51 protein-coding genes, 2 tRNA genes and 1 pseudogene (2 of these 54 running past the window's edge) are annotated in these 57,671 nt (G+C 42.5%); 23 read left to right on the top strand and 31 right to left on the bottom strand.

Annotated features, from left to right (window positions below; translation table 11 throughout):
• The 4 genes from HCR01_RS16585 to HCR01_RS16600 form a co-directional block, all read right to left on the bottom strand.
• Positions 1-387: the 5' portion of a Uma2 family endonuclease gene (locus HCR01_RS16585; RefSeq protein WP_193197239.1), read on the bottom strand. Its footprint begins 180 nt before the window's first position; the window shows 387 of its 567 coding nt (coding positions 1-387); it begins with the start codon at positions 385-387; the stop codon falls past the left edge of the window.
• A gap of 118 nt (positions 388-505) precedes the next feature.
• Entirely contained in the window at positions 506-2,011 is a 1,506-nt protein-coding gene (gene purF / locus HCR01_RS16590) for an amidophosphoribosyltransferase (RefSeq protein ID WP_193197240.1), read from the bottom strand.
• A 182-nt stretch (positions 2,012-2,193) separates the two neighbouring features.
• On the bottom strand, positions 2,194-4,563 hold the full coding sequence (purL, locus tag HCR01_RS16595; protein ID WP_193197241.1) for a phosphoribosylformylglycinamidine synthase subunit PurL: 2,370 nt from the start codon (positions 4,561-4,563) through the stop codon (positions 2,194-2,196).
• A gap of 879 nt (positions 4,564-5,442) precedes the next feature.
• Positions 5,443-5,928 carry an allophycocyanin subunit alpha-B gene (locus tag HCR01_RS16600; protein ID WP_193197242.1) on the bottom strand — a complete coding sequence of 162 codons (486 nt, stop codon included), beginning with the start codon at positions 5,926-5,928 and terminating at the stop codon, positions 5,443-5,445.
• Between the two features lie 136 nt (positions 5,929-6,064).
• On the opposite strand from HCR01_RS16600, the gene rlmD reads away from it, so the two are divergent.
• On the top strand, positions 6,065-7,471 hold the full coding sequence (gene rlmD, locus HCR01_RS16605) for a 23S rRNA (uracil(1939)-C(5))-methyltransferase RlmD (RefSeq protein ID WP_193197243.1): 1,407 nt from the start codon (positions 6,065-6,067) through the stop codon (positions 7,469-7,471).
• A gap of 389 nt (positions 7,472-7,860) precedes the next feature.
• The gene (locus HCR01_RS16610) at positions 7,861-8,313 is read left to right on the top strand and encodes an ATP-binding protein (protein WP_191756191.1); all 453 of its coding nucleotides are present in this window, start codon (positions 7,861-7,863) and stop codon (positions 8,311-8,313) included.
• 94 nt (positions 8,314-8,407) lie between these two features.
• Here the strand turns inward: HCR01_RS16610 and HCR01_RS16615 are convergent, their stop codons facing one another.
• Positions 8,408-8,692 (bottom strand): DUF6439 family protein, encoded by a 285-nt coding sequence (locus HCR01_RS16615; protein WP_193197244.1) that lies wholly within the window; start codon positions 8,690-8,692, stop codon positions 8,408-8,410.
• A gap of 130 nt (positions 8,693-8,822) precedes the next feature.
• Between HCR01_RS16615 and HCR01_RS16620 the strand changes: the two genes are divergently transcribed.
• Together HCR01_RS16620 and asnS are read left to right on the top strand one after the other, a co-directional pair.
• Positions 8,823-9,185, top strand: a complete 363-nt coding sequence (locus tag HCR01_RS16620) for a hypothetical protein (RefSeq protein WP_193197245.1) — start codon at positions 8,823-8,825, stop codon at positions 9,183-9,185.
• 2 nt (positions 9,186-9,187) lie between these two features.
• The gene (gene asnS, locus HCR01_RS16625) at positions 9,188-10,579 is read left to right on the top strand and encodes an asparagine--tRNA ligase (protein WP_193197246.1); all 1,392 of its coding nucleotides are present in this window, start codon (positions 9,188-9,190) and stop codon (positions 10,577-10,579) included.
• A gap of 25 nt (positions 10,580-10,604) precedes the next feature.
• Here asnS and HCR01_RS16630 read toward each other — a convergent pair whose 3' ends face one another.
• Positions 10,605-10,973 (bottom strand): hypothetical protein, encoded by a 369-nt coding sequence (locus tag HCR01_RS16630; RefSeq protein WP_193197247.1) that lies wholly within the window; start codon positions 10,971-10,973, stop codon positions 10,605-10,607.
• Between the two features lie 413 nt (positions 10,974-11,386).
• Here HCR01_RS16630 and HCR01_RS40450 point away from each other — a divergent pair, with 413 nt between their 5' ends.
• Positions 11,387-11,458: a hypothetical protein gene (locus HCR01_RS40450; protein ID WP_320073128.1), complete on the top strand. Its 72-nt coding sequence runs from the start codon at positions 11,387-11,389 to the stop codon at positions 11,456-11,458.
• Between the two features lie 245 nt (positions 11,459-11,703).
• On the opposite strand, the gene HCR01_RS16640 is transcribed toward HCR01_RS40450, so the two are convergent.
• Together HCR01_RS16640 and HCR01_RS16645 are read right to left on the bottom strand one after the other, a co-directional pair.
• Positions 11,704-12,381, bottom strand: coding sequence for a response regulator transcription factor (locus HCR01_RS16640; protein WP_010997804.1), 678 nt, complete (start codon positions 12,379-12,381; stop codon positions 11,704-11,706).
• Between the two features lie 364 nt (positions 12,382-12,745).
• Positions 12,746-13,177: a (2Fe-2S) ferredoxin domain-containing protein gene (locus HCR01_RS16645; protein ID WP_193197248.1), complete on the bottom strand. Its 432-nt coding sequence runs from the start codon at positions 13,175-13,177 to the stop codon at positions 12,746-12,748.
• Between the two features lie 247 nt (positions 13,178-13,424).
• On the opposite strand from HCR01_RS16645, the gene groES reads away from it, so the two are divergent.
• A complete protein-coding gene (gene groES / locus HCR01_RS16650; protein ID WP_162394337.1) occupies positions 13,425-13,736 on the top strand; it encodes a co-chaperone GroES in 312 nt (103 codons plus the stop codon).
• A 181-nt stretch (positions 13,737-13,917) separates the two neighbouring features.
• Positions 13,918-15,555, top strand: coding sequence for a chaperonin GroEL (gene groL / locus HCR01_RS16655; RefSeq protein ID WP_193197249.1), 1,638 nt, complete (start codon positions 13,918-13,920; stop codon positions 15,553-15,555).
• 200 nt (positions 15,556-15,755) lie between these two features.
• Here the strand turns inward: groL and HCR01_RS16660 are convergent, their stop codons facing one another.
• Complete coding sequence (locus HCR01_RS16660) at positions 15,756-15,923, bottom strand: type II toxin-antitoxin system HicA family toxin (RefSeq protein WP_193197250.1); 168 nt, start codon at positions 15,921-15,923, stop codon at positions 15,756-15,758.
• A 15-nt stretch (positions 15,924-15,938) separates the two neighbouring features.
• Here HCR01_RS16660 and HCR01_RS16665 point away from each other — a divergent pair, with 15 nt between their 5' ends.
• Together HCR01_RS16665 and HCR01_RS16670 are read left to right on the top strand one after the other, a co-directional pair.
• Positions 15,939-16,154 (top strand): hypothetical protein, encoded by a 216-nt coding sequence (locus tag HCR01_RS16665; protein ID WP_162394339.1) that lies wholly within the window; start codon positions 15,939-15,941, stop codon positions 16,152-16,154.
• Positions 16,145-16,519 (top strand): type II toxin-antitoxin system VapC family toxin, encoded by a 375-nt coding sequence (locus HCR01_RS16670; protein WP_193197251.1) that lies wholly within the window; start codon positions 16,145-16,147, stop codon positions 16,517-16,519. The genes HCR01_RS16665 and HCR01_RS16670 overlap by 10 nt, the downstream gene beginning before the upstream one ends.
• Before the next feature lie 72 nt (positions 16,520-16,591).
• Here the strand turns inward: HCR01_RS16670 and HCR01_RS16675 are convergent, their stop codons facing one another.
• The 3 genes from HCR01_RS16675 to HCR01_RS16685 all read right to left on the bottom strand — a co-directional run bounded on the left by HCR01_RS16675 (position 16,592) and on the right by HCR01_RS16685 (position 21,295).
• Entirely contained in the window at positions 16,592-19,276 is a 2,685-nt protein-coding gene (locus HCR01_RS16675) for an ABC transporter substrate-binding protein (RefSeq protein WP_193197252.1), read from the bottom strand.
• 99 nt (positions 19,277-19,375) lie between these two features.
• Positions 19,376-20,941, bottom strand: a complete 1,566-nt coding sequence (locus HCR01_RS16680; RefSeq protein ID WP_193197253.1) for an AAA-like domain-containing protein — start codon at positions 20,939-20,941, stop codon at positions 19,376-19,378.
• Between the two features lie 9 nt (positions 20,942-20,950).
• Positions 20,951-21,295, bottom strand: coding sequence for a CU044_2847 family protein (locus tag HCR01_RS16685; RefSeq protein ID WP_193197254.1), 345 nt, complete (start codon positions 21,293-21,295; stop codon positions 20,951-20,953).
• Positions 21,296-21,484: 189 nt separating this feature from the next.
• On the opposite strand from HCR01_RS16685, the gene HCR01_RS16690 reads away from it, so the two are divergent.
• The gene (locus tag HCR01_RS16690) at positions 21,485-22,630 is read left to right on the top strand and encodes a hybrid sensor histidine kinase/response regulator (RefSeq protein WP_193197255.1); all 1,146 of its coding nucleotides are present in this window, start codon (positions 21,485-21,487) and stop codon (positions 22,628-22,630) included.
• Positions 22,631-22,826: 196 nt separating this feature from the next.
• On the top strand, positions 22,827-24,209 hold the full coding sequence (locus HCR01_RS16695; protein ID WP_193197256.1) for an aldehyde dehydrogenase: 1,383 nt from the start codon (positions 22,827-22,829) through the stop codon (positions 24,207-24,209).
• A 54-nt stretch (positions 24,210-24,263) separates the two neighbouring features.
• Here the strand turns inward: HCR01_RS16695 and HCR01_RS16700 are convergent, their stop codons facing one another.
• From HCR01_RS16700 to HCR01_RS16710, 3 genes are all read right to left on the bottom strand, one after another.
• On the bottom strand, positions 24,264-24,893 hold the full coding sequence (locus HCR01_RS16700; RefSeq protein WP_193197257.1) for a sulfite oxidase-like oxidoreductase: 630 nt from the start codon (positions 24,891-24,893) through the stop codon (positions 24,264-24,266).
• Between the two features lie 161 nt (positions 24,894-25,054).
• Positions 25,055-25,228 (bottom strand): 50S ribosomal protein L32, encoded by a 174-nt coding sequence (gene rpmF / locus HCR01_RS16705; RefSeq protein ID WP_012407602.1) that lies wholly within the window; start codon positions 25,226-25,228, stop codon positions 25,055-25,057.
• A gap of 125 nt (positions 25,229-25,353) precedes the next feature.
• Positions 25,354-25,941, bottom strand: coding sequence for a hypothetical protein (locus HCR01_RS16710; RefSeq protein ID WP_193197258.1), 588 nt, complete (start codon positions 25,939-25,941; stop codon positions 25,354-25,356).
• A 198-nt stretch (positions 25,942-26,139) separates the two neighbouring features.
• Between HCR01_RS16710 and HCR01_RS16715 the strand changes: the two genes are divergently transcribed.
• Entirely contained in the window at positions 26,140-28,089 is a 1,950-nt protein-coding gene (locus HCR01_RS16715; RefSeq protein WP_193197259.1) for a caspase family protein, read from the top strand.
• 87 nt (positions 28,090-28,176) lie between these two features.
• On the opposite strand, the gene HCR01_RS16720 is transcribed toward HCR01_RS16715, so the two are convergent.
• Positions 28,177-28,554 carry a Mo-dependent nitrogenase C-terminal domain-containing protein gene (locus HCR01_RS16720; RefSeq protein ID WP_193197260.1) on the bottom strand — a complete coding sequence of 126 codons (378 nt, stop codon included), beginning with the start codon at positions 28,552-28,554 and terminating at the stop codon, positions 28,177-28,179.
• Positions 28,555-28,709: 155 nt separating this feature from the next.
• A complete protein-coding gene (locus HCR01_RS38715; protein WP_226889385.1) occupies positions 28,710-29,021 on the bottom strand; it encodes a hypothetical protein in 312 nt (103 codons plus the stop codon).
• Positions 29,022-29,054: 33 nt separating this feature from the next.
• Here HCR01_RS38715 and HCR01_RS16725 point away from each other — a divergent pair.
• Positions 29,055-30,251 (top strand): annotated as a pseudogene (locus tag HCR01_RS16725) (anion transporter).
• Between the two features lie 229 nt (positions 30,252-30,480).
• Here the strand turns inward: HCR01_RS16725 and HCR01_RS16730 are convergent.
• The 3 genes from HCR01_RS16730 to HCR01_RS16740 form a co-directional block, all read right to left on the bottom strand.
• Positions 30,481-32,250, bottom strand: coding sequence for a ribonuclease J (locus HCR01_RS16730; protein WP_193197261.1), 1,770 nt, complete (start codon positions 32,248-32,250; stop codon positions 30,481-30,483).
• A 282-nt stretch (positions 32,251-32,532) separates the two neighbouring features.
• Positions 32,533-33,420 carry a 4-hydroxy-tetrahydrodipicolinate synthase gene (gene dapA / locus HCR01_RS16735; RefSeq protein WP_193197262.1) on the bottom strand — a complete coding sequence of 296 codons (888 nt, stop codon included), beginning with the start codon at positions 33,418-33,420 and terminating at the stop codon, positions 32,533-32,535.
• Positions 33,421-33,565: 145 nt separating this feature from the next.
• Positions 33,566-34,609, bottom strand: coding sequence for an aspartate-semialdehyde dehydrogenase (locus HCR01_RS16740; protein WP_193197263.1), 1,044 nt, complete (start codon positions 34,607-34,609; stop codon positions 33,566-33,568).
• A gap of 1,033 nt (positions 34,610-35,642) precedes the next feature.
• Here HCR01_RS16740 and tig point away from each other — a divergent pair.
• The 4 genes from tig (at position 35,643) to HCR01_RS16760 (ending at position 40,719) form a co-directional block, all read left to right on the top strand.
• Positions 35,643-37,109: a trigger factor gene (gene tig, locus HCR01_RS16745; protein ID WP_193197264.1), complete on the top strand. Its 1,467-nt coding sequence runs from the start codon at positions 35,643-35,645 to the stop codon at positions 37,107-37,109.
• Between the two features lie 339 nt (positions 37,110-37,448).
• Positions 37,449-38,147 carry an ATP-dependent Clp endopeptidase proteolytic subunit ClpP gene (gene clpP / locus HCR01_RS16750; protein ID WP_193197265.1) on the top strand — a complete coding sequence of 233 codons (699 nt, stop codon included), beginning with the start codon at positions 37,449-37,451 and terminating at the stop codon, positions 38,145-38,147.
• Between the two features lie 9 nt (positions 38,148-38,156).
• Positions 38,157-39,500, top strand: a complete 1,344-nt coding sequence (clpX, locus tag HCR01_RS16755; protein ID WP_193197266.1) for an ATP-dependent protease ATP-binding subunit ClpX — start codon at positions 38,157-38,159, stop codon at positions 39,498-39,500.
• Positions 39,501-39,798: 298 nt separating this feature from the next.
• On the top strand, positions 39,799-40,719 hold the full coding sequence (locus HCR01_RS16760; RefSeq protein ID WP_193197267.1) for an alpha/beta fold hydrolase: 921 nt from the start codon (positions 39,799-39,801) through the stop codon (positions 40,717-40,719).
• A 590-nt stretch (positions 40,720-41,309) separates the two neighbouring features.
• Here HCR01_RS16760 and HCR01_RS16765 read toward each other — a convergent pair.
• On the bottom strand, positions 41,310-42,455 hold the full coding sequence (locus tag HCR01_RS16765; protein WP_226889386.1) for an IS110 family transposase: 1,146 nt from the start codon (positions 42,453-42,455) through the stop codon (positions 41,310-41,312).
• Between the two features lie 365 nt (positions 42,456-42,820).
• A complete protein-coding gene (locus tag HCR01_RS16770) occupies positions 42,821-43,804 on the bottom strand; it encodes a GntR family transcriptional regulator (protein WP_193197268.1) in 984 nt (327 codons plus the stop codon).
• 210 nt (positions 43,805-44,014) lie between these two features.
• Here HCR01_RS16770 and HCR01_RS16775 point away from each other — a divergent pair, with 210 nt between their 5' ends.
• The gene (locus HCR01_RS16775) at positions 44,015-44,776 is read left to right on the top strand and encodes a dienelactone hydrolase family protein (RefSeq protein ID WP_193197269.1); all 762 of its coding nucleotides are present in this window, start codon (positions 44,015-44,017) and stop codon (positions 44,774-44,776) included.
• Positions 44,777-44,895: 119 nt separating this feature from the next.
• On the top strand, positions 44,896-45,798 hold the full coding sequence (locus tag HCR01_RS16780; protein ID WP_162394358.1) for a S1 RNA-binding domain-containing protein: 903 nt from the start codon (positions 44,896-44,898) through the stop codon (positions 45,796-45,798).
• 3 nt (positions 45,799-45,801) lie between these two features.
• Here the strand turns inward: HCR01_RS16780 and HCR01_RS16785 are convergent, their stop codons facing one another.
• The 3 genes from HCR01_RS16785 to HCR01_RS16795 form a co-directional block, all read right to left on the bottom strand.
• Complete coding sequence (locus HCR01_RS16785) at positions 45,802-46,047, bottom strand: hypothetical protein (RefSeq protein WP_193197270.1); 246 nt, start codon at positions 46,045-46,047, stop codon at positions 45,802-45,804.
• Positions 46,048-46,110: 63 nt separating this feature from the next.
• The gene (locus HCR01_RS38720) at positions 46,111-46,407 is read right to left on the bottom strand and encodes a type II toxin-antitoxin system VapC family toxin (protein WP_226889387.1); all 297 of its coding nucleotides are present in this window, start codon (positions 46,405-46,407) and stop codon (positions 46,111-46,113) included.
• Between the two features lie 160 nt (positions 46,408-46,567).
• A complete protein-coding gene (locus HCR01_RS16795) occupies positions 46,568-46,840 on the bottom strand; it encodes a hypothetical protein (protein WP_193197271.1) in 273 nt (90 codons plus the stop codon).
• Between HCR01_RS16795 and HCR01_RS38725 the strand changes: the two genes are divergently transcribed.
• From HCR01_RS38725 to HCR01_RS16810, 3 genes are all read left to right on the top strand, one after another.
• Positions 46,840-47,025 (top strand): hypothetical protein, encoded by a 186-nt coding sequence (locus HCR01_RS38725; protein ID WP_226889388.1) that lies wholly within the window; start codon positions 46,840-46,842, stop codon positions 47,023-47,025. The two genes, HCR01_RS16795 and HCR01_RS38725, sit on opposite strands and share 1 nt — an antisense overlap.
• 306 nt (positions 47,026-47,331) lie before the next feature.
• The gene (locus HCR01_RS16805; RefSeq protein WP_193197273.1) at positions 47,332-49,695 is read left to right on the top strand and encodes an NACHT domain-containing protein; all 2,364 of its coding nucleotides are present in this window, start codon (positions 47,332-47,334) and stop codon (positions 49,693-49,695) included.
• A gap of 68 nt (positions 49,696-49,763) precedes the next feature.
• Positions 49,764-50,117 carry a four helix bundle protein gene (locus tag HCR01_RS16810; RefSeq protein WP_193197274.1) on the top strand — a complete coding sequence of 118 codons (354 nt, stop codon included), beginning with the start codon at positions 49,764-49,766 and terminating at the stop codon, positions 50,115-50,117.
• A 51-nt stretch (positions 50,118-50,168) separates the two neighbouring features.
• Here the strand turns inward: HCR01_RS16810 and HCR01_RS16815 are convergent.
• Positions 50,169-50,253: transfer RNA gene (locus tag HCR01_RS16815), tRNA-Ser, on the bottom strand.
• A gap of 99 nt (positions 50,254-50,352) precedes the next feature.
• Positions 50,353-51,282 carry a TIGR04168 family protein gene (locus HCR01_RS16820; protein ID WP_193197322.1) on the bottom strand — a complete coding sequence of 310 codons (930 nt, stop codon included), beginning with the start codon at positions 51,280-51,282 and terminating at the stop codon, positions 50,353-50,355.
• A 150-nt stretch (positions 51,283-51,432) separates the two neighbouring features.
• Between HCR01_RS16820 and nadA the strand changes: the two genes are divergently transcribed.
• Positions 51,433-52,410 carry a quinolinate synthase NadA gene (nadA, locus tag HCR01_RS16825; RefSeq protein ID WP_193197275.1) on the top strand — a complete coding sequence of 326 codons (978 nt, stop codon included), beginning with the start codon at positions 51,433-51,435 and terminating at the stop codon, positions 52,408-52,410.
• A gap of 120 nt (positions 52,411-52,530) precedes the next feature.
• On the opposite strand, the gene HCR01_RS16830 is transcribed toward nadA, so the two are convergent.
• From HCR01_RS16830 to HCR01_RS16845, 4 genes are all read right to left on the bottom strand, one after another.
• Complete coding sequence (locus HCR01_RS16830; protein WP_193197276.1) at positions 52,531-53,487, bottom strand: hypothetical protein; 957 nt, start codon at positions 53,485-53,487, stop codon at positions 52,531-52,533.
• Between the two features lie 465 nt (positions 53,488-53,952).
• Positions 53,953-54,023: transfer RNA gene (locus tag HCR01_RS16835), tRNA-Gly, on the bottom strand.
• Positions 54,024-54,080: 57 nt separating this feature from the next.
• Positions 54,081-55,250 (bottom strand): hypothetical protein, encoded by a 1,170-nt coding sequence (locus HCR01_RS16840; RefSeq protein WP_193197277.1) that lies wholly within the window; start codon positions 55,248-55,250, stop codon positions 54,081-54,083.
• 71 nt (positions 55,251-55,321) lie between these two features.
• A protein-coding gene (locus tag HCR01_RS16845; protein ID WP_193197278.1) for a response regulator crosses the window boundary here: on the bottom strand, positions 55,322-57,671 show its 3' portion. 1,211 nt of this gene lie beyond the right edge of the window; 2,350 of the gene's 3,561 nt are visible here — the last part of the coding sequence; its start codon lies beyond the right edge, outside the window — the gene reads right to left on this strand; it ends in the stop codon at positions 55,322-55,324.

The raw sequence follows: 57,671 nt of genomic DNA on the forward strand, positions 1-57,671 counted from the left end.
TTTAAGTTTTAGTTCCTTGTCCCGCTTTTCATTCTCACTACCGGGAGATAGTACCTCTACCACTAGTTCCGGTGCAGCAGTCAAATGCCCAGCCTCATCTAAAAGTAGAGATAATCTTTCACTGCTAGCCCAGACAATATCAGGGATCACATTATCATTATCGCCAAAAATTATTCCTGGAGCAGGTACCACCTGTCCCAAAGAAGTAGCTTGTGACCAGATATCCAAAGCAGTACAAATTCTGACACAGGTTTTTTGATGGTTCCAGTGAGGCGCTTTTGTCACAAACAAATCCCCGTCGATAATTTCATAGCGGTTCCCGTTATCTGGAAACAACTCCAAGTCGGCGGTGGTCCAGCGGACTCTCTCAGATATCGGCTGGTTCATAAATCATCTCTATGAGGGGATTTATTAATTTTAGTCTGGGTAGAGAAAGGTGACAGGTAATAGGAAATAATCTGTAGCCTATAACCTGTATCCTATTCCCTTCTTCAGTCCCCAGTCTTTACACAACTACTTTTTCTTTCTCTAATATCAGCTTAGAACGCTTCACCTGCTCAGGAATCGCCACGGGATAATCACCAGTGAAGCAGGCAGAACAAAAACTATTGGTGTCTTCTTGTGTCGCCTCTAGCATTCCTTCCCAACTAAGATAGGCGAGGCTGTCAACTTCTAATTGCTGAGCAATCTCTTCTACTGACTTAGTAGCAGCAATTAGCTGATCTTGGCTATCAGTATCGATGCCATAGAAGCAAGGGTGAGTTACTGGCGGGGAAGAAATTCGCATATGCACTTCCACTGCACCTGCCTCACGCAAGGTTTTGACTAGTTTACGGCTGGTAGTACCCCGGACAATAGAATCATCCACAATGATTACTCGCTTACCCACCAGTACATCTTTGAGGGGGTTTAGTTTCATGCGGATACCTGACTCGCGCATGGTCTGTGTGGGTTGAATGAAGGTTCGCCCAACGTAACGATTTTTAATCAATCCTTCAACATAGGCTACACCAGAGGCTTGAGAAAACCCAATAGCAGCAGGTATACCCGAATCAGGAACACCAAAGACAATGTCGGCATCTACAAGAGATTCTTTAGCTAACTGCCTTCCTAACCGCATTCGGTAACTATACAAACTCTCGTTGTGCATAACGCTATCAGGGCGGGCAAAGTAAATCATCTCAAAGATACATAGCTTCCGCTGGGGCTTTTGGCTCCAGTGGTAGGAAGCTAAACCTTCTTCGGTAATCCAAACTAACTCACCTGGTTCTACGTCTCGCAGGTATTCGGCTCCAATGATGTCTAAACCGCAAGTCTCGGAAGCTAAAACGTAACGGACTGGATTACCTGCCAAAGTGCCAATTACTAAGGGGCGAATGCCATTGGGGTCGCGGACACCCATAACACCGCTAGGAGTGCCAATGACTAAACTAAAGGCTCCATAACAGCGGTGAAACGCTTGAATCGAACCTTCTAGCCAATCTGCTCCAGAATTGATGGCTTCTGCGATCGCAAAAGCGATCATTTCTGAGTCCGTTGTCGTTACTAAGTTGCATTTGTTCTCCAACAACTCTTGACGCAACTGCATAGTATTGACTAAATTTCCATTATGTGCTAGGGCTAATGTACCTAAGCGAGTTTCAAGTACAGCAGGTTGGGCATTAACTTTGCGACTAGAACCTGTGGTGGAATATCGAGTGTGACCAACAGCTAGGTTTCCAGGCAACTGATTCAAGATGGATTCATTAAAGACTTGGGATACTAATCCCATATCTTTGTGGAGGTGTACTTGTGTACCCTCAAATGTGGCAATCCCAGCGGATTCTTGACCCCGATGCTGGAGGGCATACAATCCAAAGTAGGTCAGCTTCGCAACGTCTTCTCCTGGTGCGTAAATGCCAAAAACACCGCAAGCTTCTTCTGGCTTATCAGAACAATTTTCATGATTATTGATTCGGTTGTTAGTCTGTTCGGGGTAATCATCCGAAGTGACGGGATGGATGGGAATCATGCTAGCTTTGCTCCTGGTGGGGGGGTCAAGTCACTGGGATTGTGTCGTTAGACAGTTAGAGATTTCTTAATAAATCTTTAACCATCCATTAAAACAGTACCGTAATTATGCTCAAGGACGCTAATAGTTCTAAGTTATGTAAGTTGTGAGTGAATCTGATACTTATAAATCAGCACTCTAGCTCACGACTGAGAAGTAGTGGTGTGGACAGCTAAACGTTTAGAGATGGCATTGTAAAAGCGATCGCTAATATCTTCGATCCTAACCTTGATTAAAGTTTGATTATTAGCGGTTAAAACCCCCAAATCAGTGTCGAAATTACCCACCAAACCCAATTTTTGCCATTCCTTACCCAGATGTTCCTGTAAGTAGGGTTCCCAAACTTCTTGGTGTTTTGAGGGTACAGAAACTAAAATTCGCGCTCCACCTTCGCCAAATAGCAATTCATCAAGGCGTTGTAATTGGGTACGTGGTATTTCTAAATTGATTTCGGCACCGAGGTTACTAGCAATACAACATTCTGCTAGGGCAATAGCTACTCCTCCCTCAGCACAATCGTGAGCTGAATGTACCCAGCCAGCACGAATGCCTTCACGACAAACTTTTTGTACACGACGTTCTAAATCAAAATTTACCCGTGGTGGTTTTCCGGCAATAGTGCCGTGGATAGTGGCTAAATACTCAGATGCTCCCAAACTGATTGTGGATGCTAAAGGTAATCCCAGTAAATAAATCACGTCACCGGTCGCCTGCCAACCTTGACCACAAATTTTAGTTATATCGGGAATTAACCCTACCATACCCACAACTGGGGTGGGATAGATTGGTTGCGGAGTGCCTTGAGAATCAAGAGTTTCGTTGTACAAAGAAACATTTCCGCCTGTGACTGGTGTTGCCAATTCTCGGCAACCTTCAGCTAAGCCGCGACAAGCTTCTGCTAATTGCCAGTAACCAATCGGTTTTTCTGGAGAACCAAAATTCAGGTTATCTGTCACCGCCAGAGGTTCTGCACCCACACAACTGAGGTTGCGTGCAGCCTCAGCCACCACAGCTTTAGCCCCCTCATAGGGATCAAGGTAAACATAACGAGGATTGCAATCTACCGTAGCGGCTACCCCACGTTGTTCATTCGTGGGACTTTTTCCCTTATCTGTTTCTAGGGGGCGTAAACGTACCACAGCAGCATCCGCACCACCTGGTAGAATGACTGTATTGTTCTGCACTTGATGATCATACTGACGATATACCCAGCGTTTAGATGCGATCGTGGGTGTATCGAGCAAAGTTAAAAGAATATCATTCCAAGTTTGCAAACGTCCTGAGATTTCAACACCAGCAGTTGTACAGGGGGGTAAAGATTCAGGCGTCCATTCCCAAGCTTTCAGAGCATATTCTGGCGGTTGAGCCAACAATTCTCGGTGATAAACAGGAGTATTCTCCGCCAACGCCTCAGTTGGAATTTCTGCTGCTACTTCACTCTGAAACAGAATCTTCACAATGGGTTCAGAAATGACAGTACCAGCAACAACAGCCTGAAGTCCCCAACGGTGGAAAATATCTATTAACTCCTGCTCACGTCCCTTGTGGGCAACAAACAGCATCCGTTCTTGAGATTCTGATAGTAGGTATTCATAGGGAACCATCCCCAACTCCCGCACGGGAATTTTATCTAAATCCAGTTCAATCCCTACACCGCCTTTTGCTGCCATCTCTGATGTAGAACAGGTGATCCCAGCTGCTCCCATATCCTGTGCAGCGACAACTGCACCTGTTTTAAAAGCCTCCAAGCAAGCTTCAATTAACGACTTTTCCAAAAAGGGATCGCCTACTTGTACTGCGGGACGGTCATCCATTGACTCATCACTCAATTCTGCGCTAGCAAAACTTGCACCTCCCATACCATCGCGTCCGGTGGTAGAACCAACATACAACACAGGGTTGCCTAAGCCAGATGCCCCAGATTTGACGATTTCTGGTGTTTCCATCAACCCCAGTGCCATGACATTCACCAGGGGATTACCAGAGTAAGCAGGGTCAAAGTAAACTTCGCCGCCGACAGTGGGCACTCCCACACAATTACCATAATGGGCAATTCCCGCTACTACACCGCTAAACAACCGCTGGGTTTTGGCATCTTCTAAGGAACCGAAGCGCAGTGAGTTTAATAGAGCAATAGGACGTGCGCCCATTGTAAAGATATCTCTTAAGATGCCTCCTACTCCAGTTGCGGCTCCTTGGAAGGGTTCAACAGCTGAAGGGTGGTTGTGGGATTCAATCTTAAAAGCTAATTGCAGCCCATCGCCTAAGTCCACAACACCAGCATTTTCACCAGGCCCTACGAGAATACGGGGCCCGGCTGTAGGAAACTGTTTGAGTAAAGGTCGAGAATTTTTGTAACAGCAATGCTCTGACCACATCACCCCAAACATTCCTAATTCAGCTTTGTTGGGATGACGCTCTAATCGGCGGACAATTTCTGCGTATTCTTCTGGCTTTAGACCTTCAGCAGCGATTTCTTCAGGGGAAAAGGGAGCAGCGGATGTGGCGGTCATGGAAGTAATGCACCAATTGAACAGAGCATTATTCTATCGATTTACTTGCCCTCTAGGTGCAGTTCTAGGAATGTAGATAGTTCTTTCTTTGTTTTTGTAAAGTAAATACCCACACAATATTTACTAAATTTTTACATAATTGGGTTTTTTTGCACCCTTCCATACAGTGTCTAGATAGAACTAGGCTTTGTCATCTGGGTGAACATTCCAGACGCTATAAAGTCTATATGTCTATAGTGTCTACAGTAGGTATGGAATTACTAGGGTATATGCAGTTTAGCTGTAACAATCAAGTGATAACAATCACAAGTATCCTTGATTAAGATCGTCTCCATGCAATTACTAAGCAGGCATAATTAATTACAACTGAACTCTAGCCGAGTCATTAATAGGGAACACACTAATTGCCGACAGCCTCCGTAAGGAACTGTCGGCTTTTTGTCATTTGTCGTTGGTCATTTGCTAATAGAGGTATCCAAATATCGGAGGGGTTCACCCCGTTGTAGCAAGTGGCTTGAGACGCCAATTTATCTCCATTGTAGGAACTTGGCGTGATGAGGGTAAGGATTTACGTAAGAGACTGCATGAGATGCGATTTGCTTTGCCACTGCCCCTTGGGCGATCGCGCAATCGTCCGCAATCGGCGATCGCAAGCAACAATGAAAGTAGACTTTCAAGCTAGTCATAACAAAGAATGATAGACAATTGCATAAAATTTCCCCACAACTGGTTGGTAACTTGACAAAGATTTGCCACAGCCACTACCAAGCGTGGGGAAGGTATGATCAAATTGGAGATTTTATGCGAGTCTAGCGCTAATGTTTTGCACTCAATCTAGCAGACTGGAAGTCCACTTCTAAAAACAGCACACACTTTGCATTAAGACATCGCCTGAATGATGTAATCAAAGTATGGTGATGCTTCGATAGCATCTTCCGCACTTAGTAAGCCAAGGGAGGCTTTTTTCAGTGAATTGATGGCTTCTACCATTCCTGGTACGGGAACACCGAGTGAGTTATACATTTCCCGCACGCCAATTAAACCGATTTTTTCAATTGGCTCTTTGTCGCCAGCAAGCACGCCATAGGTAATCAGGCGCAAGTACCAGCCAAAGTCACGGATACATAAAGAACGTTGACGTTCTCCGTAAGCATTACCACCGGGTGAAATAAAGTCGGGACGCTTCTGCCAAAGCTGTTTGGTTGCTTCTTGAACAATCTTTTTTTCATTTTCAGCTAAGGTAGCAGCAATCCGCGTCCGTTGTAGACCGGTTTGCAAAAATTCTTCGATACTCTTGAGTTCGCCACTGCTGGGATAACGCAGTTCGTCGTCGGCTTTGAGAATAACTTGGCTAATTACAGTCATGATTATTGCAATCACGCAAAGAAATATTATTTGCTAGTTTAACGAGTTGTAGGTACACAAGTGAAGAGAGATGAGGGAGATGGAGAAGCAGAAGAGTAGGCGGATATCTTGACAAATGACAAATGACTAATGACCAATGACTAAAATAATTTGGCAACAGGGTGAATTAATTGAAGTTACGATCGCCGACTTAAATGATACAGGCGACGGGGTAGGACGCTTTGATGAACGCGTAGTATTTGTCCCGGACACCGTCCCAGGCGATCGCGCTCTTGTCCGCTTGATGCATGTTAAGCCTAAATACGCTCACGGCAAGCTCCAGCAGCTATTGCAACCATCCCCTCACCGGATTCGACCTAGTTGCATTGTGGCTGATAAATGCGGTGGTTGCCAGTGGCAACACATTAATTATGATCACCAGCTAGCAGCCAAACGCAATCAAGTTATCCAAGCTTTGGAACGCATTGGCGATTTTGTCCAACCACCTGTAGATCCGGTACTAGCTGCTCCTTCTGCTTTAGGCTACCGCAACAAAGCTACTTATCCTCTAAGCAGATCGGCTACAGGACAAGTCCAAGCTGGTTATTACCAAAAAGGCAGCCACCAATTAATTAATCTAAATCAATGTCCAGTTCAAGACACGCGATTAAATCCCTTGCTGGCCGAAGTTAAACAGGACATTCAAAAGCAGGGTTGGCAAATTTACGATGAACAGCGTCATCAAGGGGAAATTCGCCATCTCGGTTTACGCATTGGACGGCGCACAGGGGAAATGTTGCTGACTTTGGTGGTGAAGGACTGGAATTTACCGGGAATTGAAAACCAAGCCCAAGAATGGTTGAAGCGCTATCCCCAGTTAGTGGGTGTGTCTCTGAATCGGAATCGCGATCGCACAAATGTGATCTTTGGAAATGAAACCCGTTGTATTGCCGGAGTTCCCTATCTGCGAGAAAAGTTTGCTGGATTGGAATTTCAAGTCCGTCCAGATACATTTTTTCAAGTTTATACAGAAACAGCAGAGGCGCTATTACAAATAATTCAGTCAGAACTTAATCTTCAAGGGCATGAAGTGCTAGTTGATGCTTATTGTGGCATTGGGACTTTGACTTTACCTCTTGCGAAGCAAGTACATCAAGCTACGGGGTTAGAAGTGCAACCAGCAGCGGTGGAACAAGCTATTTTGAATGCTCAGCATAACAAAATTAATAATGTGACATTTCAAGTTGGGGCAGTGGAAAAGTTGCTCTCAAAAATGGGCACAATACCAGAAGTAGTTTTACTTGACCCGCCACGTAAGGGATGCGATCGCGCTGTCATTGATACTTTACTGCAAACTAAACCATCTCGAATCGTTTACGTCAGCTGTAAAGTAGCTACCCTCGCCCGTGATCTCAAACTACTCTGTCAAAACGGGCAGTATGAGATCACACGGGTGCAACCTGCTGATTTTTTCCCCCAAACGGCTCATGTGGAAGCTGCTGCCTTTCTTGTGCTATCACATTTGGATAAGGGTGCTGAGTCCTTCACAAAAACTCAAATTTGAAATTTGTAGTCTAGTGCATACTAAAAATGCTAAAATCGAATTAAGCTAAAAATAGATTTCATTTTGTTTAAAGAAATTAAAGTTGCATAGGCTCTTAAAAACATGAAATGGGTTGTCTAAATTACAGATCGGCAAATAGGAGAGTATAACAATACTCATTCAAATTTTCAGCAGCTTTGAAGTTGCTAGTGTTATCAGGTTCGTCATCCCACCAGCCGCTATATATCCAAACAATCCTAACTTATTCATTGAGTCAATGCTCCCTAGCATTTTCAAAATTTAGTTTTAAAGACGCAAGTTTGAAGGCAGCATGACCACCTCAACTTTTATCAGGGTGCCTGTTAAAGCAAACTGATGTCTAGCTAACTGAAAGCTATGGGGTTTCTCTTGTGATTACCATTTCGCTTCGTCCCGTTGGACGCTACTGGGGCACAATTAGTTTCGCCTCTACTCTCTATCTTTGTCCGATATTAGATTTATTGTTGGCAGAAATTCCAGCAAAACTCCAAGCAGAACTGCGACTAGGACTCCAAGAAGCCTTAGTGAACGCAGCAAAACATGGCAATAATCTTGACCCAAGTAAAAGAGTTGTAGTCCGTTTTTCTTTAATAGATAATCAATATTGGTGGGTAATATCAGATCAGGGTAGTGGCTTTTGTCCTTCATCTGCTAATGATGACGACGAACTCACAGATTATCTGCCACCAGATGAGGCAGAAAGTGGCCGTGGTTTATGCCTTCTGCATCAAATTTTTGATCAGGTAGAATGGAACCGCAAAGGCACAGAATTAAGACTTTGTAAACAAATGGAAAATCGCCCCCGGCTATCTCTGCGACGGTGAGTGCAGGAGGCGGAGATAAGTAGATAGGAGGACAAGGGGAGAAGATAACAATAGTCTAACAATAGTAATGATATTGTTACTTTTCCCACTACCCCTATTTTTTATTTTCGCCGTGGCTTGGACAGGGTGGGGCAGAAATAGAGCGATCTAACCAACCAACCGCTTGTTCTAATCTAGCGAGAGCTTCTTGTGGCTGATTTTTGAGCAGATACACCAACGCTGCTGCTATTTGTTCATTGGCGCGAGAATTACGGTTAGACTTGAGGCGATGCCAATCGTCAGGGGAAATGCTTAGCCTTTCCATGAGGGCTTGGGCTAATTCCAGAGTGCTAAATTCATTAAGTTGGCTGGTTTTAGGCAGCTGGGTTGATTGAGACATAAATCAAGTCCTGAGTGCTGAGTCCTGAGTGCTAAGTCCAAAGTCCAGGGTTAAAACTTTTTGATCTTTAACCCCTGACTCTTGACCCTTGAGTATTGGCTCGCGTTTAATCTTAGTTTACTACTTATAAATGAAGCCGCCTAAACAATCGCAGCCACCAGCAGAAAATTCAGAGCCAGATTTTGAACAAGAACTAGAAGAAGTAGAGCGATCGCTCCTATCCTTAAAAGAACGCTACAATCAAGTGCAACGCGATCGCCTTTCAAAGGCAGAATGGCAACAACGCCTCAACAAACTAAATCATAATAAGCACCACACTCCAGAAATCAAAGCGGAGTTACGGCAGATAAAACAGCAGTTGGAAGTGCTAGAAGTAAACTTAGAAAGCCAGTTATTCTCTTGGGGTAGCCTTAAGAAACCTTTCTGGCAAGCCGTCCGCTTTGGTGGAATGGGCGTTATTATAGGCTGGATATTGAAATCCTGTGCTGGGTAAATATGGTAAATCGACGGATTGCAGAAATATTGCGAAGTGGTCAACCTGATGAGTGTCTCGTAGTTCAAGGCTGGGTAAGAACAAAACGCGAGTCAAAAGGTTTTGCTTTTATTGAAGTCAATGACGGCTCATCGCTAGCTAATTTGCAAGTCGTAATCAATCAGGATTTGCCAGACTACGAAGCAATCTTAAAACAGTTGAATACGGGTGCTGCTGTCGAGGTGACAGGGGTACTGGTGGCTTCTCTTGGTAAAGGACAGCGGATTGAGTTGAAAGCAGAGACAGTCAAAGTCTACGGCGAAGCTGATCCTGATACATATCCTCTGCAAAAGAAACGCCATTCCTTTGAGTTTTTGCGAACCATTGGACATTTGCGATCGCGTACCAATTCCTTTGGTGCAGTTTTCCGCGTTAGAAATGCTTGTTCTACAGCAATTCACCAATTTTTCCAAGAAAGAGGCTTTTTGTGGGTACACACCCCGATTATCACAGCAAGCGATTGTGAAGGTGCAGGTGAACTATTTAGCGTTACTAGTTTGGATTTAAAAAATATTCCCCGCACAGAAAACCAAGCAGTCGATTATACACAAGACTTTTTTGGTAAACCCACATATTTAACAGTTAGCGGTCAGTTGGAAGCGGAAGTTATGGCGATGGCGTTTAGCAACGTCTACACCTTTGGCCCTACCTTTCGTGCAGAGAATTCCAACACCTCCCGCCACTTAGCAGAATTTTGGATGGTTGAGCCAGAAATGGCTTTTTGTGACTTGGAAGGCGATATGGATTTAGCCGAGGCGTTTCTCAAACACATTTTTAAATATGTGTTAGAAACTTGTCCAGAAGACATGGAATTTTTCAATCAGCGCATTGATAATACCGTGTTAGCAACGGCTGAAAATATTATTAACAATCAATTTGAACGCTTAACTTATACGGAAGCGATCGCACTTTTAGAAAAAGCTGATGTCAAGTTTGAATATCCTGTCAGTTGGGGTTTAGATTTACAATCAGAACATGAGCGTTATCTGGCTGAGCAATTGTTTAAGAAGCCTGCGATCGTTACAGATTATCCAGCGCAAATCAAAGCCTTTTATATGCGCTTGAACGACGATGAAAAGACCGTCCGCGCAATGGATATTCTCGCACCCAAAATTGGCGAAATTGTTGGCGGTTCCCAACGGGAAGAACGTCTAGAAGTCCTAGAGCGCCGCGTATTAGCGCAAGGGTTAAACCCAGAAGAGTTGTGGTGGTATCTTGATTTGCGTCGTTATGGTACTGTCCCCCACGCTGGTTTTGGACTTGGTTTTGAGCGACTCGTGCAATTTATGACGGGTATGGGAAATATTCGTGATGTGATTCCGTTCCCACGTACACCGCAAAGCGCCGAGTTTTAGTCAGTAAGCTGAGGGATGAAGTGCGTTAATAATCTCTTGGAGGTAACTCTGCTGAGTCGTTTGTTCCTGGTTTTGGACTTGGCCGCCGTGGATTTGGAATTGGGGCAGAACCTCCTGTGATATCATCGTCTGAGTCCCATGAGTCACCCTCTTCATCCCAAGTGTTGAGTTGTTGGTTTAGTTCAAGCTCAAGGTTTTTATAGGCTTGGTCTATCCCCTGATCATCGTCTTGCGCTAGATGCTCACGAAGTTCCTGAATTAGGCTTTTGATACGCTGGCGATGATTACGGAGCAAACTGAATTCAAAACCCCGATCTAGCTCTTGAAGTAGCCGTTCTCCTTGCAAAATCAAAGCTTCAACACGGTTGTGCTTTCCCAATCGTTCTTGATTCATAGCAATTCTCCAGCAACCGACTTTTTTAGAAGTCTATTAAACTTTAGATGCAATGTCTGGCGATAAGCCGCATTGCATCTACGGGTTTATTTAATTACCTTTTTGCTTCTTGGTATATGCAATACTTTTAAATCGGCTATCTCAACTAAAAAACCAGATATTGAAAGCAATTTACAGTTATAGATTCATAATTTATAATCACCAAATCCCAATTATGAATTATTTGCCCCTGCTTGCCTGTTCGGTATGACTGACGCTACTGTTAGAAGAAATTATGTAAAGTCAAACCCAAATCAAATAAGTTGAATAGGAAGCTAAAATGGCAACTCCCAGTAAACAGGTGAAATCTACTACTGAATATTGGAGATAATAGACGCACCGAAACTCGTATCCAGGTTCGCATTCCTAAAGACTTGCATGAGGAACCAGTCATCTCACGACTGGTTTCCCACTATGGTGTCACAGTCATGATTGCGGCTGCTTAGGTAAGGACAAATGCGCTAGAACATAGCTGTTTCGATCTGCAACTACGAGGAACGACTTCGCAGATTGAAAGCGCTTTAACCTACCTAGATGAACTGAATTTAGAAATTTTGCACCAATCCACCCCTGAGGAAGATGGGTGGCAAATTGAGTGTTGAGTCCTGAGTAATGAGTAGTGAGTAAAAAGCACTCAGCACGGGCTGAACGCCCCGCTACCGCTAACGGCACTCAGGACTCAGCACTTTATTTAAGCCATTTGATTTTCAATTGCCCACCGCGCTAATTCAGTGCGGTTATGGAGATTGGTTTTGCCCAACATATTGGACACATGGCTTTCAACCGTTCGCTGACTAACATTTAATTCTTCAGCAATTTCCCGGTTAGCTAAACCCCTAGCTACAAACTGCACTACTTTCAGTTCTGTTGGGGTTAATTGCACATCGAAGGGAACCTGGATGCGGGAACCGTTTTCTCCTCCTTTTGCTTGGTGTTCTTTCCAACGGATAGTTTGTTTGAGCGAGGATTCTACTTGCGCTACGAGTTCTTCTGGCTCAAAGGGCTTGACCATATATACATCAGCACCTTTATTCAAACCTTTAACTCGATCCGCGCTTTGTCCCTTAGCTGAAAGGAAAAGAACGGGAATCCAGCTGGTTCGTTCGTTTTGCCGCACTTGTTCCACAAAAGTATATCCGTCCATTTCCGGCATCATCACGTCGCAGATGATCATGTCTGGAACATCGTGCTCTAAAATTTCCAGAGCTTCTCGTCCATTTTCAGCGGTGATGACTTCATATCCCCGGAATTCTAAGTAATCCTTCACCAGCAAGATGAGGTTAGGGTCATCATCAATCAATAGAAGTCGTTTGTGATCTTTCATGCTGGGCTCTTTCATAGCAGTGGCACTTGTCGCGCTTCGGTCCATCAATGTCTTGAATAGTTATCCTCTATGGTGGATTATTTGAGATGTTGTCTTTTTTCCCACTTAACTTGCCTTTGCTGCCTCGAAGTCTCAAAAGTGTTGAAGCACTTTTAAGAAATTAGTAGCTCGATGGCAAAAGTCCAGCAAGGATACGTATAGCAGTAGTATCTATAATGCGCTATTATATATCGCTTTGAAAGTGGCGGGCTAAAAAACACTGATTAAATAATCTTTCTGATTCACAAGTAAGTACTGGCTTAAGATGACCCTACCTCAAAACCAACCCGCGCTTTCTTAAAGCTTACTGCCATACTATATCCTTCGGATGTAAAGTCTTTACGAGACGTTCACAAGAAACTAGGGAAGTTTATGGCAAAAGATGGGTTAAAAATGCATATTCTTCTACCACCCTCTTGCCTATTAAGTGTTCTTGGATAATCCGCTCAATGACTTCCGAGTTTGCTTGGCGATACCAGATACCATCCGGGTAAACCACCATTATCAGTCCAGAACAACAAACACGCAAGCAATTAGCCTTAGTTCTAAAGACATAAATGGGACGACTATCTTGCGTCTGGTCGAGTTTTAGCTCTTTAAGTCGCGTTTTCAAGTATTCCCAAGACTCCAGACTAGCTTGTTTTGAGCAGCAGTTAGCAATCTGGTCAGCACAAATAAAAATGTGTCGCTGAATTTTAGCCAGTCCTAGAGATTCTACACAATTACTTAGGGCTTTATGTTCTGGAAATTTAGTAGTTTTGGGGATTGGATGGTTGGACTGGATCACTGGGTTGTTACTCATCGAGCGGCTCCCTGATTACAGTTCTATAACAATTTCTCAGGTTTGCAAATAAAGTTGTCCATATAAAAATATTCGGAACTTACGGAACGGAACCTGAAAGCTAGAAATAATTAAGCATTTATACTTAAGTAAACCTGCGCTCCTCTAGTTCGGGAACCCGTACTAAGGAAATTGTTGCCATTGCACGCCGCTTTTCGGTAAATTAGCACTCAGGAGTTGAGAGTGCTAAAACTCTGGAGAAATTAATATGGCAGCTGTATCTCTAAGCGTTTCTACAGTTAAACCTTTAAGCGATCGCGTTTTCGTGAAAGTGAGCGCCTCTGAAGAAAAGACCGCAGGTGGTTTGTATTTACCCGACACCGCCAAAGAAAAGCCCCAGGTAGGGGAAGTAGTCGCCCTTGGCCCTGGCAAGCGTAACGACGACGGTAGCCGTCAGGAATTGGAAATTAAAGTCGGTGATAAGGTGTTGTACTCCAAGTACGCTGGCACCGACATCAAGCTCGGCACCGAAGAATATGTACTGCTTTCTGAAAAAGACATTTTAGCAGTCGTTATCTAATTGTCATTAGTCACTGGTCATTAGTCATTAGCCAATGACAAAGAGAGAAGTCTGAGCGCCGGCTTCCGGCGACCAGAACTTCGGAGACAAAAGACAAGGGACAAAAGACAAACAGGGAAGTCTGAGCGCCGGCTTTCGGCGACCAGAACTTCAAAGACAAATGACAAAGGACAAATAAAATATGGCAAAGCGCATAATCTACAACGAAAACGCCCGTCGTGCCCTAGAACGAGGCATTGATATTCTGGCTGAGGCTGTAGCTGTTACCCTTGGCCCTAAAGGCCGTAACGTAGTTCTAGAAAAGAAATTTGGCGCACCGCAAATCGTTAATGACGGTGTAACCATCGCTAAAGAAATTGAATTAGAAGACCACATTGAAAACACTGGCGTGGCTCTGATTCGTCAAGCTGCTTCTAAAACGAACGATGCTGCGGGCGATGGCACTACTACTGCTACCGTTTTAGCTCACGCTATCGTCAAAGAAGGCTTGCGGAACGTTGCAGCTGGTGCTAACGCGATATTGCTGAAGCGCGGTATTGATAAAGCTACCAACTTCCTGGTAGACAAAATCAAAGAACATGCTCGTCCCGTAGAAGATTCTAAAGCCATTGCTCAAGTGGGTTCTATCTCAGCTGGCAACGATGAAGAAGTTGGTCAGATGATTGCCCAAGCAATGGACAAAGTGGGCAAAGAAGGCGTAATTTCCCTAGAAGAAGGGAAATCTATGTTCACTGAGTTGGAAATCACTGAAGGGATGCGCTTTGATAAAGGCTACATCTCTCCTTATTTCGCTACCGACCCTGAGCGGATGGAAGCGATTTTCGATGAGCCTTATCTGTTGCTGACTGATAAGAAAATTGCCCTTGTACAAGACCTTGTACCTGTTCTAGAGCAAGTAGCTCGTGCAGGTCGTCCCTTGGTGATTATCGCTGAAGATATTGAAAAAGAAGCTTTGGCAACTCTAGTAGTAAACCGTCTGCGCGGTGTGCTAAATGTTGCTGCTGTTAAAGCTCCTGGTTTTGGCGATCGCCGCAAAGCTATGCTAGAAGACATAGCTGTATTGACTGGTGGTCAACTAGTCACTGAAGATGCTGGTTTGAAGCTGGAAAATACCAAGCTGGAAAGTCTGGGTAAAGCTCGCCGCATCACCATCACCAAAGACAACACCACAATTGTTGCCGAAGGTAACGAAGCTGGTGTCAAGGCTCGTGTTGAGCAGATTCGTCGTCAAATTGACGAAACCGAATCTTCTTACGACAAAGAAAAGCTGCAAGAGCGTCTCGCTAAACTCTCTGGTGGTGTCGCCGTGGTGAAAGTGGGTGCAGCCACCGAAACTGAAATGAAAGACAAGAAGCTGCGCCTAGAAGACGCTATCAACGCCACCAAAGCTGCTGTGGAAGAAGGTATTGTTCCCGGTGGTGGTACAACTCTGGCTCACCTGGCTCCCGTATTGGAAGAATGGGCAAAGAGCCACCTGAAGGATGAAGAGTTGATTGGTGCTTTGATTGTCGTTCGTGCTTTACCTGCACCCCTGAAGCGGATTGCTGAAAACGCTGGTCAGAATGGTGCTGTTATCGCTGAGCGCGTCAAAGAGAAGGAATTCAACATTGGCTACAATGCTGCAACCAACGAATTTGTTGATTTGTTGGGTGCTGGTATTGTTGACCCTGCTAAAGTAACTCGTTCTGCTCTGCAAAACGCTGCTTCTATCGCTGGTATGGTGTTGACAACCGAATGTATCATAGTTGACAAGCCTGAGCCTAAAGATGCTGCTCCTGCTGCTGGTGGTGGCATGGGTGGCGGCGACTTCGATTACTAATATCTAAATATTCTGTAATCAGTTCCGTAATGGTAAAAACAGCTGCATCCTGATAGGAGCGGCTGTTTTTTATTGAAACGGAAAGATATGGCAGGGCGATCGCAATATTAAAATAAAAGTTCTAGACTTACTTATAGTTCAAGTTCTCTAACGATGATGGCTAGCACTTTCCTACTTTTCGATCTTGGCGCTCTTGATTTTCAAGATTTGTTGAGAAAATCGTCTGGCTGAATACCAGCTTGCTTTAAAATCGCACGTAATGTTCCCTCTGGCATATCACCTGAATGATTGGGAATAGTAGTATAACGATTAGCTTCAGGATTAAACCAAATTTCATGGCTTCCTGCGGTCTGACGGTAAAATTGCATCTGATGTGAAAAATAATGCTACCTTTTAAGAAAAAAATTGTCACTGATGAAGCCATGCGTCCGGTAGCAGTCTTGATTGATTATCAAGACTGGCAGCAAATTGAGAAGATATTAGAGGAGCATCAATCACAACAAAAAGAAGAGTTTGATTTAAACAAGTATGGGGGTGTAATTCAACTAACTCAAGACCCTTTGGAATATCAGCAGCAAATTAGGGACGAGTGGCGTTGATACAACCTTTAATGTTATTAGATACAAATGTAGTCTTATACTTTTTGGGCGGTCGTTTAGTAAACCCACTACCATCAGGACAATATTTTATTTCAGTGATTACTGAGATTGAATTACTCTCTTATCCGAGCCTCAGTCCAGATGAAGAAACACAAATTATTGATTTTTTAAATAAAATTACAGTTGTTGATATTGATAATAATATTAAAAATTTAACAATTGCATTTCGCAAACAATATAGACTTAGGCTTCCTGACGCAATAATTGTAGCAACTGCAAAATATTTAAATGTAATATTGTTTACGAATGATACAAGATTGGCTAATTTAATAGAAATTAACACTCAATCAGTGCAAATTGTGTAACGGAGAGCGATCGCTTGTTTTGAGGTGAGAATTCAAAGCTTGCTAGGAATGATTTTATCCTTGGTAATTTCTTCAATTGTTGATATCTTCATCCTTGACTTGTTGAAATATAAATCCACTTTCAAAAGGCCCGCCGCGACCTCTTACTACTTTGACAAGAATAGGTTTTTGTTGGCGATCGCCTTTCTTATCAAATTTGAGTCGATGTCCTGAAGTTTCATTTGCTGAAAGATCAACAGATGGGAGTTTTTGTAAGACGGTCTGGCGAGTAGGATTGTTAGACATAGATATAGCTTTGATAAAAGCCTGAGTTGCATCATAAGCGGCAGCTGTCCGCCAGCTAATCTGTCCTCCCCATCTTGTCCTAGCTTTTTCTGCAAATTCTTTTGAATTTTCCTCTTCTGCAAACCAATCTACAGCTATAACTAAACCTTCAAAAGCTTCTCCACCTGATTTTAAAGTTTTTTGATTATACAAAGCATTTCCTCCTAGCAGAGGCAATTTTTTGCTTCCCTCAGCGCTGGCAATTGCAAGTGCCACGGAAGTTAACTCTGTATTCGGAAACAGAACAATTGCATCTGCTTTATCTTGTTCATTAATTTTTAAAATTTCGGCAGATGTATCCAATGAAGCATTAGCTAAATCTATAGTACGTACAAATTTCTCATTGTTATCTTTAAATAACTTTTCAAACTGTTCTTTTACGTTCTTACTATAAGTATCATCAGGATTGTAGAAAATAACTACTCTTTTATAGCCCTGATTCTTAGCATAATCTGCTAACTTCCCAGCATTTACTTCAGTAGAAAGTACTGTTCTAAAAAATACTCTGCTATTCAGTGAGGTACTTGTACTTCCTGGAGATATCATTGCTATACCAGCGCTTTCATACTGAGGTAGTGCTGCTGCACTGTTTGGACTAGTATAATGTCCAATAACTCCTAGTATATTTTGATTTTTAATTAGCTCTCCAGCAACTTTATGAGCTTGAGTTTGAGAACTGCCATCATTGGCAATTACTATATTTAAAAATCGCTGATTTACTTCACTTGAACTGTTAAAAATATCTTGTACCTGTGCAACTCCTCGCAAGAGTTCTTTAGAAATATCCGCTTCTTTATTAGTATCTGGTAAAACCACTGCCAGAGTTAGTGGATTGCCTTTTTGATATGCTCTAGCATTGTTGTAATAAATTTGCAACTCTGGGTCAAAAGGAAAGGCTTGTCTAGCTCTTTTAAAATAATTAACAGCATCAGTATAACGTTTTTCTTGAAAAGCTTTAAAAGCCTGAGAGCGACTTGGATTTTCACTTCCACCAAACAAAGTACGCTCACCTTCGCTCAATAATACTGATACTGGTTGTACTGTTATTGTCTCTGTCGGTTGAGGATTCTGGTTAACAACCGAAGGTTTTTTTTGTGAATACCAGTATGAGAACCCAAGTACTGAAATTAGTATTATTGGAGCAAGCACTAAGACAAGGCGCTGCTGCTTTCGTGTTACTAATTCTTGGCTAGCATATAAAAATTGATAATCTTCAACAAGCAACTGTTTATGTTCTGCCCATGCTTGAGCTTGTCGTAATTTCTGCCCCTGCAAGAGATAAGATTTCTTCTGACGATTAGACTCTAGCCATGCTGCTAATTCCTTTGCATAAGGTCGCAAATTTGCTAACGCCTGATTAACCCAGTTGTTGTCAAAAACAAACTCATAAATGCGGTTATAAACTCTTAATTTGCCATTTTGCTTAACTACCAATCCTGATAGGCGCAATTCTATTTGCTCCGGACTGTTATCTTCTTCAATTTCTCCTTTTCGTAAAACTTGCTCATATAATTCCAGCAACAGATCCGCAGGCTGCTTATTGCTGAAAATCCGATCGCGTATCGTCCTCAAATGCTCTGGATCATCCTGAGATTGCCAGTTTTGGATAATCCGCGATCGCACTAATTCCTCTACAGATAATCTTTGCTCATCATCTAGAATAAATTGACAAAGCTTTTGAGTAAGAAAAGGTTGTCCACCAGTCCATTCCAAAACCTCTTTTAGCTTTTCTTGGGGATTACTGACTTTACCTACTAATCCTTTAGCTAAAGGCTCGGCTTCAACTAGATCAAAACCTTTGAGTTCAATTGCTTGACCGATATTAAAAGGTGTACGCTGTTTATCTTGAATCAAATCAGAGGGAGTTGCTACCCCTAAAAGACAAAATGTGAGGCGTTTATATTCTGGTTTATCAGCACGCTGGTTATGGCAGGATCGAATCAAAGCGAAAAAATCCTCAGTTGAAAAACTGAGACTGAGAACGCTATCAATTTCATCTACAAAAATGACAATTTTTTTATGAATAGAGGTTAGCATCTCTTCTTCAAGGAACTTGCCCAATCGCCGCAATGGAGGCAGTAATTTTTGTGCCTTCCACCAGTTTCCTAAATCAAAATTATCGTTTAGTTTTAGACTCCTAACTAGGCTGTCAATTACACCTGCATACCATTGATCGGGGGTGACATCCTGAGTGCCGATGGCAGTAATATCAATTTCAGCACAAGCAATTCCCTCTTCCTGCAACCTTTGCATGGTTCTTACCCGCAAACTCGATTTACCCATCTGCCGCGAATTCAGGACATAACAGAATTCCCCCGCCTTCAACTTTTTGTATAAGTCGTCATCTGCCTGCCGTGTGACGTAGGTAGGGGAATCCGAAGGTAAAGTACCCCCAACTTGGTATTCGTAGTTTGGGTTAGGCTCTGGATTCATTAGTTATGTCCAATGCAGTTGCACACTCATCATTCTCCGTCTGCTCTGTCTACTTGCAAAGAGGTGCTGGGGCAAATTTCGGGGAATTTGAAATCATCATTACACACCTAAGCGATCGCGAAAATACAGGCGATACAAATCACACAAGGGCAGAACATCATCGCCTGTGAATTTCACGAGTCTCATATTGCGTAACTTAGATGCTTTATCAGCGTCTATTCTAACTGGTCTATTGGTAAGAACTACTTGCTTCATGGCTTGCTTTAGTTCTGGGTTATCCTGCAAAATTGACAACTGAACAAGCAGATGGTCGCTGTATAAGCCTTCTTGGGTGGGAGCAATTTTCAATAGTTCTTTCAACGTCAGTTCGCGTCGCGCAATTTTATACAGTGCCTCTTTCACCAGCCAAGGATGCCCACCAACCATCGCCATTAGTTGGACAACTTGCTCTCCATTCCAAGAGAGTTGGAGGCGCTGTGCTAAATTCTGCACCTGTGGCTGATTTAATTCTGGTATTTCAATGCCTTTCCCCACATTGAGCGGTGATTTATTCCTATCTATAGGAATGTTATCTTCTTTGGAGTAGGCAATTACCAACCGTAACTTTTGCCAAATAGGCTTAGTTGTGGCTTTCTCATGCCAAGCTCGTAGTAATGGAAGAAAGTTACGAGCTATGTGATAGGAGAAGATGACATCAACGTTATCTAATCCCAAAACTAGCGGACTATTGATTGCTGGCAATAAATATTCTTCACAGTAGTTTGTACAGTCTATGTTGGCACTCGCTGTACTTTTCCAATTCTCAGCCAGTTTATCTGGTAGATTTAATTCTCTGGCTATGCTGGCACAGAACCACTGCAAGAAAGGCTTTAGAGTGTTGAATATTTCTTTTTCTGGCTCTTGAAAGTCTATTCGCACTGCTTGATAGCCTTGCTGAATCCCATAATCCAAAATCTGGTTTATTAAGTAGGTTTTGCCCCATTGCAAAGGAGCTTTCACCCGAATTAATGCCCCTGGCTTCTTCACTTCTTTGTAACAATCAGTATAAAAAGCTTGATCGAAAAACGGAAATTCCAGTTCTGGGGATGGTTCTGGATGCAGCAAACTTTCCAAGTCAGCCCAATTTTCTTGAACTGTGGTTAGTGGTACAGCCAATCCTCCTTGGGTATTGTCGTAAGCGGCAATCATCCCAACGACCGCTTGCAATTGAATATCAAACACAGGGGAACCACTATAGCCACCAATGATCTGTTGTGCGTCTGCCATTACCCGCAACCGTAACATTGATAAGTTACCAAAACCTGAATGGCTGTTAGCATCAGTGATATTGCCCTCAATCGTGCCGCCTTCTGGGAAGTCTGAACGCCCATAGCCAATGGAGCGAAATTGATTTCCTGGCGCAAAAGTTAGCGATAAGGGTACAGCTTGGTCTTGATAAGCAGATAATTGCAATATGGCGAAATCATCGCGGGTGCGATCGCCTAAATAAACCAACTCAACCCCTTGCCCATTGACTCGCACTTCTTTCCAACCTCCTGCCGACTCAACTACATGGGCGCAGGTGAGTAAATGTCCTTCGGATGAGATGAAAAAGCCCGTGCCTTGGATGTAACCTTCTGGAGTAGCGATAGCCACGGTACAAGCTTTAACTAAATCCCAACTCATGAAAATTTATTACTTGTTTTCTTCCGGTGTTAGTTTCCAAGTTATTTTCACCTTCAGCGATGCCTGCCCAGTGGATTCGACCACATAGACCGAGCCTTTGGCGGTAAAATTCACCCCAAACTCAACTTCTGCGCTTACAGGTTGCGATTCTTGCTGCAAGGTACGAAACGCCTTTGTAATTGGGCGACACCCGCGAACAATCAAATCCTTAACTGCATCGAAGTTAGCCTCTACTTTTTCTATAGGTAACTCCCCAGTGGGCGATACACGAACTACTGATGCATCTGGTAGCTCAACTGCTACCAAAATCGTGCCGCCATCCTCTGTATTCAGTTCTAGAAGCTTACGAGCCATAATTTAATTAGCTTTTGGCTATATATGAAAAAGGTAAGTAAAGTTGTTTTGAAAGTAAATTTATATAAATTTCTAGGTAAAAAATTTTTCTTTTAAAAAAGTATATCTAAGGGTAATATCTAAGAAAAATATACCAAGAAACCAGCTAGTCTTACAAAAATTTACTTTTACTCTATACCTTGCAGTTTTATGAGTTCACAATCTTCTCGCTCTGACAAAATTTTGGTTGTTGATGATTCTCCTGATAACGTATTTTTGATTAAAACTATTTTGGAAGAAGAAGGTTACACAATTAGCACCGCAGAAAATGGTATTTCAGCATTGGCAGAACTAAAAGCATCTCCTTGTGACTTAGTGTTGCTGGATCTAATGATGCCAGGAATGGACGGGTACGAAGTTACTAAGCACATTCGTGGAGATATGAAGTTACCGCAATATATCCCGATACTGTTGATCACCGCCCATGATGCGCCTAACGTTGCCCGCGGATTAGACTTAGGTGCTGATGATTTTATCCGCAAACCTGTAACTGTAGATGAATTGCTGGCTAGGGTGCGATCACTTTTGCGTTTAAAACATAGTATGGATGAACGTGATGAAATTGCTCGCCAGCGAGAAGATTTTGTTTCACGCCTTACCCACGATTTACGCACTCCTTTAGTGGCGGCTGATCGCATGTTAATGCTGTTTCAGCAGGGTGCTTTGGGAGGTTTATCACCGCAAATGCAGGAAGTAATTGCCATCATGGCTCGCAGCAATACTAATCTGCTTTCTATGGTCAATACTTTATTGGAAGTTTATCGCTTTGAAGCCGGCCGTAAAACCCTGGCGCTTCAACCAGTTAATCTCAGCAGGTTACTAGAAGAGGTGACTGGAGAATTAACACCTTTGGCTCAAGCCAAAACAATATCAATAAATTTAGATTTTACTGAGGATTTAAGCACGAATACAGTGATGGGCGATCGCCTAGAACTGCATCGTTTATTCACCAACCTTATAGGCAATGCTATTAAATTTACTGATTCTGGTTCTGTTACCATTCGTCTGACATCTCAACGCCAATTAGACGAAAGCAACCAGTCTCAGTTATCTTGGAAATCTAATTATGTTGATTACATGAGCATAGAAATAGCGGATACCGGCCCAGGTATTTCCTCTGAAGAACAAGCCACCTTGTTTGAACGATTTCGTCAAGGTAGCCATAAGAGTTCTGGTAGTGGCTTAGGATTGTATCTTTCTCGCCGAATTGTCGAGGCACATCAAGGCACTATCAGGCTCAATTCACAACTGGGTGAAGGTAGTAGATTTATTGTACTTCTACCCATAAAATCGTAAAATAATTGGAACAACAATATATGAATCATTAAACTTTTAATCTAAAATAATAACTTATTATAAATAAATTTCAATGATTCCCAACAACAATATATATAACTTTTTTAAGAAATAAACATAATCAAAAATGAAAAATTATCAATTAGATATATTAATAGAGCAGCACTTATATTAAATATATTTCGCAAGATAAAAAATGATTAATACTGAATTATCAAACATTGCTGAAATTGTTCTTAATCAGCGTAATTTTTTTCAAACTGGCAAAACTAAAGATGTTGATTTTCGTATTGAACAACTCAAAACTCTCAAGCAAGCAGTTATTGAGCACAAACAATCAATAATTCAGGCATTACAAGCCGATTTACATAAGCCAGAATTTGAGATTTACATGACAGAACTTAGCATAATCAAGGAAGTAGATTATGCTATAAAACACCTTAAAACTTGGATTAAACCTAAAAAAACAGCAGTTTCCTGGGAATTTTTTTCCTACTCAGCTAAAATTTATACAGAACCGCTAGGAGTTGTTTTAATTATCGGCCCTTGGAATTATCCATTCAATTTAATTATTTCACCGTTAGTCGGTGCGATCGCCGCAGGAAATTGTACAATTATCAAACCTTCAGAGCTTGCCCCACATACTTCCCATGTTCTTGCTGAGATTATTGCCAAATATTTTGACCCAGCTTATATTGCAGTGCTAGAAGGAGGCGTAGAAACCAGTCAGGAACTACTAATAGAAAAGTTTGACCATATCTTTTTTACTGGTGGTACAGCCGTAGGTAAAATTATCATGGCAGCAGCGGCAAAACATCTCACACCAGTTACTTTGGAATTGGGCGGCAAAAGTCCTTGTATTGTAGATACTGACATTAATCTTGAACATACTATTAGACGAATTACTTGGGGAAAGTTTCTGAATGCTGGACAAACTTGTATTGCACCAGACTATATTTTAGTTGACAAGAAAATCAAAAAAGATTTAGTAAATGGATTACAAAAATGCCTAAAAGAATTTTATGGTGATCAGCCGGACAAAAGTCCTGATTATGCCAGAATTATCAGTCAAAAACACTTTGATAGATTAGTTAACTTCCTTAAAGATGGTAAAATTATCATCGGTGGAAAAACTAAACCTTCAGAGCGTTATATTGCCCCCACATTAATTGATAATGTCTCTTTGGTAGATCCCATAATGCAGGAAGAAATTTTTGGCCCCCTGCTACCCATAATTGAATATACTGAGATTGCCGAAGCGATCGCTTTGATTAACTCTCGGGCAAAGCCCTTAGCTTTATACTTATTTTCTCAAAATAAAAACCTGCAAAAGCACGTTTTGCAGGAAACTTCATCTGGTGGAGTTTGTATCAACGATACACTTATGCAGTTTGGTGTCTCATCTTTACCGTTTGGTGGTGTGGGAGATAGCGGTATTGGCAGCTATCACGGTAAAGCTAGTTTCGACATTTTTTCCCATAACAAAAGTGTATTACAAAACTCCTTCTGGCTGGATTTAAAATGGCGATATGCTCCCTATAAGGGTAAATTACCCTTAATCAAGAAACTTCTGGGTTGAAAATTAAACGTGATAAGTTAGGAGTAAAAATTCTTAATTCCTAACTCCTAACTATTAAAACCCAAAGGCGCTACTGTAACGCTCCTCTGTCCAGGGTTCGCCACGGCGATGGTAGCCATTACGCTCCCAAAAGCCTAGTTCTTCGCGACCTAAAAACTCCAAACCATTGATCCACTTAGCACTTTTCCAAGCGTAGAGGTGGGGAACAACTAGCCGCATTGGGCCACCATGTTCAGCTGGTAAAGGTTCACCAAAGACTTTAAGAGCAAAGAAGTTTTCTTCGCGCAAAAAATCTTCCATTGAGATGTTGGTGGTGTAGCCGCCATAACAGTGTTCCATAATATGCGCTGATTTGGGATCTACTTCAATCAGACTCATAAAGTCTGTCACTTTAATGCCAGCCCATTTGACATCCAATTTAGACCAGCGCGTTACACAGTGGAAGTCTGCCGTGAATTCGTGCTGAGGTAGTGCTGTGAAGTCCGACCAAGTGAAGGTGGCAGGTTTTGCTAAACCCCAAACGCGAAACTCCCATTCTTCGGTGCTGACTTGGGGAGTTGCACCATAAGTTAATACGGGGAACCCCTTGGCCAGGTGTTGACCTGGAGGGACGCGTTCGCCCTTGGCGTTGGCGTAGCCATCGCTTTCTTCCTTTTCTGGTTTTTGAAAAAATTTTCCTAGCATAGTCGTAGAAAAATAAGTTTTCTCAAGATATTTACAAGCTTTTTTGCTGATTAGCTAAAAGCTAGAAGAACCAGATATTTTACTTGTTATTTAAAACTCCCAGAGGATCAAGCCGCTGGGATTCTATGAAAGGCAAGCTAATTCCAAACTCCCGCGAGTTTTTATGATTCTTCTTCCTCTTCTTCAGCTGTTGGATAGACAAATGTAGAACGTCCAGTCAAAATCGACTTGCCTAGGGAGAGAGCTTTCTGAGCTTCAACAACAGCTTTGTGCCTCCAGGTAGCTCGGCGTTTATCTCGTTTAGACTTGGACGTTTTCTTCTTAGGGACAGCCATATTAGCGGAAATCGCAATTATTGACAACCTTTTTATTCTAAGCGATCAACTGACCAAAGAAAGTATGAAGAATTAAACAGGCAGTCCAAAACCTAGATTTGCAATATTGTGTCTTCTCTTTTTGATTAGCGTTTATCTAGTGCCCCATTTGGAGGCGCTTCCATCACCGGTATCTTATCTGTAGGTTCCTCTGTTGTTGCAGGCTTGGTAGGTTGAGGTAAAGCTGCGGGGTTAGCAGTAGCGGCTGGAACTGGATTAGAGGTTGTTTGATTTTCAAAAAACAGTAGCGATCGCGCAGTTTTGAAGTAAGTTGCCCAGCGTTGAGCATCTGGGCGCGATCGCCATTGTGGACGGCTGACTTCTAATGTCAAAACTGGTGCGATCGCTCCATAACTTTGTACGGATATGATAATTGAAACATCTGTCACTAAGATATCTTGGTCAAAGCTCCGCTGAGCAGCTGCTCTAGCAGCCGCTTCCGCCCTTCGCAGAATGGTTTCGTAGTTTTCCTTTGGTAAGCGGTCAATAGCCAGGTCAACTCTAGCGGTGTAAGCTCGCACAATCTGAGGTGCGATCATTTCGGTCAAAAGCCATGTGGGAACTGTAGATATAAGCAAAACTACTAAAGGAACTATCCGGATTCTTGTGGCAATTTGGCTAATAACTGAGAAGGGGATGATCGATGATGGTAGGTGAGCGTAACTTTTGCTCATAACCTTGTAACTCCTTATTGATGATCTGTAATGGTAATTCGGTGGAAGTATTTTCCGCCATACTAAAGTAATAAAAATTACATTTTGTCTAAAAATTAGATACGAATCACCTAGACTAAAAACATAGGTTATCTTTGCCCCAACAACAAAGTTAACCGCAATTTTAAGACCAGCAAACAATAACTGACAAAGAGCGAGATGGCAAATTACTGGGCGATCGCTATTGGCATCAATCAATATCAGTTATTTCAACCTTTGAGTTATGCCCAAGCAGATGCCGAGGCACTAAAGGATTTTTTGGTGACACAAGCAGGTTTTGTCAGCGAACACTGCTTACTGATGACAGATACTTCGCCACCGATAGGAAATAGATCAACCCATCCAACTAAAGAAAATATTCTGCTTTTACTTGAAGATTTAGCCGCGACAAGTTTTCAACCACAAGACTATCTGTGGTTATTCTTTAGCGGTTATGGCGTTAACTACAACGGCAAAGATTACTTAATACCAGTAGAAGGAAACCCTGAACTGGTTATAGAGACTGGCATAGAAGTGCGATCGCTAATGCAAAGTCTGAAACTTGCTGACTTGAATGTATTGCTACTACTCGATATCAACCGCGCTTTTGGTACTCAAGCGGATGCTCCCGTTGGCGAAGAAATTATAGAACTAGCCCAAGAACTACAAATTGCTACAATTCTTTCTTGCCAGCCAGAGCAATTCTCTCACGAAAATAGCGAGCTAGGTCATGGATTCTTTACAGCAGCGTTGTTAGAAGCTTTGCGTTCTGGGAATGGCAACAGCTTAGCTGATTTAGAAAGCTACCTGAACTTGATCACGCCCCAATTATGTCAACACCACTGGCGTCCCATCCAAAATCCTGCCACTATCATCCCATCAAGGCAGCAAATAATCTTGCCGCGACTGGCGGTAGAAAGCGATCTGGAAGCAGATGCGATTATTTATCCAGAAGAATCTTTTGCTGTTGCTCGTGCAGCTCCCCCACTTGATGACAATCCTCCTAGAACTTCAGCAGATCAGGGTAGGTGGGGAGAAGACACAACGGTGGAAACTAGTATGAGTCAATCCTCACAACAAAAAGCAGGAGACGAGGATTCCGAGCAAGAAATAGTTATATCAGCTTCCGAGCCAGTAGGCACTCTTCCAGATAAAAATCCGATGCAGGAAACTTCCTTAGAAGTGATTCCTTCACACCAGTTATCTCAACAGGAGAAACCCAATAACGGTGCTGGCTCCTCTTCCCAAGCCTATGTATCCCGATTGCCAGCGAATCAGGTAGATAGCTCATTGTGGAAACAGTTTATATTATGGGGTGGAGGCAGCATGGTGGTAGCAGGTTTAATCGCAGTTGTTTTTCTCCGTAATCAAGCAACTTTTAGAATTAAGCCAATATCAAGAGAATCACCCAGTGCTACTAGTGAGCCTACGTTCCAGGATTCACCAGATGGCCGCCCCATCAATGAAATTACTTCACCAGGTCAATCAAGAAATCGCTCCAGAACACAAATAGCTTCTACCGATTCAAAACGAAATCAAGCATTATTAGACCTCAGAAGAATGTCGCTCAGGCAAAATCAAGCTAGCGATCTGAGCTTGGCAATCGCCACAGCCCGGAAAATTCAACCCGGTGAACCGCTTTACGAACAAGCTCAGGAGAATATTAAGATTTGGAGCCGGATGATTTTAGAGTTAGCCGAGGGTCGTGCTAAACAAAGGCGATATGCTAATGCCATTGCAACCGCGCAGTTAATCACCAAAGACGAAGCCCTTTATGCCAAAGCACAAGCAGCAATTAACCAGTGGCGGATAGAGGGCAAGGAGTATGTAAGCAACAAAACTCTTTTAGATGCAGCAAATGCTTTGATTAAGCCCAGACAGGCATCTACTTACAATCGTGCTATCGAAGTTGCCAAGAGAGTACCATCGGGTCAACCAGGCTTTGATACTGCTCAAAAATTGATCAATAAATGGAGTGAAAAAATTTTAGATCTAGCTAAGAGTCGCGCTGCTCAAGGAGAATTCAATGCGGCAATTCAAACTGCTGCTCTAGTCCCAGAAGTAACGGCCGCTTACGAAGATGCTCAAGATGCTATCCAAAAATGGCAGAATAGGAGAATTAGAAATTAAAAATGGTCAAAAGTTCAAAGTCCAGAGTCAAAAGCAACTGCCATTGACCCTGGACTATTAATTATTGAACTATTGACTGACTGTGTGTTAACAGTACTGCGACACATCCTCACCACATTCGTCGGCTAGATAGCACATTGCTCGGAAACGTAAGCCAACTACTTCATCATATAAGGGGTTAAGCTTACACATTGGCGGAATGTGAAACAGGGTTTTCCCAAATAATTTGACATCGCGCTCAAAGGGGCACTGAGATGGAATCAGTTTGCACAAACGGTGAGCTAGTTGGCGATCGCGAACTTGAATGCTGTCTACTCGTTGCCTTAAAGGTTGGAGAATATCGTAGTAAGATTTGGAAGTAGAACGGTGCAACTGGGTTACATGAGCATCACTAGACTCTGCTTGACTGATCAATACCCAGCTTGCCAAAAAAATCTTTTTTGTGGTATTATTAAATACCTTCATGGTTAGTCCTCTGTGTTATTGAGGGTATTCACCTTTCCGATGAATATATACAAAGTGGCAACGACCTTTCCCGGAAGAATCGTGTTCTGACTGACGATACAATATAGTGTTTGAGTAGCCACTTAAGTCAGAACCTAATTTATTACTACATCAAGTTAATCGCAAATTTCTCGGAGTGGTAGTGTAGTACCACTGATCTTGTTCATATCTTGACACAGTTTAAATTTTAGTAAAGACATCTGCCATTGGACAGGTTCTATTGTAACATTTACAAATTTTAATATAACCAATTCCTGTAAGTAATTTTGGTAAGTATGAATATTAGCAATGGAAATAATTTTGCTAGTGACTAAATGCTTCAGAAGCAAAGAGGCGTTTGAGCGTCGGCTTTTGAAAAGTCCAATCATCAGCTTCCAGCGCTCAGAACTACGGAAGGATGTTAAACCTTCAGGGGTAGTTTGCCGCAATAAATAGCTGCCCCAATGGTTCGGGAATAGAAAGTGATTATTCAGCAATTTGCAACTCATAGCGTACTAGGGCTGACTTACCTGGGATTAGCATTGGGTTATATTCCTGGCTTACGCATGAACCGCGCCACCATTGCTTTGGTTGGGTCTGCCTTTTTAATTGCTTTGGGTGCTGTGAATTTGCAGGAGGCTTGGCAGGCAATTGATGCCTATACCATCGTATTTTTATTGAGCATGATGGTAGTCAATGCTAACCTATCCTTTGCAGGATTTTTTCGGCGATCGCTGTCGATCATATTGAGTGTAACTCGCAGCCCGCTAGGTTTGTTGATTGCCTTAACTTTTGGCAGCGGTATCCTCTCCGCTTTTTTTCTCAATGACACTCTGGCACTAATTTTTACACCGTTGACCTTGAGTTTGACTGAAGCTTTGGGTTTAAATCCGATTCCCTACTTACTTGCGATCGCCGGTGCAACTAATATAGGCTCGGTAGCAACCTTGAGCGGTAATCCCCAAAACATCCTAATTGGCTCCTTTTCAGGCATCTCCTATCTAGATTTTCTGCGGGCGTTGGCTCCCGTTGCCCTAATTGGCTTGCTAATTCAAATAGGACTACTGTGGCTGCTTTACCCAAATGTGCGCTCTACCCAACCTTGCCAGCAGATACCCACTGGCAACGAACGCATCTTCAAACCCTTATTTAATAAAAATTTAGTCATCACCACCGGGCTATTAATTGCATTTACTGTAGGCTTACCCTTAGCGGAGTCTGCTTTAGTAGCTGCTAGCTTATTGCTAATCACTCGGCGGATTAAACCCCAGCGCATTCTGAAAAAAGTGGATTGGAACTTGTTGGTGATGTTTTCTGGACTCTTCATCCTGACCAGAGCCACGCAGAAGTTGAATTTGCTATAGCCATTTACCCACGCGGTTAACTCAGCTGCGAGTTTATTGGGTATAACTGTTATGCTGTCCAACTTGATTTCTAATGTTCCGGCTGTACTCCTACTTCAACCCCTAATTTCTCAAGATGACACCAGATCTTGGCTATTGCTAGCAGCAGGCTCAACTTTAGCAGGCAATCTTACCCTATTTGGTGCAGTTGCTAACCTGATCACTGTAGAAGCTGCTGCTGAGCTTGGTTACAAGCTGACTTTTTGGGAGCATTTGCGTTTTGGAGTGCCGTTAACAGTGTGTACTCTGCTTCTAGTTTACTTATTGGTTAACTGAATGTGCGTGAACTAAAAATAACAATATAAAAAATTCTAGCTGTGTAAGCGCTTACTCAAAATTAAACTCAGTCATTCATAAAAGATGTAAAGAATATTTTTTCTCTAAAATCTCACGTCAAAGCGCAAAGACGCTCCTTAAAACTCTGCGTATCTGTCTTGAAAAGTATGAGCGCCGGAAGCCGGCGCTCATACTTTTCGCTGCGCCTCTGCGTGAGATTTTTTATTTCCTACGATGCTACCTGAGCAGCAGTACGAGTCCGGCGTCTTCTGCCGTCGGCAACTTTCACAGGTGGCTCGTCAGGGATTTGCATCAACAAAGTTACAGATGGTTGACATTGCAATTCTCGACGGATAGAGCGTTGCAATTCCCGCTCTAAAGTTCCTTGCAATCCACCCCAATCTATATCTGCTGCTTCACCTTCCGCAGGAGCAAATTCTGACCAGCGCACAGTGAGGATTTCTTCAATTCGCTGTTGTACCCATTTTTGCACAAGCGATCGCTCCATACTTGTCACGACACCGCGCAAATGGATTTCTGGCTTAGCCATGAGTTTGCCATTCCAATCGATAGCAGCGGCGATGGTAACAATACCTTCTTCTGCCATGCGTTGCCGTTCTTGCAATACTTTGGCACTCACCATTCCAGAACTGGTAGTATCCACAAGCTCTATACCAGATGGCACTTTACCCGCAACCCGCAGCGAATCTTCGGTAAGTTCTACTACATCGCCATTCTGGATAATTATCATGTTTTCTGCGGGAATGCCCATACTTTGAGCGGTTTCCGAGTGCTTAACCAGCATCCGATGTTCGCCGTGAACTGGCACAAAAAACTTGGGTCGAGTTAAGGCAATCATCAGTTTTTGGTCTTCCTGACAGCCGTGACCAGAGACGTGAATCCCTTTATCCCGACCATAGACTACTTTCGCCCCTTGAATCATCAATTTATCGATGGTGTTGACTACAGCGATTGTATTTCCGGGAATTGGGTTGGCAGAGAATACTACTGTGTCTCCTTGGCGAATCCTAATGTGGGGGTGTTCTTTGTTAGCAATACGGGTCATGGCTGACATTGGTTCACCTTGAGAACCAGTAGTCAGAATTAGCACTCTTTCATCAGGCATGTTACGCACTGCGTGCAATGGTTGCAGCAGATTATCTTCACACTTGATGTAACCTAGATTGCGGGCATGAGCGATCAAATTTAGCATCGAACGCCCGACAACTGACACTACACGATTTTGCTTCTTCGCCAGATCCAAAATCATGTTGATGCGATGCACTGAAGAAGCAAAGGTAGTGACAAATAGTCGCCCAGTGGCTTGACTAAATACCCGGTCAAGATTGGGATAAACTGAACGTTCTGAAGGGGTGAATCCTGGTACTTCTGAGTTAGTTGAGTCACTTAAAAGCGCCAAAACGCCTTTTTCACCGTGTTCTGCTAGCCGTTGCAAATCAAACTTTTCACCATCCACAGGAGTGTGGTCGATTTTAAAATCTCCTGTGTGGATGACGACACCAAGAGGTGTATGAATAGCAACAGTGAAGCTATCAGCGATGGAGTGAGTGTTGCGGATATATTCCACTAAAAAGTTTTTGCCAATCCGCACTACATCACGTGGTAAAACTTTTCTTAACTCCGTGCGATCGCGCACTCCTGCTTCTTCCAATTTACCTTCTAGCATTGCCATTGCTAGCCTTGGTCCATAAATCACAGGTATGTCAAATTGCTTAAGGTGAAAAGCAATTCCACCAATATGGTCTTCATGACCGTGGGTAACAATCATCCCTTTAATTTTGTGACGATTTTCCCGTAAATAAGTCGTATCTGGCAGAACAATATTTACGCCATGCATTGCCTCTGTAGGAAATGCCAATCCTGCATCTAACAAGATAATTTCGTCGTCATACTCGAAAACACACGTATTTTTTCCAATTTCATGCAAACCGCCCAAAGGAATAATTTTTAGGGCGGAGTTAGCTTCGTTTTTAGCCATTTTCTCCTTAGATTTTTGTTTGTTGTTAATCAATAGATAGTTAGCGTTCTTGTATTTAAAGACAATTTAAGTTGTCTATTAAGTTCAGTTTGAAAGTAACCAAATTTTAATTGTTAGATGTTCAATTTTTTGTTCAATAAAATGGACTGTACGGTGAAGGATTCATAGTATATCTATCAGTCCTAACACAGGTATTTAAATTACAACCTGTTAACAATTATGACCATTGTTTATATCTGTCTTTGGCAACTAGCAGATTGCCAGCACTCAATAAACTGGTGCCTAGATTAAACTAAGTTCTTTAAGAATCACCTCTAACTTTTGACTGACTTCTGAATCCGCTTCTTCGCATAGCGGCAGACGAGTTGAACCGACCTCCCAACCTCGAAGTTTCAGTGCTTTTTTAACTGGAATGGGATTTGAAGTTAGAAATAAAGCTTTAAACAACGGGAATAGTTGAAGATGAATTTCAGTGGCAACTTCAATTTTCCCCGTACTAAAAGCTTGGATCATCTGCTGTAGTTGGTTTCCTACCAGATGAGAAGCCACACTTACAACACCCTTCGCCCCGATTGCTAACAAGGGCAAAGTCATGTAATCATCACCAGAGTATATCTGGAACTCTTTTGGTGTCAAGCGGCGAATTTCGCTTGCTTGATCTATGTTACCAGTGGATTCTTTAATCCCGACAATATTGTTGACCTTAGCTAACCGGGCAACTGTTTCTGGCTGAAGGTTTTGTCCGGTACGACCAGGGATATTGTATAACAACAACGGTAGGTCGGGACAGGCTTGTGCTATCGCCTGAAAGTGCGCTTCTAGTCCCGCTTGCGGCGGTTTGTTGTAATAAGGAACAACCTGTAAGGAACCATGGACTCCTATTTTAGCTGCTTTTTGGGTTGCTGCGATCGCTTCTTTGGTGGAATTGGAGCCACACCCTGCTATAACCTTGGCTTTTCCTGCTACAGACTGCAATACCTCAACAAACAACTGGTATTCCTCGTCCCAACTTAGGGTAGGAGATTCCCCAGTTGTGCCGCATACCACTAATGTATCTGTACCGTTGCTAACTAGATGCGCTGCCAGTTGTGCTGCTACATCATAGTTGACACTACCGTCTGTTTTAAACGGTGTAATCATAGCGGTTAAAACGCTGCCAAAATCTCCCACCCTCTTTTCACTCCTACATTACCCTCTTTGTTTTTGTATCTTGGTGGATTTATATTGTAATAACCTATCCGCAAATTGCTTTCAAGCGTGATTCGCACATTTATCCTTTGTTCTTTGTTCTTAACTAATGACTAATGCTCAATGACTAGGTTGAAACGTATGTTTTAGTAACTTTGAGTAGATTTTTTTCTACCAATAACTCGGCAATTTGTACTGCATTCAAAGCTGCGCCTTTTCGGATTTGATCACCACATAGCCACAGTTCTAAGCCGCATGGATGAGAAATATCTTGTCGAATTCTTCCCACTAAAACTTCGTCTTGACCAGTTGCTTCAATTGGCATAGGGAAATGGTTAGTTCCCCAATCTTCTACCAATTTTACCCCAGGGGAGTGATTTAAAATTTCTCTGGCTTCATCTGAACTAAAAGGACTTTCAAATTCGAGATTAATTGCTTCTGAATGGGCGCGGAGTACGGGAACCCGTACACAAGTGGCGGTAATTCTGATTTGTTGCGTGCCAAAAATTTTTCGGGTTTCGTTGACCATTTTCATTTCTTCTTCACAATACCCCAAATCATTTAATGGGGAGTTATGTGGGAATAAATTAAATGCCAACGGGTAAGGTAATACCTCGGCAACTGGTGACTGTCCTTGTAATATAGCGCTTGTTTGGGTTTTGACTTCTGCCATTGCTTTTGCCCCAGCACCACTAGCAGATTGGTAGGTAGAGACTACAATGCGTTGTACTGGTCTAACTTTATGCAAGGGCCATACTGCTACTGTCATTAAAATGGTTGTGCAGTTAGGGTTGGCAATAATGCCTTGATGATTGGCGGCAGCTAACGGATTTACCTCTGGTACTACCAACGGTACTTCTGGATTCATCCGAAAGGCACTGGAGTTATCTATTACCACTGCACCCTTTTGTGTTGCAACTGCTGCCCAAGTTTTGGATGTAGAACCACCTGCACTAGCTAGTACCAAGTCTACATTCTCAAAGGCGCGATCGCTCACTGGCTCAACTAGTAAATTTTCTCCTTTAAACTGTAGCGTTCGTCCTACACTCCGCTCTGATGCCAATAACTTTAAATCAGCAATAGGAAAATTACGGTGCTCCAGTAATTCCAGCAACTCTGTGCCAACAGCACCAGTTGCTCCCAAAATAGCTACACGATAGGATTTAGACAACCTGGCATCCTCCTTTAAGAGGTTTGTGTGCAATTTTTTTAAACAATTTATGATTTACGTATATCTAAATGGCAATATGCAGTCATTAAATAGATTTGAATACTTTTGATTTTTCTCTATCTTAATTTAATAGATTTTTTATATTTTTATATAATTAATGCATTTGTTTTTTCTATAATATGAGCCTAGGTTAAGTGATATTGCAATTTATAACAATTTTTACTCAACTTTTTCATTAATTCAAACTCTATAATCTACATAGTATATGACAAACTACTATTCAGTAGAAAGTAGAGATATCTGCACTTAGACATGTTATCTCTAAAACAAAAGAGTGTATTGCCTATAAAGTTGCTTGCTAGGACATCTATAAATGTACTACTATGATTCCGAATAAAATTAACTGAGTATTGAGCTAGTGAGTAAAGCAATAGCTGTAATATTATCCTACAATGCAGTCAGACCGGATGGTACAACTGACTCAGCCTTAGAGTTACTAACTGCTGGTTGAGAACTAGGATATCACGGTGTTAGCTCTCTGAATAATAAGTCCTGAATTCAAAATGCTAAATTCAAGGTGAGAAAACCGTAAAACGAAGAATATCGATATAGTTTTTCAACATTAATGCTTAAGACTCAGCGAAAACTCTGAGATGCGAAAGCCTCTGATAGCTGTATCACTGCCGAGATGTGCAAGGCTTTGCGGATATTCCTTGTGTCTAAAATACACAAAAAACCGCTATTTCAGAACAGTTGGGCAGTAAGACCCGCATCTCGATAGTTTCTCTTTCCTGCAAAGGCGAACATAAATTCGGTGACTTATTACTAATTGTTATGGCGGTAAAATGTTTAGTCCTTTGTCATTGGCAGTAAACTGGATCTCTGCCCCAGGACAAATATCTATCCTAAAGATCTGATAATGTCTTGTGGTCATCTCTCATCATAATCAAGAGACATCAAGCCAGAAACGCGATTAATCGTGTCTTGTGTGTACTCGGAGTTTAAAATACCAGCAGAAAACTAGAGACGTAGCATGAAAGTCACCCAGGAGAAACTTCCCGCCAGCCAAATTGGTTTGGAAATAGAGATTACGCCGGAAATTACAAAGCAAACTTACGAACAGGTCATTAAAAACTTAGCTAGCACTGCCAATATTCCTGGGTTTCGCAAGGGCAAAGTGCCTAGACCGATATTGCTACAACGCCTAGGCATCACTCGAATCAAGGCAGCAGCGCTAGAAGAACTAATTCAAGACGGCATCGAGCAAGCAGTTAAGCAAGAAGCCATTCAGGCAATTGGTCAGCCACAATTGCGCTCCTCATTTGATGACTTGATTAATAATTATGAACCAGGAAAACCTTTGACCATTTCCGCTGCTGTCGATGTGGAACCAGAAATAAATCTGGTGCAGTACACCGATTTGCAAGCCACAGCAGAGGACGTCAAGTACGATCCAACTCAAGTTGAGAGTGTCTTAAACAAGGAACGTGAAGAATTGGCGACACTGATTCCTGTAGAAGGACGTGCAGCCCAATTCGGCGATATTGCCGTAGTTGATTTTAAAGGTATGCTCTCTAAAACTGAGGGCGAAGATGAAACAGTCGAACCAACACCAATTCCCGGTGGTGAAGCAACTGATTTTCAATTAGAGTTGCAGGAAGATAAGTTTATTCCGGGTTTTGTCTCTGGCATGATAGGGATGAATCCTGGAGAAACTAGAGAAATTTCGGCTCAGTTCCCAGATCCTTATGTCAACGAAGAATTAGCTGGAAAAGCGGCAACCTTCACGGTGACAATCAAAGAATTAAAGGAAAAAGAGCTACCAGAATTGAATGATGACTTTGCCCAAGAAGTCAGCGATTTTGAAACTTTAGCAGAATTACGTGCTTCTCTAGAAGATCGATATCAAAAGGAGGCTGAGGAGAAAACCAAAACAAATAAGCAGGAAGCACTGTTAGTAGAACTGCTCAAGCATGTAGAAGTTGATTTGCCAGCAACGTTGATTGAGCAAGAAGTGGATGCGATGTTGACGCAAACAGCCATTCGTCTATCTCAACAAGGATTGGATGTCAAGAAGTTGTTTACTCAAGATATTATTCCTCAGTTGCGGGAGCGATCGCGTACTGAGGCAATTGAACGTCTAAAGCGCTCTCTATCCTTACGAGAAGTCAGTAAACGCGAATCAATTCAGGTGACACCAGAAGAAATTCAAGCCAGAGTCACAGAACTGTTGGAGCAGTATACAGATCAAGATATTGACGCCGAAAGACTGCAATCAGTTGTGGAAAACGAACTATTAACTGAAAAAATCATTGATTGGCTGCTGGCACATTCATCAGTTGAACTTGTACCTGAAGGCTCCTTGAGTGCTACAGAAGAAATGGAAGCAGAAGCAGCAGCAGAATTAGATGCCCCTAAGATAGAGGAAGAAAGCGGCGAAGCGCCAAAGATAGAGGAAGAAAGCGGCGAAGCGCCAACAGAAGCTACACAAGGACAATGAAAATTCCAACAGCAACGAGTCTACCAGTTCTAAGTTAAGGAATTGGTGAGGTGAGGAAAATGAGGAAGGGAGAAAAATTTCAAATTATTTTCGCTCTACAACTCAGTACTTACGACTCAGGACTGATAAGGCCAGAATAATGAAGGAATCTTCAACAAATAGCTACGTTGTTACCGTCTTAGCTTAATACTGGGTTGTACGAGAGGAATTTATATGAGGCATAATGGTTAACACGTAGCTCAAATTAAAATCCCATCCGCAATAAAAGCAGCGTACGCCCTTGGTGTTAGCATCATCGCTGCTTTGAACTCTGTACCACTTATTGTCAAATGTTCTTGTATGCTTGTATCACAGTCGGGAAATTACCCAATTAGCAGTTCCAGTATTACAAAAATTAACTCCCAGTTGAACAGCCCTAGCAACATCGTGCCGATGGTGGTAGAACAATCTGGTATGGGAGAAAGGGCTTTCGACATCTACTCCCGCCTGCTGCGAGAGCGGATTATTTTTTTGGGAACCCCAATAGACGATGCTGTAGCCAATTCAATTGTTGCTCAGTTGTTGTTCCTCGACGCCGAAGACTCAGAAAAAGACATTCAACTTTATGTTAATTCTCCTGGTGGCTCGGTCTACGCAGGGATGGCAATCTATGATACAATACAGCAGATTCGTCCTGATGTTGTCACTATCTGTTTTGGATTAGCTGCGAGCATGGGGGCCTTTTTGTTAACAGCAGGGACTGCGGGTAAGCGCATGTCTTTGCCAGACTCCCGCATCATGATTCATCAACCACTGGGTGGCGCTCAAGGACAAGCCATTGACATAGAAATTCAAGCCAGAGAAATTCTTTATATTAAGGCTAAGTTGAATCAGTTAATGGCTCAGCATACTGGTCAACCCTTAGAAAGAATTGAAGCAGATACTGAGCGCGACTTTTTTATGTCGGCAGAAGAGGCAAAGAACTACGGTTTGATCGATCAAGTCATTTCCAGACAAAATCTTCCCACAGCAGGGGAAAACGTCACCATTCTGAAATAAGAGGCTGGTATGTCTAAGTACGACTCCCATTTAAAATGTTCGTTTTGTGGCAAGTCTCAAGAGCAGGTGCGTAAATTGATCGCGGGGCCGGGAGTCTACATCTGCGATGAATGCGTTGACTTGTGTAATGAGATTCTAGATGAGGAGTTACTCGACACTAATGGTGCAGCCGCGCAACCAGCACCACAGTCAGAACCGCCTCAAAAACGTCGCGCCCGTTCTTCTAATCTCTCGTTTAATCAAATACCTAAACCGAGAGAGATCAAAAAGTATCTAGACGAACACGTCATTGGTCAAGACGAAGCTAAGAAAGTTTTATCAGTCGCAGTTTATAATCACTACAAACGGCTGGCGATTATTCAGTCTAAAGCCAATGGCAAAGGTGGAGCGGCGGATGATGCAGTAGAACTGCAAAAGTCTAATATTTTGTTAATTGGCCCGACTGGTTGCGGTAAGACTCTCTTGGCGCAAACCTTAGCGAAAATTCTCGATGTACCCTTTGCTGTCGCCGATGCCACGACGCTGACGGAAGCAGGGTATGTGGGAGAAGATGTAGAAAATATCTTGTTGCGACTATTGCAGGTGGCAGATTTGGATGTTGAGGAAGCACAGCGGGGAATTATCTACATTGATGAAATTGACAAAATTGCCCGCAAGAGCGAAAACCCTTCGATTACCCGCGATGTTTCTGGCGAAGGTGTGCAGCAAGCTTTACTGAAAATGTTAGAAGGGACGATCGCTAACGTACCTCCTCAAGGAGGGCGTAAGCATCCCTATCAAGACTGCATCCAGATTGATACCAGTAATATCCTGTTTGTCTGTGGTGGTGCCTTCGTAGGCTTAGAAAAGGTTGTGGATCAGAGAGTTGGCAAAAAAGCAATAGGCTTTGTGCAACCGGGAGAAGGTCAGTCCAAGGAAAAACGGGCAGCCGATACTCTCCGCTATCTAGAACCGGACGACTTAGTGAAGTTTGGCATGATTCCAGAATTTATCGGGAGGGTGCCAATGGTAGCGGTAGTAGAGCCATTAGATGAAGAAGCGCTGATGGCGATTCTCACCCAACCACGCAGTGCCTTGGTGAAGCAGTACCAAAAGCTGCTAAAGATGGATAATGTCCAGCTAGACTTTAAACAAGAAGCTTTGCGGGCGATCGCTCAAGAAGCTTACCGTCGTAAAACTGGTGCTAGAGCATTACGGGGTATTGTAGAAGAACTGATGCTGGATGTAATGTACGAGTTACCATCCCGTAAGGACGTAACGCGCTGTACGGTAACGCGGGAAATGGTTGAGAAGCGATCAACCGCTGAACTGATAATGCATCCATCTTCACTACCGAAGCCAGAATCAGCTTAATAGTCATCAGCTATTAGTCATTAGTGAAATAAAAATGACTAATGACAAAAGACAAACAGATAAGTCTGTAGCAAGATCCTACAGGATGCATCGGCTTCCTAGAACTCTAAAGGTCAGTGTCTTGTGATACATAGCGCAATGTAAAGCCTTCTCTTCTCTATGAGAGGCTGTGCCAACGGTATGGCTTCTCTGTGAGAAGTTTTGCTTCTCCGTAGAAGTACGCAAAGCATCTCGTAAAGAAGGACAAACAGAAGTTCGGTAGCCAAACGGAACTTCGCAGACAAAGGACAAAGTACAAATGCCTTATATTAATGTTCGTGGAGTTGAGCATTATTACGAGTGGATGAAAAAACCATCTGATTCTTTGGTGAAACCAGTGATGGTTTTCATTCACGGTTGGGCTGGTTCGGCTAGATACTGGAGAAGCACTGCTAATGCTTTGTTAGACCAATTTGATTGTTTACTCTACGATTTGCGTGGGTTTGGGCGTTCTTGTGGTAAGCCAACAATAGTCCAAGCTAGTGAATCTGTTGTCGAGTCGCAGTCTCCCCAGGCAGAATCAGAGGCAATAAGAGAGTTAACCTATGAATTAGAGGAATACGCTGAGGATTTAGCAGCTTTGCTAGATAAATTGGAGATTCAGCGTGTCTATATAAATGCTCACTCAACGGGTGCATCTATTGCGACTTTGTTTTTTAACCGCTATCCCCAGCGAGTAGAAAGAGGCATTTTGACTTGTAGCGGGATTTTTGAGTATAACGAAAAAGCCTTTGCAGCCTTTCATAAATTCGGTGGCTATGTAGTCAAATTCCGTCCCAAGTGGTTAGGGAAAATACCATTTGTTGACAGAATGTTTATGGCTAGATTTTTGTATAGCCCTATACCAAATTCTGAACGTCAAGCTTTTTTACAAGATTTTCTCGAAGCTGATTATGATGCAGCTTTGGGTACAATTTTCACTTCAGTCAGTAAAGCACAAGCTGAATTGATGCCGCAAGAGTTTGCTAAACTGACAGTACCGACTCTGCTAGTGGCTGGGGAGTATGACAAGATTATCCCAGCGGAAATGGGGCGTCAAGCAGCCGCATTAAACGATCAAGTTGAGTTTGCCATAATTCCTGGTACAGCGCATTTCCCGATGTTGGAAGATGCACCAACTTATCTGCGGCGGGTACAAGAGTTTTTACAACTTACAAAGCTAGAGCCGCAAGCAGGTTAGCTAACAAATAACCATTGTAAAAATGTTGTATGAGTGGGATGCTCTTTATTGCCTCTCAACATTTCCTTTCGTGAATGATTTACTTTACTGATAGATGAATCTGATTAGATGTGTTTACTTTGCTTATTAAAAAATTCAAAGGCGTAGCCGAGTGGCAGTAAACGGTATACAACATCTATTTACAGTACTTTTTAGGTAAATGAATCACATATTTTTATCTAACGTAGCGGAAAGTAGAGTCAGTGCTACCGAGAGCGCTTTGTGTCGGAATCTTCTGGCTTGGAGCGGAAAGTCAGAGCGGCAGGAGCCGCCTCTGAACTTTCCAAGAGAGCGGCGGCTTCCGAGAACTTTGAGTGCCTGCTTCCGTTGCTCAGACTTCTCTTTGTCCAATGTAGTGGCTCAATTTTCTAAGACAGAGCCGTACAGAGCAATACAAAAGTAGGGTTGCGTGTGCAAAATTCTAAATCTAAGTAATTTGTTAGGCTTATTCCTTCTAACTTGAAAATCAAACTTTGGTTGAAACCCAACAAGAGTATGTGGCTGAAGTCGTTGGATGGCGACAGCCAAAATTCAAATATTGATTAAGGAGTTTAAATTGCAACCTCAACAGACTCAACACTAACTTGATAACCAAGTTTTTCTAAGCGTTTAATCAAACGTTTCTTGACACTTTCCGGTCGTTGTTTGTCAAAATAATCAGCTCCTAAATCTTTATAAGGTTCCTGGCGCGATATCAAATGATAGGCGATCATTAAAATAAAATGTGCGACTGCCACGGCAGCAGGCTTTTTACCCCTTCGTACACTAATGCGACGAAACTGAGAGGCAAGGTAAGTTTTGGTACGAGCCAAAGCATGGGCGGCTTGAACCAAGATAGTTCGTAAGGCGCGATTGCCTTGACGGGTACTAGTTGAAAGCTTTTTCCCACCACTTTCATAGTTTCCAGGAGCAAGCCCAGCCCAAGCAGCCAAGTGTTCGGCACTTGGGAAACGGGTCATATCGATGCCAATTTCCGAGACAATAATTTCAGCAGATCGGCGCGCGACACCTGGGATCGTGTCAATTAACTCAACCGCCTTTTCAAAAGGGCCACAGTACTCCTCGATTTGTTGATCGAAAAGTTCAATTGTGTGGTCAATACTATCAATTTGAGCGAGTAGCTGTGCAAGGATAAACCTTTGATGAGGACGAACTCGACCTTCAAGGGCTTGTACTAATAACTCATGCTTATTTCGCATTGTTCCCTTTGCTAACTCAGCTATTAGCTCAGGTGTACTATTCCCCTTGACTATAGCAGCGAGCATAGCTCTGGCCGAAACACCCATAACATCACTCGCAACTGAGGCAAGCTTAATATTAGCTGCTTCGAGGACTTTTTGAACCCGATTGATCAAGTTAACTCGTTCTCGAATGAAGTTACTACGATGACGGGTTAAGTCTCGTAAATCTCTTTGCTCAACTGGTGGAATAAAACTTGGACGTAGCAGTCCGTGCTGTAATAGTTCGGCAATCCACTGTGAATCTTTAATGTCGGTCTTACGTCCCGGCACAGCTTTCATATGACGGGCATTAACCAACATAACTTCAAAGTTTCCTTCTAGGATATTAAATACAGGTCGCCAGTACTCTCCAGTACTTTCCATTGCTACGTGGGTACAACCATGACTTGTCAACCAGTCAGAAAGATTTAACAAATCCTTAGTCATTGTCGTAAATGTACGAATTTCCTTGTGCATTTGCCCGAACTCTTGGGGGTGATTGCACATGCTACTACAGTCTTTTTATGTACATCTAAACCCGCACAATGTGTATAGACTACCTGCATATATCCACGACCTACCACAACAGCGTCAAATTCATAGGGGCTGACACTTGGATACCTCTTGCGGTCGATTCGCTCCTTGCGTGCTTACCACCACTACACATAGCGTGGTAGCGACAATTGGCAATGCCTCTGGGTATCCGGGTTAGACTGCCCTGCAGGCTAATATTGCTCTACTGAAGGAAGGACTACCTCATTGTCTCAGCCTTAACTGGAAACTACCACATTTTCATGCTTGGCGGTGAAATTTATTTCATTGGGACTGCCCTTTCCTTTGGGTTAACTCAAACCCAACTCTCGTTTTAGTAAGTTAATCGAGTTAGTGCCGATGTAATTTTCAACCTTAATCAGTTTAGGTGGGCGAATAATGTCTTCAAGAGCTGTTTGCACCGCTGCTTGTACTGCTGCAAAACTAGCCAGATCGCTAATTATTACCTCGGCTCGCTTGACGATCGCCTGAAGTTTATAAGCATCTTTTGGTTGGGAAGTCATTATCAGTAGTTCGTCTCCACGTAAACCGTGCAGGATAACTTCTGCGGCTCGTGCAATCCCAGAACTGAGGCTAACTATGCCTACACAGTTTTCTTTTGGTAAGATTTTCAGTAGGTTGAGTTCTTTGGTGTAGTCGTAGATATCCAGAGGAATCACTCGTACAGCTTTGGGAGCAGCGATCGCCTCTACATCTCCAATAAAATATCGACTTGTAACCACTGTAGCAGAGGTAGTTTGATCTAGTACAGCCGCTAATTCTTCCATTGCTACCAACTGTACTGGTATTTTTAAAGCTCGTTCTAATTCATACACCATCAATTCACCAGCACCCATGTCGTGAGACGGAACTGCAACCAGTACTCGCGCACTACAACGCAAGCGCCAGTCAATTTCTGCTAAAAATAGCTCTCGTGCTTGACTGAGCGAACATCCTTGAGAGAGCAGTTCGTCTAGTGCTTGTTGAACAACTTGATATGCATTGGGATTTTTTTTGAGAATTGGCGATTGCAGCCTACTACCGCCCTCATGGCCTTGAGCACGGACATAAATTCCTGAACCAGCCAGACTTTCGACAAATCCGTCTTCTTCTAGCTGGCGGTAAACTTTGCTAATGGTATTCCGGTGTAACCCAGTTTGCATTGCTAACGCTCGTGTGCTTGGCAATTTGTATCCAGGCGGATATTGCCGGGAAGCGATCGCAAACCTGATTTGATTAAACAGCTGGGTTGATGCGGGAATTTCGCTGTCTGGCTGAATACGGAATTGAATCATCACCAAACCTCCTAAGTACTAGCAGCGGCAAGTAACCAGCTGTATTTACTAAATGTCAAATATTTTATTTACACATGAAGTTTTTCTGGTGGGAATTTCTAATGCAATCACTGTTGTTAACTGATAATTTGATTGGAAATAGGCTGGACATACTGGCATAGTTATATCAAACAATCACATAACTCATCACACGCACTGGTAAAAATTATTATGACAGAGCGAGCAATCGACACCACAACGGTTAAACTTTCTCTACGAGATGCTACGCCAACGCAAGATAATTTCCAAATAGCTGCTTACCTGGCACAGCCAAAAGAACCTGGTTCTTACCCAGGAGTTGTTGTATTGCAGGAGATTTTCGGTGTCAACATTCACATTCGGGAAGTGACAGAACGCATTGCCAAAGAAGGGTATGTGGCGATCGCACCTGCACTGTTCCAGCGTCAAGCCCCTGGCTTTGAAACTGGCTACACCCCGGAAGATATCGAAATTGGTAGAAAATACGCTATGCAAACTCAAGCATCAGAGTTATTGAGCGATATTCAAACAGCAATTGATTACCTCAAAAGCTTGCCCCAAGTCAAAAAAGATGGCTTTAGCTGTATTGGCTTCTGCTTTGGTGGTCATGTAGCCTATCTTGCTGCTACTCTACCAGATATCAAGGCTACAGCTTCCTTTTATGGTGCTGGTATCACTAGTCGCACAATGGGAGGTGGCGCTCCTACCGTTACTCGCACAAGCGAAATTACTGGCACTCTCTATGCCTTCTTTGGTATGCAAGATAGCAGTATACTCACCCAACAGGTAGACGAGATTGAAGCAGAGTTAGAAAAATACAAAATTCCTCATCGTGTGTTTCGCTACGATGGAGCTGATCACGGATTTTTCTGTGACCATCGTGGCAGTTATAATCCTAAAGCTGCGGCCGATGCTTGGGAGCAGGTGAAACAACTTTTTGGTCAACTGGTCTGAAATCCATGCAGTCAAGGCAGTCTTTGTCATTTGTCATTGGTCATTGGTAAGAACCAGAGATAAATGACAATTTAACTGCTAGTGGCATCAGCTCAAATAACAATTAATCTTCAAAAGTCATGAATTCCGAATCGAAACTTTCTCAAACAGCCAATTCGTCCTTCACAATGGACGACTTTGCCAAAGCACTAGAAAAACACGACTACCAGTTTCAAAAAGGACAGGTTGTACACGGCAAGGTGTTTCAACTTGACCATGATGGAGCTTATGTCGATATTGGTGGTAAGTCGTCAGCTTTTCTTCCCCGCGATGAGGCTTCTTTGAGAGCAGTGACCGATTTATCAGAGGTGCTGCCATTGCAAGAGGAACTTGAGTTTTTGATTATCCGTGATCAGGATGCAGAAGGTCAAGTTACTCTTTCCCGAAAGCAGTTGGAAATTCAGCACATCTGGGAACGACTAGCGCAAATGCAGGAAAATGCCCAGACGGTGCAAGTACGAGTTATGGGTGTAAATAAAGGTGGTGTCACCGTTGATATTCTCTCTTTGCGGGGATTTATTCCGCGATCGCACTTGACCGAGCGTGATAACTTAGAAGCACTCAAAGGCCAAAATCTGACTGTTGGCTTTTTAGAAATTAATCGTAACACGAACAAACTCATACTTTCTCAGCGCTTGGCAACTCGTTCTAGCAACTTCAGTCTGCTAGAAATAGGTCAGTTGGTGGAAGGTAAAGTAACTGGCATCAAGCCTTTTGGTGTATTTGTAGATTTGGATGGTATGAGTGCCTTACTCCACATCAAGCAAGTGAGTCAAAAATTCATTGAATCTCTAGAAAAAGTTTTTCAGATTGGTCAGCCGATTAAAGCTGTCATTATTGATTTGGATGAAGGTAAAGGCCGAGTTGCTCTTTCTACCAGGGTTTTGGAAAACTTCCCCGGCGAAGTCCTAGAGAATATGGACGAGGTGATGACGACCGCTGAGGCGCGTGCTAATCGAGCCAGTAACAAAACTGCGGAATAGCTGTTAAATACATAACAGTGATTTTTCTTGGCAATAGCTCTTTCGGAGTTGGTGTAAAGTATCTTCATGAAAGGCATAAGTAATTAACCCGACTAATTCGCCCCAACTGTACAACTCAGACTCGGAAGTAGCTTGCAAAAATTCCTGAGTAAAGAATTGCGCCCACCAGTTGGGCGCTTGCTTTTTGCGCCATTCAGAAATAGCCAGAACTTTTGACGCGATGATTGAAGAACTGTTGAGGTGGTACAAGCGTAGTTGATTTTCTAGCGTGGGTTTATAGTTTTATGCTAAATGGTAAGTTTGCGATCGCTTCTACATTGACTCTAACGGTGCAATCTCGAAGTCATTAAACGAGCAAACATTGTAAGACGAAGCTGCTAAAGCTCTTACCAGCTTATCGTCGAGAGTCAGCAAACTAGCATTAACCTGCTGTGAAAGTCCAACATAAGAAGCATCATAGGCGGAGATGTTGTAATTTAATGCGATCATCACTGCATCCGCCATCAAGTCAGCAGTGGAGGCGACACGTAAAGGAAAAGCTTTGAGAGTGGCTAAATCTATCTGAACCTCAGCAGATGTGTACATCCTTATACGCGCACGTACTTCCATAAAACGTTGGCACACTCGATGTAAAAAAGGTCTGGTACAAAAATTTCAGTCTGTGGATTAGCAAGATAACCAAAGAGTTGATTAACTTTGGCAGTTAGTGGATCAGCGATAAAATACTTGATGCACACACTGGTATCTACGAGGCATCTGAGATAGGTTGTCATCTATCGCGGTCTTCTCGAATCATTTCGATACTATCAGGCAATCCAAAATCTGCTGGATTCAAGCGGTGGCGACGATGATCGATTTCCTCTAAAAGTTTTGGGACATTCTTTCGTTTTTCGTCTTCAGTTAACTGTGTTTTTGTCTTCTGCAAGGCGTTCTGCAATATTGTAATAACTTGAGCATCAACTGAGCTATTTTCAGCTTGAGCTAACTGTTGCAGCTGTTCGTATAACTCATCGGGTATATCTAGTACATGAAGGGTAGTCATTGATTGACCTCCCAAAAGAATTTATAGGTAATGGTAGCACGATCACAGTGAGGGGGAGAGCAAGGAGGGCGATCACCTTTGGTTTGTGGGTGCGATCGCTTTATTACCTCTACTACCCACCTGTTTATTCTGATTTCTCTAGCAGAGATTTTAGTGATGTTTTTCGTAAAACCCAATCAAGATAAAGTACAAGAATCTGCATTTTCAGAAAGTTGTTAGCACTTTTGATATTGGCATCACTCAGTACCCATTTACAAAACTTTTCCAGCAATATTCCAACAATAACTTCAACAGACTTATTTACAACTATAGGGATTAGTGTTTCTAGCATTGCGATTGTCTCAGTAGCTTGACTGAGTTCAATGTCGCAATTTTCTTTTGTAGTTATTTATCTGACTTACCTTGACTTAGCCTGACTTACACTGATTTAACTCCACATTTTGATAAAAACTTTGGCTACACTGGCTTATAAGTAATTGTGGGAGTGGTCAATGTCTATACCAGAGGACTTTCTTAAGCAACTAGAGCAATACAGTGAATTGTCGCACCGAGAGAAAGAAGTCTTTCTGGAAATATTCAGTCTTAGTAAAAGTCGAATCCACGTAGCTCAAGAATTAAACATTTCTGAAAGTAACCTCAGCACTTGCCTTACAGGTATTTACAAAAAATTTTGTATCACTGGTAATGGCCGTGTTAAAGAAAGCCGCTTACGGGAGTATCTGAGCAAAAGATACTCACAGCAAAAACCCTCTGGCGATTTAACAACAGATGACCTAGATGGTTCTATTGATACCTTAGTGCAAGAAATCCGCAAACACGTCAAACCCTACATCAAAGAAAAATGTGGAACTATGCGGGTATTAGATATGCCTAAGCCAATTGAGTTAACAGGAAAACAAGGTATTTACACGAATGTCAATATTCTGGAGGCAATAACAGGACGAAGACGACTAAAAGTTGCGGAACTAATGCAAAGCTGTGACCATGATGACTTTGAGCGACTTGGACTTAGCGGAGTAAAACAGAAACGAGTTTCAGGATTAGAGGTTGTACAGCGTCATAGTAAGCTGATGGTTTTAGGTAAACCAGGAGCAGGAAAAACCACTTTTTTAAAATATCTAGCAATACAGTGTATTGAAGGGAAATTTCAAGCAAACAGAGTTCCCTTGTTTATCACATTAAAAGATTTTGCAGAAGCACCTAAAAAACCAGATATTTTGAAATTTATTGCTCAACAATTGTCAAGTTGTGGGGTAACTGATGCCAGTGCCACAGTAGAGAAATTGTTGAAAAATGGTAAGGCATTGGTATTGTTGGATGGGTTAGATGAAGTACGAGAGGAAGACACTAAGCGTGTTTTACGACAAATTCGGGAATTTTCTGACCTGTTTCATACCAATCAGTTTGTAATTACCTGTCGTATTGCTGCCAAAGAATATACATATCAAAGTTTCACAGAAGTAGAAATGGCAGATTTTGACGAAAAACAAATAGCCATTTTTGCTCAAAACTGGTTTCAGTTAACTGATCCAGTTAAAGTTAAAAGATTCATTCAAAAACTCAAGGAAAACAAACCAATCCAAGAACTAGCTAGTAGTCCTTTACTGTTGACACTACTATGTTTGGTGTTTGGAGATAGTGGAGATTTCCCAGCAAACCGTTCTGAACTTTATCAAGAAGGATTAGATGTATTGCTGAAAAAATGGGATGCCAAACGCAACATTGAGAGAGAGCAGGTCTATAAAAACCTGTCTTTGCAGCGTAAGGAAGATTTGCTGAGTCAAATAGGTTTAACCACCTTTGAGCAGAAAGACTATTTCTTTAAGCAGAAAACTGCCGAATCATACATTGCTAATTTTATTCGCAACTTACGCAATGCTGACACAGATCCAGAAGTATTGAAACTCGATAGTGAAGCCGTTTTAAAGTCTATTGAAGCACAGCATGGGTTATTAGTAGAAAGAGCAAAAGGTATTTATTCCTTTTCTCACCTAACGTTTCACGAGTATTTCGCTGCAAGAGAAATAGTTTTTAACTCTGCCTGGGAAATTTTGCTAGAGCATATCACAGAGAAACGCTGGCGCGAAGTTTTTTTGCTCACAGCAGGGATGATGCGGAAGGCGGATGATTTTACCTTATTGATGAAGCATAAAATTGACCGACTAATTAGCACAGATGAACAGTTACAACATTTAATGAGGTGGGTAGCTAAAAAATCTTCTTTAGCTACAGTGCCATATCCGCCAGCAGAAGTTAGAGGTGTCTATTTACATTTGATAAATCATCTTATTCAAGAGAAGTATTCAGACTTTGAAAGTCTTCCTCGTGTTTTAGCTTTCGATCTAGCTCTTACTGGGACTTCAGACAACGATTTTTATAAAGCTTGCGCTCTAGATGGAATTAGCGGGATAGGTATTCCAGGCTTGAGTTTTGAAGTTGCTATATTTTTTGAAAGCAAAAAAATTCGTGTAACTAGAAAAAGCCTACATACTCTCTATCCTAATCACTTTGATTTAAATCTTGATTTTGGTCTAGAACGTAATCTAACCCCTGATTTACAGATTTTACTTGACAATCTCAAAAGCCAATTTCCACCTCTTAAAAGCGACAGTAAAGCGTTTAATTACTGGTGGAAAACTGATGGTAAAGTGTGGAATGAGCAGCTTAGATACGTCATGATTGAGCATTGCAATATTGGGCATGACTGGCAGTTCAACGAAGCACAAAAGACGCTATTGGAACAGTATTATTATGCCAATAAATTACTAATAGATTGTCTTAATAGCGATTGTTACGTAAGCCGGGAAGTTAGACAAGAAATTGAAAATACTTTGCTGTTACCAAATAAAAATTAAACATTTAGTAGAAGTTGATAAGACAGCTAAAAGCAGATTAATGATCCAAAATATAGTTAAATCTACCTGTGAAAAAAGATATTTGCGATCGTACTTTTACTTTTTCAGTTCGTATAATCAAATTGTGCCAGTTTTTAGATGATAAACCAGGAGTAGCACCAACCCTTGCTCAACAGTTGTTAAGGTCAGGAACATCGATTGGAGCTAATGTAGAAGAAGCACAAGCTGCTCAAAGCAAAGCAGATTTTATCAGCAAGCTCATGATTGCCTTGAAAGAATCCCGTGAAACTCGGTATTGGTTAAGATTGCTTGTTGCTTCCGAAATAGTAACTCAAGAAAGAATTAGTCAACTGCAAACCGAAGCCGAAGAACTAACAAAAATTCTTGGTGCCATCATTGTCTCTACCAAAAGCTCCACCTAACTTCATCCTCCTCAATTTTTAATTTTTAATTTTCAATTTTTAATTCCTAAACGGAGAGGGGGAGATTCGAACTCCCGGAGGTTTTAGCCTCATCCGATTTCAAGTCGGACGCAATCGACCACTCTGCCACCTCTCCAGTAAAGCTGTCTAGCTTCTGCCTAACCTAGTCAAGACACCATCTAAGTGCTTTTGTCGGCTAGCGCAAAAGCTGACAGATAATACTATATCCTATCATCTACGCAGATTGCACTACTGGACGCGATCGCTCGTACAAAATTTCTTCAGATGTCACCTGAAAGTCATCGCCAACCCAAACTAGGGAAACTTGCGAAACTACACCGGCCTCTAGAGAGACAATGGAAAAATTACGCAGTTTCTCGCTGCCATTTTCCACAATTCTGGGCACACTTGCCGCATTCAAGTAAATTGTCCCCTCTGGACTTCTAAAGACTGGCTTTCGCAGTACTTTCTTGGTGTGCCGGAGAGTTCGGTGCATATGCCCAAATGTCACCAAAGGAATGGTTTTACCAGCAGTGAGAGCCTGCGAAATCGCCTCGCCGAAATCTGGATCACCAAAGTCGCCGCCTATAGGATGCCAGTCTTTGCCGCAGGGGTCTTCTGGGCGATCGCCTAACCCACTAGGCCCGTTGTGACCTAAAAAAATAATCGTCTCGTAAGTCGCACTTTTGACTGCTTTGACGATTCGGTCGGCAGATTCTTCCAAACTTGTTACACCATATCGTTCTTTACAAATGTCAGCAAATTTCCACTCTGGGCCACCCCAGGTAAAAGGGCGACCCCCCACTACAGTTAAATTCCAAGTGGGAAAATCCAACTTGCCGTAACCGACATGAGATGAGCCTAATAAATCGAGTTGTTCCTGTACCCAGTCTTCCTTGGAGCGGTCGTAAGGACACTTTTTACGTCCCCATTCCGTGGCAGTGTACCATGCATCGTGGTTTCCCATCACCGCTGCTTTGGGAATATCGAGGGAGGCGATCGCTCTGACCACTTCCACCGACTCATTGCCAAAATCCCCCACAAACAGCGCTAAGTCAACACCCAGATACTTGAGTGCAATACCATCTTCTACTTCCCATTGGTCGTGAACATCGCCAACTACAGCAATTTTGAGGGTTGTTGATTGAGTTTTCTGACTGGTCATGCCACTTTCCTTGCCGTCTATCTCCAGGATATGAAACTCAGCCGGATTTGGACACAATCCTAGGATATCAACCGTCCACCATTTTTGGTAAAAACTACTATAATTGATTCCACAAGACAAAAACTTGCAACTTAAAGCAACCCCCTAACTGTGTTTACGACTGTACTAGCTCAACGAAACAAAACCCAACTGGGTGAACTACCACTAGATTTGTTTGCTGCCATTGAGAGTCTAAAAAAAGAACTCAACGCGGTTATCCTGGCGCATTACTATCAAGAGCCGGATATTCAGGACATAGCAGACTTTATTGGGGATTCATTACAACTGGCAAAAGCAGCAGAAAAGACCAATGCCGATGTGATCGTTTTTGCTGGTGTTCACTTCATGGCAGAGACAGCAAAGATACTCAATCCCGACAAATTGGTATTATTACCAGATTTGGATGCTGGTTGTTCTTTAGCAGACAGTTGTCCAGCAGAAGCGTTTGCAGCTTTTAAAGCCGCGCATCCTAATCATCTGGTGGTTTCTTACATCAACTGCTCTGCCGATATTAAGGCGATGAGCGATATTATCTGTACCAGTTCCAATGCTGTCAAAATTGTGCAGCAGATACCGAAAGAACAGCCGATTATTTTCGCCCCAGATCGGAATTTAGGACGGTATGTTATGGAACAGACTGGGCGAGATTTAGTACTGTGGCAAGGTAGCTGTATTGTGCATGAAACCTTTTCAGAAAAGAAAATTGTGCAGTTAAAAATTGCCCACCCAGAAGCAGAGGCGATCGCACATCCAGAATGCGAAAGTAGTGTATTGCGCCACGCCAGTTTTATTGGCTCTACAGCAGCTTTGCTCAAATATTGTCAAAACAGCCCTGCAAAAGAATTTATCGTCGCTACGGAGCCTGGTATCATTCACCAAATGCAAAAACTAGCTCCTGATAAACATTTTATTCCTGCACCACCATTGAATAACTGTAACTGCAATGAATGCCCATTCATGCGATTAAACACTTTAGAAAAGTTGTATTTAGCGATGAAAAATCGCACTCCTGAGATTACCATGTCAGAAGAAATACGAATTGCTGCACTGCGTCCAATTCAAAGAATGCTAGAAATGAGTTTTAGTTAGGTTTGGTTTTTAATATTTGTAGAGATGTATAATTTTGCGTCTCTACAAACTTTTATTAGTTTGTTTACACAAGTAATCGTCGCTCTACTAAAAATTTAAAAATATAGTCCACCCCAGAAACTAAGACTTACTCTTATCTGCCTCTTTCTGTGCTGCCTCGCTATATTTTCTGTAGAGCTTAGTGCGAATCTGAGCTTCTTGATAGCGGCTGTGTTTTGCTGGCACAGTGCTCATTATATCGGAAGCTTGTTGCCACCTAGCAGCTAGCTCTAACCACTGAGTTGAGGTTGTAGCTGTTTTCCCAGATGCAGAAGCTTGGTTAGCGAGTCGCACTGATGCCACAAATGGATCGTCAGATGATTCGGAAAGACTATTTTTAGTAGCACGGGGTAGTGCTTCTGCTTGAATCTCGTTAGTATTTTTTGTAGTTAAAGATTTGGAAGAGTCTAGTTGCATTAAGTTTTTCAATTTATCACCTAACTGAGCATAAACAACCCAACCAAGCAACAAGAGTGAACATAAACCGACAGCTGCTAGTGTCGCTGTTTTAGTTGAAGTTTTGTGTTTTTCTTTACTAATAAGTATTAAAGGATGAGACGATTGCGTTTTAGGTAAATTGATTTTTTTTAGTTCAGTTTGGGCATCTGTAAAATCTTTAATTAGTTGCTTTAAGATATTTGGCTGAACTAATGTAATTTCCTGTGACCAAAGCAATTGATTCTCGCGATCGCTATAAATTTCCTTCAACCAAAGTAATTGCTGTTCCCGAACAATTCGGCTGTTGATATTGACTCGGCGAATATTACGTGGTGCGATTGACTCAAGAATTTGTTGAATTTGTTCTACTAGAGGAGATTGCTCAAGTTGCTCTACTCTAGCCGCTTCACACAGAAGTTGTAAGACACCATCGGAAAAAATAGCTCTGGTTCTAACACCAGACTTAGCAAGCTTTTCATTTAATAGTTGAATAATCGCAGCAACGCTACCTTGGTGAGCTTGCCAAGCAATGTCGTTTATCCGATCTACTATTGGAGCCTTAGTGATAGCTGTTCCACCCTGACTTATTAATTGACTCATTAATTTAGAGGCTCTATTCTACTGATATTTATCTTGTCTTCGATTTTACGAGTAAAAAGTTGAGGTTGCCAAATAAAATCATAAAAATAAAGTCTCCTTCTGAATTTGGGAAGAAAGCTTTGTCTGCGTCAGTAAGTATAACGCTCATGCTGGGGTGCTGTGCAATTGTTATTTTTGCATCTCCTTTACATCGAATCCAGCCGATGGTCTAATTGACTACCACTGTCAAATTATGCTATTGCTCTATATCCTGCGGGAATGCTGCGTGAATAAAATGCTCACAATCTCGTTAAAATGCCTAAGTCCTGTTTCTGTAGTATGGCAGAACATAAGGTATTATTTCGATTGCAGTTTCACTGGCGATCGCAAAATTACAAGTCTATGATGCCTGTATATCACCTAAACTAACTATCGTAAAAAATTACAGCTTTTGAAAAATATGTACTTCACAAGTTTTTCTTTCTAAGCGGGCGGCGGGAATCGAACCCGCATTAATAGCTTGGAAGGCTATAGTTTTACCACTAAACTACGCCCGCAAATTTCCAACCACATAATAATAACACAGTTTTATCTAAAATTCAAGCATCTAATTATCAAGGGAGGGGTTCTATTCTGATACGTACCATCATATTGCTAGGCTTTGGATCATTTGGATCGTTATCGTATGCAGGTTCAAATTCCCAGCCTTTGAAAACTTGATCGGCAACGAAGTCTTCATAGTAACTTCTTTCATCTGCCGGCACTCCTTCATCTTCAATATCAATCTTCTCAAGTTTGCCCTTTTCAGAAATTGTTAATATCACAGTGAATTCTACAGGCTGACCAGGTTTCCTTTCAATAAACTTTACATATTCGAGTCCCTTGGGAAATGGCTCGTCGCTTATTTTGATTTTAGCTGGGTTATTATGTCTATCCCTGTCTACCTGTTGAGGTTCCCCCACCAAACTCGCTAAGAGACTTCCACTAGGAGCATTAGAGGTTTGCGAGGATGCTCCTTGGGTATCAGTTTGCTCAGCTTGTTGGCGTTGGAGTTGCTCAGCTTGTTGGCGCTGAAGTTGTTCAGCCTGCTCGCGTTGGATTTGCTCCGCCTGTTCTTGTTGAAGTCGCTCAGCTTGTTCACGTTGGAGTTGCTCCGCTTGCTGGCGTTGGAGTTGCTCCGCTTGCTGGCGTTGGAGTTGCTCAGCTTGTTGGCGTTGGAGTTGCTCAGCTTGTTGGCGTTGGAGTTGCTCAGCTTGTTGGCGTTGAAGTTGTTCAGCTTGTTGGCGTTGAAGTTGCTCAGCTTGTTGGCGTTGAAGTTGCTCAGCTTGTTGGCGTTGAAGTTGTTCAGCCTGCTGGCGTTGGCGTTGGAGTTGCTCAGCGATCGCTTTTTGATTTTTAGCAAGAGCTATTGCACTTCTATCTTGAGTACTAGGAGTAATTTTTGCTGTTAACTGATCTTTTGGAACTACTTGCTTTGGTGAATTTGCTGCTCGTAGCTTTTGAGTTGTGGATGGTCGCCTAGGCAAGACTGGTTTTGGTTTAGAAGTAACTTTTCTTGCTCTTGGTTTTGTCTGAGAAGAAATCTCTACAACTTCAATCGGAATAGTGGCTTTGTTCTCTTGCTGCCACAAGCGGCTAAACTGAGATGAGCGGACTAGCCAGAACGCCAGCATGTGCAGAGAAACTGAACCTATAACGACAGCAATCCACAAACCTGGTGGATCGGTATGTCGCCTCCAGACCTTGGCTGGAATTGGAGTTTTGTCTGCAACCGATGGTGTCATATTATATTTAAACTGGATATGATTTGGCACTCTTACACATTTCTAATGCTTCAAATCCAGCCTGCTGAATTTTAGCGATTAGCCATTAGCTCTGGTGTAACAGCAAAAGTTAGAACTGTTTCATCAACTCCTTTTAGTTCTAGCGGACTACCTTTAGTAATTTCTTCTTCCTGCAAATAATCTGCCACAGCAGCAGAAACCAGGATAGTACCGGGAACAGCAGCAGATTGCAACCTAGCAGCAATATTTACACTTGGGCCAATAGCAGTATAGTCGGCACGTTCAGCGCTACCAAACATACCTACAACAGCCGTACCTTGGTGAATACCACAGCGAAACTGTACGCTAGTAAGTTTGTCACCGTCGAATACACCTTGCTCTCGCCAGCGCTGGTTCAACGGAGCTAGTGAGCGGTGCATTGCTCTTGCTGTATTAATGGCACGCCGCACCTGTTCATTGGGGGTTAATTCTTCTGGAGCTCCATATAAAGCTAAGATAGCATCTCCCATAAATTTATCGACAGTGCCGCCATTGTCAAATACAACCTTAGTCATAGCTTCTAAATATTCATTCAGTAACTCTGCCACTCGCCGAGATCTGAGTGTATTTGCTAGCTGCGTAAAGCCCACAATGTCACTAAACAAAACTGTAATCAAACGTGGTTCTGGGCGCAAATCTAGCGTCAGATCTCCCGCTGCGGCTTTTTGCACCAATATAGATGGCAAGAAGCGCTTGAGCACCGATTCTGTGAGATAAGTATTTAACTCCAAAATCCGGCGTTCATTTTCCTTTAAGGCTAAAAGATTCCGAACTTCTGCTAGAAGTTCCCGGTCATTAAATGGTTTTGCTAAATAAGCATCCGCGCCATGTTCTGTGCCTTCAATGCGAGTTTCCTCATCAACTTTCGCTGTAAGCAGAATAATTGGTGTTCCTTTCAACTTCTGCTCATTGCGAATCATCCGAATCATCTCCAATCCGCTCACCAAAGGCATCATCAAGTCAGTAACAATCAAGCTGGGTAAAATTTCCTGAGATATACCATACCCTTCGTAACCGTTACGAGCTGTCTGCACTTGATAGCCGTTGCGGCGGAGAATATCAGATACATAAGCTCGCAGATCTGGATTATCGTCTACGACCAAAATTAAGTGCTGAATCACCGAACTTCTGTATGGCGGAAGCCGCTGTTCAGAGGTAGCAAGGCTTGGCCCGTGCTGAGCATCAGGACTGGGTAATAATTCTTTTGTAATACTTTCAATATTGTCTATTGTTGACTCTACCAGTTCTAAATCAGCTAATTCTACGCTAGCGCGGCTCGTATTTAATTCACAAGGCGTTTCCAGTATTTGCTGCACGGGTAAGTGAGCACTACCAGTGAGCAGGCATAAGGTAAAGGTAGTACCTTGTCCATAGACTGATTCCACGGTTACTGTACCACCATGCAATTCCACCAATTCTTTAACTAAAGCCAAACCCAAACCACTGCCTTCATAGGAGCGATTTGCGGAGCCTTCAGCTTGGCGGAAACGCTCAAATAAGTGGGGAATTTGTTCTTGAACAATGCCAATTCCAGTGTCTTGTACTTGTAATATGCAACGGTCATTTTCAGATTTTAATCTGACGCTGAGCCTGCCTCCTTCGGGTGTAAACTTCATAGCATTTGACAAAAGGTTGTAAACCACCTTGTCAAATTTTTCCATATCCAAGTACACCGTTGGACATTTAACCAACTGGGTATCGAGATGCAGTCCCTTTTTTTCGCAATAGGGGCGAAACGACTCAACAATTTGACTGACAAATTCGACTAAATCACAAGGGTGGAAACTAGGCTGCATTCTCCCTGCATCCAGGCGTTGTAGATCTAGCAATTGATTTACTAGTCGTAGGAGGCGGCGGGAGTTACGCAGGGCGATCGCACATTGGGAGTAAGATAACCCCTCACCACTCGCCACCGCCGACTCTAAAGGCCCTTGAATCAAGGTTATGGGAGTGCGGAACTCATGGGAGATATTTTGGAAAAATTCGGTTTTTTGTTTGTCTAATTCCAACAAGCGTTCAGCTTGCTGGCGAGTCTTTTGGTATAAGCGTGACTGCTGCACAGCGATCGCCGCTTGAGCTGCTACTGCTTTCGCTAGATCAACATCAGATAAAACCCATCGACGGGCATTACTACCTTCATGCAAGGTAATACTACCGATGCATTTACCATCAGCCAATAATGGGACAACCATTAGCGATCGTGCTGGCATTTTTAAAGGCAAATCAAAATCCTGGATTTCCAAGGATGAATGGCTCACATCAGCAATTACCACTGTTTCATGTGTCCGCAACAATTCTTGCAGGATCGGATTATCCTTAATTGGTGCTTGGTAATTAGGTAATTGCTGACTGGAGTCGTGTTTATTGCTACTTATCTGCTTT

This window comes from Nostoc sp. MG11 (assembly GCF_014904695.1).
GTDB lineage: Bacteria > Cyanobacteriota > Cyanobacteriia > Cyanobacteriales > Nostocaceae > Komarekiella.

Coding starts and splice junctions, on each gene's coding strand:
- purF (WP_193197240.1), bottom strand. CDS start 2,011: ATGATTCCCATCCATCCCGTCACTTCGGATGATTACCCCGAACAGACT.
- purL (WP_193197241.1), bottom strand. CDS start 4,563: ATGACCGCCACATCCGCTGCTCCCTTTTCCCCTGAAGAAATCGCTGCT.
- HCR01_RS16600 (WP_193197242.1), bottom strand. CDS start 5,928: ATGACTGTAATTAGCCAAGTTATTCTCAAAGCCGACGACGAACTGCGT.
- rlmD (WP_193197243.1), top strand. CDS start 6,065: ATGACTAAAATAATTTGGCAACAGGGTGAATTAATTGAAGTTACGATC.
- HCR01_RS16615 (WP_193197244.1), bottom strand. CDS start 8,692: ATGTCTCAATCAACCCAGCTGCCTAAAACCAGCCAACTTAATGAATTT.
- HCR01_RS16620 (WP_193197245.1), top strand. CDS start 8,823: ATGAAGCCGCCTAAACAATCGCAGCCACCAGCAGAAAATTCAGAGCCA.
- asnS (WP_193197246.1), top strand. CDS start 9,188: ATGGTAAATCGACGGATTGCAGAAATATTGCGAAGTGGTCAACCTGAT.
- HCR01_RS16630 (WP_193197247.1), bottom strand. CDS start 10,973: ATGAATCAAGAACGATTGGGAAAGCACAACCGTGTTGAAGCTTTGATT.
- HCR01_RS16640 (WP_010997804.1), bottom strand. CDS start 12,381: ATGGACCGAAGCGCGACAAGTGCCACTGCTATGAAAGAGCCCAGCATG.
- HCR01_RS16645 (WP_193197248.1), bottom strand. CDS start 13,177: ATGAGTAACAACCCAGTGATCCAGTCCAACCATCCAATCCCCAAAACT.
- groES (WP_162394337.1), top strand. CDS start 13,425: ATGGCAGCTGTATCTCTAAGCGTTTCTACAGTTAAACCTTTAAGCGAT.
- groL (WP_193197249.1), top strand. CDS start 13,918: ATGGCAAAGCGCATAATCTACAACGAAAACGCCCGTCGTGCCCTAGAA.
- HCR01_RS16660 (WP_193197250.1), bottom strand. CDS start 15,923: ATGCAATTTTACCGTCAGACCGCAGGAAGCCATGAAATTTGGTTTAAT.
- HCR01_RS16665 (WP_162394339.1), top strand. CDS start 15,939: ATGCTACCTTTTAAGAAAAAAATTGTCACTGATGAAGCCATGCGTCCG.
- HCR01_RS16675 (WP_193197252.1), bottom strand. CDS start 19,276: ATGAATCCAGAGCCTAACCCAAACTACGAATACCAAGTTGGGGGTACT.
- HCR01_RS16680 (WP_193197253.1), bottom strand. CDS start 20,941: ATGAGTTGGGATTTAGTTAAAGCTTGTACCGTGGCTATCGCTACTCCA.
- HCR01_RS16685 (WP_193197254.1), bottom strand. CDS start 21,295: ATGGCTCGTAAGCTTCTAGAACTGAATACAGAGGATGGCGGCACGATT.
- HCR01_RS16690 (WP_193197255.1), top strand. CDS start 21,485: ATGAGTTCACAATCTTCTCGCTCTGACAAAATTTTGGTTGTTGATGAT.
- HCR01_RS16695 (WP_193197256.1), top strand. CDS start 22,827: ATGATTAATACTGAATTATCAAACATTGCTGAAATTGTTCTTAATCAG.
- HCR01_RS16700 (WP_193197257.1), bottom strand. CDS start 24,893: ATGCTAGGAAAATTTTTTCAAAAACCAGAAAAGGAAGAAAGCGATGGC.
- rpmF (WP_012407602.1), bottom strand. CDS start 25,228: ATGGCTGTCCCTAAGAAGAAAACGTCCAAGTCTAAACGAGATAAACGC.
- HCR01_RS16710 (WP_193197258.1), bottom strand. CDS start 25,941: ATGAGCAAAAGTTACGCTCACCTACCATCATCGATCATCCCCTTCTCA.
- HCR01_RS16715 (WP_193197259.1), top strand. CDS start 26,140: ATGGCAAATTACTGGGCGATCGCTATTGGCATCAATCAATATCAGTTA.
- HCR01_RS16720 (WP_193197260.1), bottom strand. CDS start 28,554: ATGAAGGTATTTAATAATACCACAAAAAAGATTTTTTTGGCAAGCTGG.
- HCR01_RS16730 (WP_193197261.1), bottom strand. CDS start 32,250: ATGGCTAAAAACGAAGCTAACTCCGCCCTAAAAATTATTCCTTTGGGC.
- tig (WP_193197264.1), top strand. CDS start 35,643: ATGAAAGTCACCCAGGAGAAACTTCCCGCCAGCCAAATTGGTTTGGAA.
- clpP (WP_193197265.1), top strand. CDS start 37,449: ATGCTTGTATCACAGTCGGGAAATTACCCAATTAGCAGTTCCAGTATT.
- clpX (WP_193197266.1), top strand. CDS start 38,157: ATGTCTAAGTACGACTCCCATTTAAAATGTTCGTTTTGTGGCAAGTCT.
- HCR01_RS16760 (WP_193197267.1), top strand. CDS start 39,799: ATGCCTTATATTAATGTTCGTGGAGTTGAGCATTATTACGAGTGGATG.
- HCR01_RS16765 (WP_226889386.1), bottom strand. CDS start 42,455: ATGCACAAGGAAATTCGTACATTTACGACAATGACTAAGGATTTGTTA.
- HCR01_RS16770 (WP_193197268.1), bottom strand. CDS start 43,804: ATGATTCAATTCCGTATTCAGCCAGACAGCGAAATTCCCGCATCAACC.
- HCR01_RS16775 (WP_193197269.1), top strand. CDS start 44,015: ATGACAGAGCGAGCAATCGACACCACAACGGTTAAACTTTCTCTACGA.
- HCR01_RS16780 (WP_162394358.1), top strand. CDS start 44,896: ATGAATTCCGAATCGAAACTTTCTCAAACAGCCAATTCGTCCTTCACA.
- HCR01_RS38720 (WP_226889387.1), bottom strand. CDS start 46,407: ATGGAAGTACGTGCGCGTATAAGGATGTACACATCTGCTGAGGTTCAG.
- HCR01_RS16795 (WP_193197271.1), bottom strand. CDS start 46,840: ATGACTACCCTTCATGTACTAGATATACCCGATGAGTTATACGAACAG.
- HCR01_RS16805 (WP_193197273.1), top strand. CDS start 47,332: ATGTCTATACCAGAGGACTTTCTTAAGCAACTAGAGCAATACAGTGAA.
- HCR01_RS16820 (WP_193197322.1), bottom strand. CDS start 51,282: ATGACCAGTCAGAAAACTCAATCAACAACCCTCAAAATTGCTGTAGTT.
- HCR01_RS16830 (WP_193197276.1), bottom strand. CDS start 53,487: ATGAGTCAATTAATAAGTCAGGGTGGAACAGCTATCACTAAGGCTCCA.
- HCR01_RS16840 (WP_193197277.1), bottom strand. CDS start 55,250: ATGACACCATCGGTTGCAGACAAAACTCCAATTCCAGCCAAGGTCTGG.